Source organism: Ruegeria sp. BH6 (assembly GCF_056538105.1).
The window spans coordinates 1-55,750 of record NZ_JBQFSR010000010.1 but is presented as its reverse complement, the minus strand read 5'-3'; the positions used below and the strand labels follow the sequence as shown (position 1 = coordinate 55,750).

Annotated in this window: 59 protein-coding genes (1 of these 59 cut by a window edge); 26 read left to right on the top strand and 33 right to left on the bottom strand. The window is 58.4% G+C overall.

The genetic code is table 11. The features are described from left to right. Both trxA and ACR0B8_RS17805 read right to left on the bottom strand, forming a co-directional pair. Positions 1-336 carry the 5' end (the start) of a thioredoxin gene (gene trxA / locus ACR0B8_RS17810; protein WP_170378292.1) on the bottom strand. It extends 582 nt beyond the left edge of the window, so 336 of the gene's 918 nt are visible here — the first part of the coding sequence; its start codon is at positions 334-336; its stop codon lies beyond the left edge, outside the window. 76 nt (positions 337-412) lie between these two features. Beyond that, positions 413-1,201, bottom strand: a complete 789-nt coding sequence (locus ACR0B8_RS17805; protein ID WP_480659227.1) for an exodeoxyribonuclease III — start codon at positions 1,199-1,201, stop codon at positions 413-415. A gap of 224 nt (positions 1,202-1,425) precedes the next feature. Between ACR0B8_RS17805 and ACR0B8_RS17800 the strand changes: the two genes are divergently transcribed. Further along, positions 1,426-1,881 (top strand): hypothetical protein, encoded by a 456-nt coding sequence (locus ACR0B8_RS17800; RefSeq protein WP_170362350.1) that lies wholly within the window; start codon positions 1,426-1,428, stop codon positions 1,879-1,881. Positions 1,882-2,072: 191 nt separating this feature from the next. Here ACR0B8_RS17800 and ACR0B8_RS17795 read toward each other — a convergent pair whose 3' ends face one another. Next, positions 2,073-2,759, bottom strand: coding sequence for a response regulator transcription factor (locus tag ACR0B8_RS17795; RefSeq protein ID WP_058283107.1), 687 nt, complete (start codon positions 2,757-2,759; stop codon positions 2,073-2,075). A gap of 161 nt (positions 2,760-2,920) precedes the next feature. Between ACR0B8_RS17795 and ribA the strand changes: the two genes are divergently transcribed. Then, entirely contained in the window at positions 2,921-4,015 is a 1,095-nt protein-coding gene (gene ribA, locus ACR0B8_RS17790; RefSeq protein ID WP_170351052.1) for a GTP cyclohydrolase II, read from the top strand. Continuing rightward, the gene (locus ACR0B8_RS17785; RefSeq protein WP_480659225.1) at positions 4,012-4,512 is read left to right on the top strand and encodes a L,D-transpeptidase family protein; all 501 of its coding nucleotides are present in this window, start codon (positions 4,012-4,014) and stop codon (positions 4,510-4,512) included. The genes ribA and ACR0B8_RS17785 overlap by 4 nt, the downstream gene beginning before the upstream one ends. Here ACR0B8_RS17785 and ACR0B8_RS17780 read toward each other — a convergent pair. After that, entirely contained in the window at positions 4,496-5,155 is a 660-nt protein-coding gene (locus tag ACR0B8_RS17780; RefSeq protein WP_170553148.1) for a YggS family pyridoxal phosphate-dependent enzyme, read from the bottom strand. The genes ACR0B8_RS17785 and ACR0B8_RS17780 overlap by 17 nt on opposite strands. Positions 5,156-5,257: 102 nt before the next feature. Then, entirely contained in the window at positions 5,258-6,331 is a 1,074-nt protein-coding gene (locus ACR0B8_RS17775; RefSeq protein WP_170351137.1) for a porin, read from the bottom strand. 283 nt (positions 6,332-6,614) lie between these two features. Here ACR0B8_RS17775 and ACR0B8_RS17770 point away from each other — a divergent pair, with 283 nt between their 5' ends. The 4 genes from ACR0B8_RS17770 to holA all read left to right on the top strand — a co-directional run bounded on the left by ACR0B8_RS17770 (position 6,615) and on the right by holA (position 11,213). Further along, on the top strand, positions 6,615-7,100 hold the full coding sequence (locus ACR0B8_RS17770; RefSeq protein ID WP_170413879.1) for a DUF3576 domain-containing protein: 486 nt from the start codon (positions 6,615-6,617) through the stop codon (positions 7,098-7,100). 72 nt (positions 7,101-7,172) lie between these two features. After that, positions 7,173-9,710 (top strand): leucine--tRNA ligase, encoded by a 2,538-nt coding sequence (gene leuS / locus ACR0B8_RS17765; protein ID WP_480659222.1) that lies wholly within the window; start codon positions 7,173-7,175, stop codon positions 9,708-9,710. Next, positions 9,697-10,188: an LPS assembly lipoprotein LptE gene (lptE, locus tag ACR0B8_RS17760; RefSeq protein ID WP_170351057.1), complete on the top strand. Its 492-nt coding sequence runs from the start codon at positions 9,697-9,699 to the stop codon at positions 10,186-10,188. Before leuS ends, lptE begins: the two co-directional genes overlap by 14 nt. Further along, positions 10,185-11,213 (top strand): DNA polymerase III subunit delta, encoded by a 1,029-nt coding sequence (holA, locus tag ACR0B8_RS17755; RefSeq protein WP_226689241.1) that lies wholly within the window; start codon positions 10,185-10,187, stop codon positions 11,211-11,213. Before lptE ends, holA begins: the two co-directional genes overlap by 4 nt. Here the strand turns inward: holA and ACR0B8_RS17750 are convergent. Further along, positions 11,210-12,391: a TIGR03862 family flavoprotein gene (locus ACR0B8_RS17750; protein ID WP_226689242.1), complete on the bottom strand. Its 1,182-nt coding sequence runs from the start codon at positions 12,389-12,391 to the stop codon at positions 11,210-11,212. The genes holA and ACR0B8_RS17750 overlap by 4 nt on opposite strands. Positions 12,392-12,439: 48 nt before the next feature. On the opposite strand from ACR0B8_RS17750, the gene ACR0B8_RS17745 reads away from it, so the two are divergent. Beyond that, on the top strand, positions 12,440-12,736 hold the full coding sequence (locus tag ACR0B8_RS17745; protein WP_170362356.1) for an HNH endonuclease: 297 nt from the start codon (positions 12,440-12,442) through the stop codon (positions 12,734-12,736). Here ACR0B8_RS17745 and ACR0B8_RS17740 read toward each other — a convergent pair whose 3' ends face one another. The 3 genes from ACR0B8_RS17740 to ACR0B8_RS17730 are packed head-to-tail and all read right to left on the bottom strand — an operon-like array spanning position 12,737 to position 14,819. Then, positions 12,737-13,474, bottom strand: a complete 738-nt coding sequence (locus ACR0B8_RS17740) for a VOC family protein (protein WP_170362357.1) — start codon at positions 13,472-13,474, stop codon at positions 12,737-12,739. It abuts the gene before it with no gap. After that, a complete protein-coding gene (locus ACR0B8_RS17735) occupies positions 13,471-14,079 on the bottom strand; it encodes an enoyl-CoA hydratase/isomerase family protein (protein ID WP_226689243.1) in 609 nt (202 codons plus the stop codon). Before ACR0B8_RS17735 ends, ACR0B8_RS17740 begins: the two co-directional genes overlap by 4 nt. After that, on the bottom strand, positions 14,076-14,819 hold the full coding sequence (locus ACR0B8_RS17730) for an SDR family oxidoreductase (RefSeq protein ID WP_170351063.1): 744 nt from the start codon (positions 14,817-14,819) through the stop codon (positions 14,076-14,078). The genes ACR0B8_RS17735 and ACR0B8_RS17730 overlap by 4 nt, the downstream gene beginning before the upstream one ends. A gap of 139 nt (positions 14,820-14,958) precedes the next feature. On the opposite strand from ACR0B8_RS17730, the gene ACR0B8_RS17725 reads away from it, so the two are divergent. Next, positions 14,959-16,482 carry a DUF2125 domain-containing protein gene (locus ACR0B8_RS17725; protein WP_480659219.1) on the top strand — a complete coding sequence of 508 codons (1,524 nt, stop codon included), beginning with the start codon at positions 14,959-14,961 and terminating at the stop codon, positions 16,480-16,482. A gap of 49 nt (positions 16,483-16,531) precedes the next feature. Here ACR0B8_RS17725 and ACR0B8_RS17720 read toward each other — a convergent pair whose 3' ends face one another. Further along, the gene (locus ACR0B8_RS17720; protein WP_170362360.1) at positions 16,532-17,458 is read right to left on the bottom strand and encodes a hypothetical protein; all 927 of its coding nucleotides are present in this window, start codon (positions 17,456-17,458) and stop codon (positions 16,532-16,534) included. Between the two features lie 239 nt (positions 17,459-17,697). Between ACR0B8_RS17720 and ACR0B8_RS17715 the strand changes: the two genes are divergently transcribed. The 4 genes from ACR0B8_RS17715 to lpxK are packed head-to-tail and all read left to right on the top strand — an operon-like array spanning position 17,698 to position 22,049. Continuing rightward, a complete protein-coding gene (locus tag ACR0B8_RS17715) occupies positions 17,698-19,044 on the top strand; it encodes a TldD/PmbA family protein (RefSeq protein WP_170362361.1) in 1,347 nt (448 codons plus the stop codon). Next, a complete protein-coding gene (locus tag ACR0B8_RS17710) occupies positions 19,031-19,831 on the top strand; it encodes an inositol monophosphatase family protein (protein ID WP_170362362.1) in 801 nt (266 codons plus the stop codon). Before ACR0B8_RS17715 ends, ACR0B8_RS17710 begins: the two co-directional genes overlap by 14 nt. Then, the gene (locus ACR0B8_RS17705; protein ID WP_170362363.1) at positions 19,828-21,051 is read left to right on the top strand and encodes a 3-deoxy-D-manno-octulosonic acid transferase; all 1,224 of its coding nucleotides are present in this window, start codon (positions 19,828-19,830) and stop codon (positions 21,049-21,051) included. Before ACR0B8_RS17710 ends, ACR0B8_RS17705 begins: the two co-directional genes overlap by 4 nt. Further along, positions 21,051-22,049 carry a tetraacyldisaccharide 4'-kinase gene (gene lpxK, locus ACR0B8_RS17700; RefSeq protein ID WP_170362364.1) on the top strand — a complete coding sequence of 333 codons (999 nt, stop codon included), beginning with the start codon at positions 21,051-21,053 and terminating at the stop codon, positions 22,047-22,049. The genes ACR0B8_RS17705 and lpxK overlap by 1 nt, the downstream gene beginning before the upstream one ends. Positions 22,050-22,087: 38 nt before the next feature. Here the strand turns inward: lpxK and ACR0B8_RS17695 are convergent, their stop codons facing one another. Then, positions 22,088-22,744, bottom strand: a complete 657-nt coding sequence (locus ACR0B8_RS17695; protein ID WP_170351070.1) for a DsbA family protein — start codon at positions 22,742-22,744, stop codon at positions 22,088-22,090. Positions 22,745-22,758: 14 nt separating this feature from the next. Then, positions 22,759-23,265 carry a DUF721 domain-containing protein gene (locus ACR0B8_RS17690; protein WP_170362365.1) on the bottom strand — a complete coding sequence of 169 codons (507 nt, stop codon included), beginning with the start codon at positions 23,263-23,265 and terminating at the stop codon, positions 22,759-22,761. 81 nt (positions 23,266-23,346) lie between these two features. Here ACR0B8_RS17690 and mutY point away from each other — a divergent pair, with 81 nt between their 5' ends. Together mutY and ACR0B8_RS17680 are read left to right on the top strand one after the other, a co-directional pair. Further along, positions 23,347-24,402 (top strand): A/G-specific adenine glycosylase, encoded by a 1,056-nt coding sequence (gene mutY / locus ACR0B8_RS17685; protein ID WP_170362366.1) that lies wholly within the window; start codon positions 23,347-23,349, stop codon positions 24,400-24,402. Positions 24,403-24,461: 59 nt separating this feature from the next. After that, positions 24,462-25,598, top strand: a complete 1,137-nt coding sequence (locus tag ACR0B8_RS17680) for an alkane 1-monooxygenase (RefSeq protein WP_170362367.1) — start codon at positions 24,462-24,464, stop codon at positions 25,596-25,598. Between the two features lie 78 nt (positions 25,599-25,676). On the opposite strand, the gene ACR0B8_RS17675 is transcribed toward ACR0B8_RS17680, so the two are convergent. From ACR0B8_RS17675 to ACR0B8_RS17660, 4 genes are all read right to left on the bottom strand, one after another. After that, a complete protein-coding gene (locus tag ACR0B8_RS17675; protein ID WP_170362368.1) occupies positions 25,677-27,065 on the bottom strand; it encodes an adenylate/guanylate cyclase domain-containing protein in 1,389 nt (462 codons plus the stop codon). A 143-nt stretch (positions 27,066-27,208) separates the two neighbouring features. After that, on the bottom strand, positions 27,209-28,309 hold the full coding sequence (locus ACR0B8_RS17670; RefSeq protein WP_170362369.1) for a site-specific DNA-methyltransferase: 1,101 nt from the start codon (positions 28,307-28,309) through the stop codon (positions 27,209-27,211). 108 nt (positions 28,310-28,417) lie between these two features. Further along, a complete protein-coding gene (locus tag ACR0B8_RS17665) occupies positions 28,418-29,035 on the bottom strand; it encodes a ribonuclease HII (protein WP_226689246.1) in 618 nt (205 codons plus the stop codon). A 110-nt stretch (positions 29,036-29,145) separates the two neighbouring features. Next, positions 29,146-29,634, bottom strand: a complete 489-nt coding sequence (locus ACR0B8_RS17660; RefSeq protein ID WP_170362371.1) for a hypothetical protein — start codon at positions 29,632-29,634, stop codon at positions 29,146-29,148. A gap of 176 nt (positions 29,635-29,810) precedes the next feature. On the opposite strand from ACR0B8_RS17660, the gene ACR0B8_RS17655 reads away from it, so the two are divergent. The 3 genes from ACR0B8_RS17655 (at position 29,811) to ACR0B8_RS17645 (ending at position 32,449) form a co-directional block, all read left to right on the top strand. After that, entirely contained in the window at positions 29,811-30,098 is a 288-nt protein-coding gene (locus ACR0B8_RS17655; RefSeq protein ID WP_170362372.1) for a hypothetical protein, read from the top strand. Further along, a complete protein-coding gene (locus tag ACR0B8_RS17650; protein ID WP_170398171.1) occupies positions 30,070-30,771 on the top strand; it encodes a winged helix-turn-helix domain-containing protein in 702 nt (233 codons plus the stop codon). The genes ACR0B8_RS17655 and ACR0B8_RS17650 overlap by 29 nt, the downstream gene beginning before the upstream one ends. A 106-nt stretch (positions 30,772-30,877) precedes the next feature. Beyond that, positions 30,878-32,449 carry a DUF427 domain-containing protein gene (locus ACR0B8_RS17645; protein ID WP_226689247.1) on the top strand — a complete coding sequence of 524 codons (1,572 nt, stop codon included), beginning with the start codon at positions 30,878-30,880 and terminating at the stop codon, positions 32,447-32,449. 32 nt (positions 32,450-32,481) lie between these two features. On the opposite strand, the gene ACR0B8_RS17640 is transcribed toward ACR0B8_RS17645, so the two are convergent. From ACR0B8_RS17640 to ACR0B8_RS17615, 6 genes are all read right to left on the bottom strand, one after another. Further along, positions 32,482-33,273, bottom strand: coding sequence for a DUF1217 domain-containing protein (locus ACR0B8_RS17640; protein WP_170362373.1), 792 nt, complete (start codon positions 33,271-33,273; stop codon positions 32,482-32,484). Beyond that, the gene (flbT, locus tag ACR0B8_RS17635; protein ID WP_170362374.1) at positions 33,270-33,671 is read right to left on the bottom strand and encodes a flagellar biosynthesis repressor FlbT; all 402 of its coding nucleotides are present in this window, start codon (positions 33,669-33,671) and stop codon (positions 33,270-33,272) included. Before flbT ends, ACR0B8_RS17640 begins: the two co-directional genes overlap by 4 nt. Then, on the bottom strand, positions 33,671-34,045 hold the full coding sequence (gene flaF / locus ACR0B8_RS17630; RefSeq protein ID WP_480659212.1) for a flagellar biosynthesis regulator FlaF: 375 nt from the start codon (positions 34,043-34,045) through the stop codon (positions 33,671-33,673). The genes flbT and flaF overlap by 1 nt, the downstream gene beginning before the upstream one ends. Positions 34,046-34,122: 77 nt before the next feature. After that, positions 34,123-35,370: a flagellin gene (locus tag ACR0B8_RS17625; RefSeq protein WP_170351083.1), complete on the bottom strand. Its 1,248-nt coding sequence runs from the start codon at positions 35,368-35,370 to the stop codon at positions 34,123-34,125. 209 nt (positions 35,371-35,579) lie between these two features. After that, positions 35,580-35,939 (bottom strand): flagellar biosynthesis protein FlgN, encoded by a 360-nt coding sequence (locus ACR0B8_RS17620; RefSeq protein WP_170362376.1) that lies wholly within the window; start codon positions 35,937-35,939, stop codon positions 35,580-35,582. Continuing rightward, positions 35,923-36,204 carry a rod-binding protein gene (locus ACR0B8_RS17615; RefSeq protein ID WP_170362377.1) on the bottom strand — a complete coding sequence of 94 codons (282 nt, stop codon included), beginning with the start codon at positions 36,202-36,204 and terminating at the stop codon, positions 35,923-35,925. The genes ACR0B8_RS17620 and ACR0B8_RS17615 overlap by 17 nt, the downstream gene beginning before the upstream one ends. Before the next feature lie 111 nt (positions 36,205-36,315). Here ACR0B8_RS17615 and ACR0B8_RS17610 point away from each other — a divergent pair, with 111 nt between their 5' ends. The 3 genes from ACR0B8_RS17610 (at position 36,316) to ACR0B8_RS17600 (ending at position 39,141) form a co-directional block, all read left to right on the top strand. Continuing rightward, positions 36,316-37,545: a flagellar hook-length control protein FliK gene (locus ACR0B8_RS17610; protein WP_480659210.1), complete on the top strand. Its 1,230-nt coding sequence runs from the start codon at positions 36,316-36,318 to the stop codon at positions 37,543-37,545. A gap of 2 nt (positions 37,546-37,547) precedes the next feature. Then, positions 37,548-38,213, top strand: coding sequence for a flagellar hook capping FlgD N-terminal domain-containing protein (locus ACR0B8_RS17605; RefSeq protein WP_480659208.1), 666 nt, complete (start codon positions 37,548-37,550; stop codon positions 38,211-38,213). 85 nt (positions 38,214-38,298) lie between these two features. Beyond that, a complete protein-coding gene (locus ACR0B8_RS17600) occupies positions 38,299-39,141 on the top strand; it encodes a phosphotransferase family protein (RefSeq protein ID WP_226689253.1) in 843 nt (280 codons plus the stop codon). On the opposite strand, the gene ACR0B8_RS17595 is transcribed toward ACR0B8_RS17600, so the two are convergent. From ACR0B8_RS17595 to ACR0B8_RS17575, 5 genes are all read right to left on the bottom strand, one after another. Beyond that, positions 39,136-40,437, bottom strand: coding sequence for an NAD(P)/FAD-dependent oxidoreductase (locus ACR0B8_RS17595; protein WP_226689254.1), 1,302 nt, complete (start codon positions 40,435-40,437; stop codon positions 39,136-39,138). The genes ACR0B8_RS17600 and ACR0B8_RS17595 overlap by 6 nt on opposite strands. Beyond that, positions 40,434-41,252 (bottom strand): ABC transporter permease, encoded by an 819-nt coding sequence (locus ACR0B8_RS17590; protein WP_170362381.1) that lies wholly within the window; start codon positions 41,250-41,252, stop codon positions 40,434-40,436. Before ACR0B8_RS17590 ends, ACR0B8_RS17595 begins: the two co-directional genes overlap by 4 nt. Continuing rightward, positions 41,249-42,139 (bottom strand): ABC transporter permease subunit, encoded by an 891-nt coding sequence (locus tag ACR0B8_RS17585; RefSeq protein ID WP_170362382.1) that lies wholly within the window; start codon positions 42,137-42,139, stop codon positions 41,249-41,251. Before ACR0B8_RS17585 ends, ACR0B8_RS17590 begins: the two co-directional genes overlap by 4 nt. Beyond that, positions 42,139-43,266, bottom strand: a complete 1,128-nt coding sequence (locus tag ACR0B8_RS17580) for an ABC transporter ATP-binding protein (protein ID WP_170362383.1) — start codon at positions 43,264-43,266, stop codon at positions 42,139-42,141. Before ACR0B8_RS17580 ends, ACR0B8_RS17585 begins: the two co-directional genes overlap by 1 nt. 68 nt (positions 43,267-43,334) lie before the next feature. After that, complete coding sequence (locus ACR0B8_RS17575) at positions 43,335-44,420, bottom strand: polyamine ABC transporter substrate-binding protein (protein WP_170362384.1); 1,086 nt, start codon at positions 44,418-44,420, stop codon at positions 43,335-43,337. A gap of 140 nt (positions 44,421-44,560) precedes the next feature. Here ACR0B8_RS17575 and ACR0B8_RS17570 point away from each other — a divergent pair, with 140 nt between their 5' ends. Continuing rightward, positions 44,561-45,244: a GntR family transcriptional regulator gene (locus tag ACR0B8_RS17570; protein WP_170362385.1), complete on the top strand. Its 684-nt coding sequence runs from the start codon at positions 44,561-44,563 to the stop codon at positions 45,242-45,244. A gap of 75 nt (positions 45,245-45,319) precedes the next feature. After that, positions 45,320-46,717, top strand: coding sequence for an aspartate aminotransferase family protein (locus ACR0B8_RS17565; RefSeq protein WP_170351094.1), 1,398 nt, complete (start codon positions 45,320-45,322; stop codon positions 46,715-46,717). Positions 46,718-46,826: 109 nt separating this feature from the next. On the opposite strand, the gene ACR0B8_RS17560 is transcribed toward ACR0B8_RS17565, so the two are convergent. Both ACR0B8_RS17560 and ACR0B8_RS17555 read right to left on the bottom strand, forming a co-directional pair. Next, positions 46,827-47,090 (bottom strand): hypothetical protein, encoded by a 264-nt coding sequence (locus ACR0B8_RS17560; protein ID WP_170362386.1) that lies wholly within the window; start codon positions 47,088-47,090, stop codon positions 46,827-46,829. Between the two features lie 576 nt (positions 47,091-47,666). Further along, positions 47,667-48,965, bottom strand: a complete 1,299-nt coding sequence (locus ACR0B8_RS17555; protein ID WP_226689255.1) for a lytic murein transglycosylase — start codon at positions 48,963-48,965, stop codon at positions 47,667-47,669. A 111-nt stretch (positions 48,966-49,076) separates the two neighbouring features. Here ACR0B8_RS17555 and ACR0B8_RS17550 point away from each other — a divergent pair, with 111 nt between their 5' ends. Continuing rightward, complete coding sequence (locus ACR0B8_RS17550; protein WP_226689256.1) at positions 49,077-49,463, top strand: DUF1801 domain-containing protein; 387 nt, start codon at positions 49,077-49,079, stop codon at positions 49,461-49,463. On the opposite strand, the gene rnr is transcribed toward ACR0B8_RS17550, so the two are convergent. From rnr to dapE, 3 genes are read right to left on the bottom strand one after another with little or no spacing between them, the layout of a single operon-like run. Beyond that, positions 49,454-51,712: a ribonuclease R gene (gene rnr, locus ACR0B8_RS17545; protein WP_226689257.1), complete on the bottom strand. Its 2,259-nt coding sequence runs from the start codon at positions 51,710-51,712 to the stop codon at positions 49,454-49,456. The genes ACR0B8_RS17550 and rnr overlap by 10 nt on opposite strands. A 47-nt stretch (positions 51,713-51,759) precedes the next feature. Next, positions 51,760-52,335, bottom strand: coding sequence for a TIGR04282 family arsenosugar biosynthesis glycosyltransferase (locus tag ACR0B8_RS17540; protein WP_170362390.1), 576 nt, complete (start codon positions 52,333-52,335; stop codon positions 51,760-51,762). A 3-nt stretch (positions 52,336-52,338) separates the two neighbouring features. Next, positions 52,339-53,478 (bottom strand): succinyl-diaminopimelate desuccinylase, encoded by a 1,140-nt coding sequence (gene dapE / locus ACR0B8_RS17535; RefSeq protein WP_170362391.1) that lies wholly within the window; start codon positions 53,476-53,478, stop codon positions 52,339-52,341. A 209-nt stretch (positions 53,479-53,687) separates the two neighbouring features. Between dapE and ACR0B8_RS17530 the strand changes: the two genes are divergently transcribed. After that, positions 53,688-54,746 carry a transporter substrate-binding domain-containing protein gene (locus ACR0B8_RS17530; RefSeq protein ID WP_170351101.1) on the top strand — a complete coding sequence of 353 codons (1,059 nt, stop codon included), beginning with the start codon at positions 53,688-53,690 and terminating at the stop codon, positions 54,744-54,746. Here ACR0B8_RS17530 and ACR0B8_RS17525 read toward each other — a convergent pair. Continuing rightward, on the bottom strand, positions 54,743-55,087 hold the full coding sequence (locus ACR0B8_RS17525; RefSeq protein ID WP_170351102.1) for a hypothetical protein: 345 nt from the start codon (positions 55,085-55,087) through the stop codon (positions 54,743-54,745). The genes ACR0B8_RS17530 and ACR0B8_RS17525 overlap by 4 nt on opposite strands. Before the next feature lie 349 nt (positions 55,088-55,436). Between ACR0B8_RS17525 and ACR0B8_RS17520 the strand changes: the two genes are divergently transcribed. Further along, on the top strand, positions 55,437-55,750 hold a 314-nt coding region (locus tag ACR0B8_RS17520; protein WP_480659203.1), incomplete at its 3' end, for a hypothetical protein.

The window sequence follows — 55,750 nt, the reverse complement described above, 5'->3', positions numbered from 1 at the left end:
TTCCGAACCTGGCTGAGCGCCTTGAAACCCGTCGATGGGCTGACCTTTGAAAAAGGCATAAACGGTCGGGATCGACTGAATGCGCATTTGCGACGCGATCATCTGCGCCTCATCCACGTTGATCTTGACCATCTTCACCGCACCCTTGGCAGCGGTTACAGCTTCTTCCAAGGCGGGCCCCAGCGTCTTGCATGGCCCGCACCACGGCGCCCAGAAATCAACGATGACAGGCGTTTCCTGAGAGGCCTCGACCACGTCGACCATAAAGGTCGCCTCGGACCCGTCCTTGATCAGATCGGTGGCCTCGGGGCTGGCTGCGGCGTTCAGAAGATCCATGGTTTTCACTCTCCGGTTTGAACTTGCGCCCTATATGCAACCGCTGGCAGCGGAAACCAAGGGCAGAGTTGCGCAATTACAGGTCAAAACTGGCAAAAACGGGTGCGTGGTCGCTGGGTTTTTCCCATCCGCGCGCGTCGCGCAGGACGCGGCTGGAGTGGCCCGCGTTCGAGATATCGGGCGTGGCCCAGACGTGATCCAGCCGCCGCCCCTTGTCCGCGGCGTCCCAATCGCGCGCGCGATAGGACCACCAACTGTACAATTGCCCCTCGGGAATATCCTGGCGGGTGATATCAACCCAACCGCCCGCATCCTGGGTTTCAGCCAGCGCTTCGACCTCGATCGGTGTGTGCGAAACAACCTTGAGCAGTTGTTTGTGCGACCAGACGTCATCCTCGCGCGGGGCGATGTTCAGATCCCCCACCAGAATGGATTTTTCCGGCTTTTCCGCATGGAACCAATCGCGCATGTCGCTGAGGTAATCGAGCTTTTGCCCGAACTTCTCATTCTTTTCGCGGTCCGGCACGTCGCCACCTGCGGGGACATAGAAATTGTGGATGGTAACCCCGTTTTCCAACCGTCCGGCAATGTGTCGCGCGTGACCGAGACCCGCGAAATCCTTGTCGCCGACCTCTTCCATCGGTAGCCGAGACAGGATGGCGACACCGTTATATCCCTTTTGCCCACGTGCGATCATGTGGGTGTAGCCCAGCTCGGCAAACCCCTCGGTCGGGATCTTTTCGACCGGCGACTTGCACTCCTGCAGACACAGTACATCCGGCGCTTCCTCCTGCAGCAATTTCAGCACGATAGGCTCGCGCAGGCGGACCGAGTTGATGTTCCAGGTGGCAAGGGTAAAGGGCATGGGGGATTCCTCTGTCGCAATTGGCGCAGGTTAGCGTGGCGTTTCCGCCGGTGCCACGAGAAAAAATTGTCCTGAGCCAGTTTTTGGTTTTGAGGGCAAACGGGCTCAATCCACCACACCGTTCGCAACATAAAGCGCAGGTTAAATCCTGTTTATGTTTCGTCGCCAGCATGGAAATCAGATCAGCGGTTCCCAACATTTGTGACTAGAAAACGGAGGAAACCATGACCAGATTCAAGACACTTGGCGCCGCCGCGCTGGCCAGCACCCTTGCCTTTGCAACCCATGCAGTTGCGGAAAACACACCTGATCTGCGCGGCGTCTGGAGCGGCACCCACACCGTTGCGGCCCTGCCCAACGAACACAGCGACGGAGCCCCGCGTTTTAATCAATCTGAGTGGGTTCTTGAGATCAAACAACAGCAGGACAATGCGTTCTGGGGAACCAGCAAATGGAGCCGGATTGGCTCGGACCGGTGGAACGAAGGTCAGGTTACCGGGACAATCAGCCGAGATGGCACTGGTTCAATCGCCATGGTTGAAACCCGGGTCGGAGAAGACCGCCAGGTCAACGGGTTGATCGATGCCACATTTGAAGATGGCAAGATTTATGCTGATTTTCGCAGCCTGCGCAGCGGCATAACCTACGGTACCGTTCTGGAAAACGACGGCACCAGCTAAACTGTGTTTGGGGGAGCAAATCTGGCCATCGGATTTGTATCTTCGACCCAGCTTGTTTCAAAAAAAGGCCGGGCCATCAGGCCCGGCAGTCCAACAGGGAGGTGCATGTCATAACCCGGACATGCGCGGGTTGGGAGTAATCTAATTACGTATCCAGAGTATCACTTTGATCCACGTCAATCCACAACGAGTTAAGAGACCAAGCGATATCCACCCGATTCTGTGACCAAAAGGCGCGCATTTGACGGATCGGGCTCGATTTTCTGGCGCAGACGATAGATATGCGTCTCTAACGTGTGGGTGGTGACACCGGCGTTATAACCCCAGACCTCATGCAGTAGTACGTCGCGCGCGACCACACCATCGGTCGAGCGGTACAGGAACTTGAGAATATTGGTTTCTTTCTCGGTTAGCCGGATTTTTCGATCTTCTTCTGTGATCAGCATCTTCATCGCAGGCTTGAACGTGTACGGCCCCAGAACAAACACCGCATCCTCGGATTGCTCATGCTGGCGCAGCTGGGCTCGGATACGGGCCAGCAGCACGGGAAACTTGAACGGTTTCGAGACATAGTCGTTGGCACCTGCATCCAGGCCCAGGATAGTATCTGCGTCGCTGTCATGGCCGGTCAGCATCAGAATCGGGCTTTTTACACCTTGCTTGCGCATCAGGCGGCACAGCTCGCGCCCATCGGTATCCGGCAGACCAACGTCCAGAATGACCAGATCGTAAATCGCTTCACGCGCCCGTTCCATCGCGGACTGACCGTCATGGGCTTCGAACACGTCGAAATCCTCGGTCATCACAAGTTGCTCGCTAAGCGCCTCGCGCAGGTCTTCGTCATCATCCACCAGCAGAATTTTCTTGAGCTGAGCCATGTGCGGTCCTCCTAAGCCTTTTCCACCACTTGCGCGCGGAAGATGCAATCAACAAGGTTTGCTGCAATTGTCTCACGCCCTCGTGTCCAAGGTAGAGGAAATGTTTCACATTTCTGCCGTATCAGGCTACAGGAAAGCTTGAACGTTACAGGGTAACATAAATGAGTCTGATCCCGGATATTTCAGAATTGCTGGCGCGGGCCCGCGCCGATCTGCGCATGGGGGTTCCCGTCGCATTGACCGACGACAGCGGGTTCAGCGTGCTGGCCATCGCGGCTGAGACCCTGAGCGCGCAACGGCTCGCGGATCTGCGCGGGCTTGGTGGCGACCCGGTGGTTGCTGTCACTGTGCGGCGGGCGGAAACGCTGAAGGCCCGGTCTTATGATGGCGATCTGGCGCGTGTGATTATCCCTGCCGATGCCGATATGACCTGGGTGCAGGCGGTGGCCGATCCGTCAGACGACCTGAACGCTCCGATGAAGGGCCCCCTGATGACCGAACGTCAGGGCAACGCCAACCTGCACCGCATCGCAATCGCCCTCACCAAATCGGCGCGATTGCTACCCGCAGCCGTTGTGATGCCCATTGAGGATGGGCGCGGCTTTGCTGCGGCACATGGCCTGACATGCATTGACCACACCCGCGCTGCGCCACATCTGGCCGATCGCAGTGAGCTTCATGCTGTGGTTGCCGCCCGCCTGCCGATGGAAGTATCCGAGGCCGGTCGTTTGCACGTTTTTCGCCCCGAAGACGGTGGCGAGGAACATTACGCAGTCGAGATCGGCCGCCCTGATCGGGATAAACCGGTTTTGGCCCGTTTGCATTCGGCCTGTTTTACCGGAGACCTTATGGGCAGTCTGAAATGCGACTGCGGTCCGCAATTGCGTGGTGCGCTGGCGCAGATGGGCTCGGAAGGGGCCGGGGTGCTGCTGTATTTGAACCAGGAAGGGCGCGGGATTGGCCTTGCCAACAAGATGCGCGCCTATTTCCTGCAGGATCAGGGGTTCGACACGGTCGAAGCTAATCATCGTTTGGGTTTCGAGGATGATGAGCGGGATTTCAGGCTGGGTTCGGACATTCTCAAATCTCTGGGGTTCAACTCGGTCCGGTTGCTGACCAACAACCCGGCAAAGATCGCGATGATGGAGAAGACCGGTATCGCCGTGACCGAGCGCGTGCCGCTGAAGGTTGGCGAAACCGCCCATAACCGCGGATATCTTGCGACCAAAGCGGCCAAGTCCGGGCATCTGCTGTGACGCCGAATGATCTGGTCCTGACACCGCGCGGAGTACGATTTGCCGGGCGTGTTTTTCCCTGCACAATCGGCAAAGGTGGGTTGAGCCACGCAAAACGCGAAGGGGATGGCGCCACGCCCACGGGTGTACATCACATCGTGGGGATGCTGTACCGGCCAGATCGCATGGCCAAACCGGCCCCTTGGGCGATTCCCATCGGTCCGCGCGATCTTTGGTCGGATGACGGGCGGGACGACCAGTACAATAATCTGGTCAGCGCGCCCTATGACTTTAGCCATGAAAAGCTGCGCCGCGCTGATCCGCTGTATGATCTGGTGTTGATCACCGATTGGAACTGGCCCAATGCGATACCGGGCCACGGATCGGCGATCTTTGTTCATCAATGGCGGCGCCCCGGATACCCGACCGAGGGTTGCGTAGCATTCCGCCGGGACCACCTGCATTGGATCGCGCGCCAGATTTCGCCTGGCACGCGCGTGATTATTCCTGCGGCCTGACCCGCTCACCAAAAATGGCCGAGCCCACGCGCACATGGGTTGCCCCCAGCGCAATGGCTTGCTCGAAATCACCGCTCATACCCATCGATAGACCAGTCAGGCCGTTGCGCTCGGCTATTTTCGCCAGCAGTGCGAAATGAAGTGAGGGTTCCTCATCGACGGGTGGGATACACATCAACCCCTGGATCGGCAGGTCCAGCCCACGGCATTCTGCAATGAACGCATCCGCCTCGGCAGGCAGGATACCGGCCTTTTGATCCTCTTCCCCGGTATTGACCTGAATGAACAGATCCGGGCAGGTGCCGACCTCTTGTGCCAGCCGCGCCAGCGTTTTGGCCAGCTTGGGCCGGTCCACCGAGTGGATAGAGTTGACCAGCTCAATCGCTTGACGGGCCTTGTTGGTTTGAAGCGGGCCAATCAGATGCAGATCAATGTCGGCGAACTGCTCCATGAAACCCGGCCATTTACCTACGGCCTCTTGAACCCGATTTTCACCAAAACACCGATGGCCCTGCTCCAAAACAGCCTGCACACGTTCGTTCGGCTGCACTTTTGATACGGCGATCAATTTGACAGAACCGGCAGGCCGCCCGGCGGCAGTTTCGGCTTTGGAAATACGGGCAGTGATATCTTGCAGCGACATAAGCTTCCTCAATCTGCTTTCAGCGCAGGAAAACACCATGTCGGCAAAAAAGAAAAGGGCAGGTCCGAAGACCTGCCCTTAAACCTTGCGGTTCAACCCAACTTAGAAGTTGAAGATTGCACCAAAGTCAGCCTGGATGGAGTCTTCGCAAACCGAGCAATCGTTGCGGCCGATACCACCGACCAGCGACGCGCCGCCGCCCAGGTCATAGCTCGCGCCGATAGCAATCTGCTGAAGGTCAGCGTCCGCGCTACCGTCACCGTAGGTGAACAGCAGGGTGGTTGCTGCGCCCAGGTTATAGGCACCCGACACACCCCAAGCGGTGCCGTCGGTTTCATAGAAGCGAGTACCGATCAGAGCAGGAGCGGTATTGTCTTCGTCAGCCACGAACAGGGTACCCGAGAAGTCGCCGAATTCAGCACCCAGGGTGAAAACCAGCAGTTCTGGATCCGAAACACCCGAAACACCAGCGTCAGTTTGACCATAAGCAATAGCTGCGGTGATGTTGTTGAAGGTGTAGGTCGCGCTCACGTCCCAACGGTCGGCGTCGATGGTGCCGCCCAGGCCGTCGTTCAGGAAGATGGTGCGCTGGTCATACGATGCGCCGAAAGCGAAGTCGCCAACAGCGTACTGGAAGAACACTGCGTTCGCGCCCGAACCGGTCGAGGTGTACGACAGGAAGCTGTAGTCAACACCCGAATACTGACCTGCGAACAGTTCCAGACCAACTTCGTTACCGTAGTAGTTTGCCAGGTTGTCGAACGAACCGGCAACGTTGCCGGCGTCAACACGCAGACCACCGTAGATAACCGAGAAGCGCGCGCCGTTCAGGCCAGCGGAGTTGGCTTCGCCGGTCGACGAGTTTTCGTCGGCTTGCAGACGAACACGGCCTTCAAAGCGAACGCCACCGTCGGTTTCAGTGAAACCGTCGATGTTCAGACGGAAGCGCGATACCAGGATCGCGTCGTCGGAATCAGCAAAGGTCGGGATGACACCTGCTGTTGTTCCGCCGTTCACGGTGGTCAGAGTGGCAGCAGTTACGCCGGTCGCATTGGCGCGATCTTCAACGTAGCCAATACCGAAACGGCCATAACCGCTCAAGTTTACACCGGAATCAGCCGCTGCAACACCTGCGGTTGCAATCAGAGCTGTCGATGCGAAGAGAACTTTTTTCATCTTGTTTCCCTCGGTTTCAAAAGTTTTTCTACTCGACACATGCCTCAGCACATGTCTCAGCACGGGAACCGTTTCGCTCTTTTTGCCCCCAACACGCAAGCTTGGCATAAATGACTCGGCTGCATTGAGGGAAAATTGGTGCAAGGATGCCACAGTCTGTTTTTGGGCATCGGTAAGCCCTACGACCACTGATATGTGACAATAATAGGGTTGTTGCTGAACGGGTCCTTGTCTAGGAGTAACAATTGACAACGTTGACCAAAGTGAACAGGACCAGTCGATAATGCGCCTGCAGACGATTTTCGGTTTGATCATAATGACTGCTGCCGTGTCCGCCTGCGGACAGAATCGGGCCGCACCAACCGAGTACACTACGAATCTCGATGCGGGTAAAACCGATGAGCGCCAGCTCAACGATCCGAATCGCGAGACCATCTGGGATGTGTTCAACACGGCCAATGCTGAACAGATCACAAATGTGAATCGCTATCTTTGGACGGCGTCGCTGGATGTATTGAATTTCCTGCCGGTTCAGGAAGTTGATCCCTTTACCGGGATAATCGTGACCGGGTACGGCACACCTCCGGGTGGAGGGCGGCAGTATCGCGCGACAGTTCACATCAGTGACCCGGCCCTGGCGGCGCGGTCTCTGTCGGTCTCGCTGCAGACCAGCGGTGGCGCCCCGGTCAGTGCGGCCACGACCCGCGCAGTCGAAGATGCAATCCTGTCCCGCGCCCGTCAGTTGCGCATTGCGGACAACAAGTTCTAGCAACTCGTCGAAAATCACACTAATACCACGCCGGGTTCCTACCCGGCGTTTTCATTCACGAAGGACCGTACGATGTCTCGCTACTCGGCCAACGAAATCGAAGCAAAATGGCAAGAGGCCTGGGACAAGGCCGGAATCTTCACCGCCAACCACAAGGCGGACAAGCCGAAATACTATGTGCTTGAGATGTTCCCTTACCCGTCGGGCCGAATCCATATGGGACATGTGCGCAACTATACGATGGGCGACGTGATCGCGCGACACAAACTGGCGACCGGCCACAACGTATTGCACCCGATGGGTTGGGACGCCTTCGGAATGCCTGCGGAAAATGCCGCTATGGCCATCGGTGGCCACCCCAAAGACTGGACCTACGGGAACATCGCCGACATGCGGGGGCAAATGAAGCCATTGGGCCTGTCGATCGATTGGTCGCGTGAGTTTGCAACCTGTGACCCTGAATATTACGGCCAGCAACAGGCGTTGTTTCTGGATATGCTCGATGCTGGGCTTGTTTACCGCAAGAACGCCGTTGTGAATTGGGACCCGGTCGACATGACCGTTCTGGCCAACGAACAGGTGGAACAAGGGCGCGGCTGGCGCTCGGGCGCGTTGGTTGAACGCCGCGAGTTAACCCAATGGTTCTTCAAGATCTCGGACTATTCAGAGGAACTGCTCGACGCACTGGACACGCTGGAAAACTGGCCCGCAAAGGTCCGCTTGATGCAGGAAAACTGGATCGGCAAGTCACGCGGCCTGCAATTCGGGTTCGAGCGCACGGACGGAGGCGAACCGATCACCGTCTATACGACCCGCCCCGACACGCTGCTGGGCGCGTCGTTTGTGGGCATCTCGCCGGATCACCCGATTGCCAAGCAATTGGAAGCCGAGAACCCCGAAGTTGCTGAATTCGTGGCTGAATGTCGCAAAGGTGGCACCACCGAAGAAGCCATCGAAACGGCTGAAAAGCTGGGTTACGATACCGGGATCCGCGTCAAGCACCCGCTGGACCCAAGCTGGGAACTGCCAGTTTGGATCGCCAACTTCATCCTGATGGACTATGGCACGGGCGCGATCTTTGCCTGCCCCGCGCATGACCAGCGCGACTTGGATTTCTGCCGCAAATACGGCCTGCCCGTGGTCGATACGTTCTTTAAGCTGGATGACGCCACTCCGGTCGACAAGATCGCCTTCGTGCCGCCCAAGACCGAAAGAGTCCGTTGGGTGAACCATTTCGCGGGTCTCACCGAAGCCACGGGTGATGAGGCCATCAACGCCACCGTCGACTTCGCTGAAAAGGCCGGTTGGGGCGAAGGCGTCACCAAATATCGCCTGCGCGATTGGGGCTTGTCGCGCCAACGCTATTGGGGTTGTCCAATTCCCGTGGTGCATTGCGAATCCTGCGGCGTCGTGCCCGAGAAGAAAGAAAACCTGCCAGTCCGCCTGCCCGATGATGTCACCTTTGACAAACCAGGCAACCCGCTTGACCGTCATCCGACCTGGCGCGACTGTTCCTGCCCGAACTGCGGCGCCCCGGCCAAGCGCGAAACCGACACGATGGATACGTTTGTCGATTCGTCGTGGTATTTCGCCCGCTTCACCGCCCCGCGCGCCGAAACGCCCACTGATCTGGCCGAGGCCGAATACTGGATGAATGTGGACCAGTATATCGGCGGCATCGAGCACGCGATTCTCCACCTGCTCTATTCCCGCTTCTTCGCGCGGGCGATGAACATCACGGGCCATCTGCCCAAAAAGGCCATCGAACCTTTCGATGCGCTGTTCACCCAAGGCATGGTGACTCACGAGATTTACCAGACCCGCGACGAAAACGGCCGCCCGGTCTATCACCTGCCCGAGGATGTGACCGACGGCAAACTGGCAGACGGCACCCAGGTCGAGATCATCCCCTCGGCCAAGATGTCGAAATCCAAGAAGAACGTGGTCGACCCGGTCAGCATTATCTCGGCGTTCGGTGCCGACACCGCGCGCTGGTTCGTGCTGTCCGATTCGCCGCCCGAGCGCGATGTGGAATGGACCGCGTCCGGGGCCGAGGCCGCCTATAAGCACCTTAACCGGGTATGGAACCTCTGCGACAAGATCGGGGCCATGAACCCAGCAGCCGAAGGGGAAGGCGATCAAGAGCTCTTGCGCGAGATGCACAAGACCATCCACGACGTAACCCTTGGCGTTGAGAGCTTTGGCTTCAACGCAGCGATCGCGAAACTCTACGCCTTCACCAATACGCTGGCAAAATCCAAAGCTGGCGCTGCGGCGCAAAAGCAGGCAATAAAAACGCTGGCGCAGCTGATGTCGCCGATGACGCCGCACCTTGCAGAAGACATCTGGGCACATCAAGGCGGCGAAGGCTTGGTGGCGGTAGCCCCATGGCCCGTTGCGGATCAGGCGATGCTGGTCGACGACACGGTGACCCTGCCGATTCAGATCAACGGCAAGCGCCGCGCGGAAATCAGCGTGGCCAAGGATATGGCGAAGGACGAGGTTGAAAGAATCGCACTCAGCACCGAAGCTGTGCAAAAGGCGCTGGATGGCAATGCGCCTAAGAAGGTTATTGTTGTCCCGGGCCGGATCGTAAATGTCGTTGTTTAACCGCAGAATCCTGTTGATGATACCGCTGGTGTTGGCTGCCTGCGGCTTTGAACCGGTCTACGCGCCCGGTGGTTCGGGTGCGGCCCTGAACGGCAAGGTCGCCGTTTCAGCGCCAAACTCGGTCGACACCTATTTGCTGGTCCAAAATCTGGAACAGCGGCTGGGGCGCAGCGCGACCTCGGGCAGCGAATACAATCTGAATGTAAACGTCTCGATTGCTTTCCAGCGGTCAGCGATCACTTCGACGAACGAAACCAACCGCTATACCATCGAAGGCAGGTCTAGCTACACGCTCAAATCAAACGAGACCGGTCAGGTCATTGCCTCGGGCACGGTCGAGAATTTCGTCAGCTATTCTGCCGCCGGATCAACAGTGTCCACGCTGGCGGACGAACGCGACGCCCGCAAACGGCTGATGGCGATCCTATCGGATCAGATCGTAAACGAACTCTATGCTGCGCCAGGCCTTGGTTCATGAAGCTCAGCCCGCGCGAGGCTGAAGGGTATTTCGCCCGGCCCGACGCCGACAAGGCCGGGCTCTTGATTTATGGTGCGGATACGATGCGCGTGGCACTGAAACGCCAGCAGGTTCTGTCGGCACTTCTGGGCGCCAATGCCGAAGAGGAAATGCGCTTGACCCGCATTCCGGGCACGGATTTGCGCGGCGATCCCGCACTTTTGTTGGATGCGGTCAAGGCCGTGGGGTTTTTCCCAGGCCCCCGCGCCGTATTCGTCGAAGACACCACCGACACCGCCGCCCCCGCAATCATCGCCGCGTTCGAAGACTGGGCCCCTGGTGATGCCCAGATCATCGTCACCGCCGGACAGTTGAAACCCAGCTCGAAAATCCGCAAGGCGTTCGAGGCGCATCCCGCTGCCTATGCTGTCGGCATTTATGACGATCCACCCTCACGGGCCGAGATCGTACGGATTCTGACAAAGGCCGGGTTGCAGAACATCCCTCGCGATTCGATGTCAGCCCTTGCTGAGCTGGCCACTGGGATTAACCCCGGAGACTTCACGCAAACCATTGAAAAACTGTCGCTCTATAAACGTGGAGACAGTTCCGAACTGGCCATCGAGGATATCGAAGCTTGTGCGCCCCGCTCGACCGAGGCAGCGTTGGATGATGTTTTGAACGTGATCGCTGAAGGCCGCGCCGGAGAGATCGGTCCGCTGATCCGACGGCTGCAATCACAGGGCACCAATGCGGTCAGCCTGTGTATCGGCGCAACCCGGCACTTTCGCACATTGTATGCCTGTGCCTCGGACCCCGGCGGGGCGGCACAGGGCATCGGTAAGCTGCGGCCACCGGTCTATGGCAAACGCCGTGACCGGATTTTACGCCAGGCCCAGGGCTGGGGGGCACCGAAGTTGCAAACGGCTCTGACAGTTCTGACTGATACTGACCTGTCACTGCGTTCAGCTGGGCAGACTGCGCCTGCCATGGCGCTGGTAGAACGCGCAATGATCCGTCTGGCCATGCTGGCCCGATCCCGCTAACCGGTGCGCAACCAATCCACAGCCGAACGCCCGGCCCATCGCCCAGTCGCCATGCAAGCGGTCAGCAGATAGCCCCCGGTCGGAGCTTCCCAATCCAGCATCTCTCCGGCGCAGAATACGCCGGGCATTGCGGTCAGCATTAGCCCCTCGTCCAGCGCTGTACATCTGACCCCACCCGACGTTGAAATGGCTTCATCCATCGGGCGCAGGGCAGCCCCGGAAACAGGAAGTTGTTTGAGTGCAGTGGCCTCAGAGGATTGCGGCAATCCACAACGTTTCGACATCTCATGGAACAACGCAATCTTTTGCCGCGGCAGCTTCAATGACTTCTTCAGCCATTGTGACAGTGTGGTCTTGGATTTCTTTGCAGCCAACCGCGACTGTAGCGCCGCTGCGTCCAGATCGGGCACAAGATCGACGAACAGGTCCGCACCGGAGCGCAAAGCCGGGGTCAAAGAATACAACCCGCCGCCCTCAAGCCCCGTTGCCGATATCGTGGCTTCTCCGCGGCTGTCCAGCTCTCCGGCCATCCAACGCACCGATTTCAGCGCCGCGCCGAAATGCGGGGTCATGTGGGGGCTCCAGTCAACGGACAAGGCGGAATTCGCCGGGGCGAAGGGTGTCAGCGCGACGCCTTTCTGTCGCAAGATATCCGCCCATTGACCGTCTGACCCCAACCGCGCCCAGCTGGCCCCGCCCAGCGCCAGAATGGTCACCTCCGGCTTCAGGCTCTGTGTTCCCTCAGACGTATCGAAAATCAGCGCATCGCCGTCCCATCCCAACCAACGCCAGCGGGTTTGTATCCGAACGCCCGCGCCCTCAAGCCGCCTCAGCCATGCGCGCAACAGCGGCGAGGCTTTCATCACTGTCGGGAAAACCCGCCCGGTCGAACCGGTAAACAGCTCTTGCCCCAAGCCCTGCGCCCAGTCTTGCACCCCAGCGGCGTCGAATTCGGCAATCATCGGGCGCAGCCAACCAGCCGCCTCTCCGTAGGACTGCAGGAAGGTTTCGAACGGTTCGTCCTTGGTCAGGTTCAGACCCGACTTGCCCGCCATCAGAAACTTGCGTGCGACTGATGGCTTGGCCTCGGCCACCATCACGTCATGGCCAGCAGCGGCCAGTTCCCCTGCCGCCATCAGGCCTGCGGGCCCGGCCCCGATCACCACTGCCTGCGCCATGTCCGTCCCCTTGCCTTTCACGCTATCCAGCGCAAATCTGTATCTGCCATGTCAGACAGCGATCCGATCTGCCCGCTCTGTGACCGTCCCATCCCGAATGGGGGCGGCAGCCTGCACCATCTGATCCCAAAACTCAAAGGGGGCAAGGGCGGACCCACGGTTTTGCTGCATGTGATTTGTCACAAAGAGATCCACGCCACCCTGACCGAGGGCGAACTGGCCCGCGCGTTCAATACGATCGAGGCCCTGCGCACCCACCCGCGTCTGGAGAAATTCCTAATTTGGGTGCGCAAACGACCGCCCGGATTTCGGTCGAAAGTTCCGGGCAAACGACGTGGGCGCTGATCAGCCAGGACGTACCGGATCACCAAAAGCATCCCTCAGAGACGTCGACAGCCCCTGAACCTCTAACCCCCTGTAATCCGGCGCCGGCGCAAACTGCGCCCCGGCGATGTGCTGGAATTCCAGCGTGGTATAGGGACGTTTCCAAAGCCATTCGCGGTTCTCAACGGACCAAAGGTCCGGATTAGGCGGTACATCATCGGTGAAGGCATAGAAATGCAGGTCGAACCCGTATTGGGCCACATCCTGCACTGAAAGCAGTTGCATGCCTTGCGCCCGACAGAACGCATCCTCGGCGGCTATGTCCCCTGTCCGCAAGGTGATCTGGCCGATGCAGGCTTTGGCGAATGGTGCGGCAGGGTCGGCTACGTTGCCAGGACGGTTGCCCTGAAAGTCGTGTTGCAGCAGCTCGACCACAAACCCTTCGGGGTCTTTCAGGTGGCACATATAGCCGATGTCGCGGAACTGTTTCGGCTCCGAGGCCTCTACGCCTTTTTCACGCAGATGAGAAACGGCCAGGTCAACATCGGGCACGGTAATACCGATCTTCCAATACCGCTGTCCACCATCGTGGGCATATCCGCCCCCACCCGGCATCAGCAGCAGGTCCGCGTCCTGCCCACCATAGCCAATGCGATAATTCGCCCCCTGCGCACGCGCCGTCATACCCAGAACATCCGTATAAAAATCAGTCAGTTGCATGGGGTCGGCAACACGCAGCAGCACGGCGGACAATTTCATTGGCACATCCTTGCGATTCCAGCGGCAATTCGGGGATCGGCGGCCAGGCTGTCTGCCACCAGTTCATGCGCCGTTGGCATCAGTTGATCAGGGTCGACAACCCGGTCGACCAGACCGAAACCGTACGCTTCCTCTGCCGTGATCTTTTGACCGGCCATCAGAATCATCTTGGTGCGCGATGACCCGATTAGGGCAGCCATACGCACCGGGTCCGAGGGTTGCGGCAAAAACCCCAGCTTCATCACCGGATAAAAGAACTTGGCTTGCGGCACCGCGATTCGGAGGTCACAGGCCAGCACCATCCCGTTGGCACCGCCCGCCAGCGTCCCGTTCAAAGCAGCCACCGTCAGACACGGCAAGGCCGCGATGGCGCCTGACAACCTCTCCCACAGATCCGAGGTCGCCAGTCCCGCACGGACCTCATCCAGATCGGCCCCAGCGCTGAACACCTTACCCTCACCTGTCAGGATCAGGGCCCGCGCCTCATTAGCAGCTTCGGCGATCTCAACCAGCTCACTCAGCATCGCCTCGGTCAGTGCATTGGCCTTTTGCGGGTTGTTGAGTGTGACCGTCCACAACCCGTCCTTCTTGGTTAGTTTGATCACGTCAGCCCTACCCTTTGCCGGATATCTTCGCGTCGCAGCGAGATTTCTGAGCCCAGAAACTCATCTGCATCCGTCGAACACATCCACAGCAATGCCCGTGCAGGCCAATCGGCGGGAATGTGATCATCCCAATCCAGCTGGCTAACGGCATTGATGCCGCTCGCCTTGATCACCCGCTGCATATCCGTGGCCACGGTGCCCGGCGACAGGCCCATAGCACGAATGCCGTGCATTGAATTTTCAAGATGCAGGCATTCGGTCAGCATTTTGGCCCCGGCTTTCGAGGCGCAGTAGTGGCTCCACGCCTCGATCGGGTTTGTCGCCGCGCCCGAAGAAACCGTGATCACCGTGCCCCCACCCGCCGCGCGCATAACCGGCAACGCGGCGCGCATTCCGTAGAAGACACCTTTGAGGTTGATGTCGATTGCCTGGCTCCACGCGGCGACATCGGCATTGGACAAGTGAAAGATCGGATCAATGACACCCGCGTTGCCGATCAAAACGTCCAGCCCGCCAAAACGGTCGATACAATCCGCGACGGCCTGTTCGACCTGCGCAAAATCGCTGACATCGCATTGCAGCGCGATAGCATTGTCACCCAATGCAGCAGCCAGCGCATCAATCTGGTCGAGGTTACGGGCCACTAGCGCGACATTTGCCCCCGCTGCGGCAAATACGCGCCCCGCCTCGGCCCCGATGCCACGACTGGCCCCTGTTATCAGTACGGTTTTACCCTGCATACGGACCCTGTACCTCCGTTGTTTTTAGATTGTGTGAATCTTTACCGTGCCAACGGGGAAAGGGTCCAGCCCTTGCCCCTTGACGCCTGCGGCCTCAGGCACGACGATGCCGCCAAATTTGATCAAGAAGGGTTCTCAAATGTCCGCTTTCCTCCGCCGCTGCAGCGGCGCAGTTCTGGCCTATGCCGTTGTCACTCAGGGCGCGTTCGCCGATGTCACCGCCCAGCAGGTTTGGGATGATTGGCAGGCCTACCTGTCCCAGATGGGCTATACGGTTTCGGCGGAACAATCCATCTCGGGCGGGGTGACCACGATCACCGATATGAATGTTGCCTTGTCTGCGCCGGACACGGACGGATCGTTCAAGATGACTGTCCCGCAGATGACCCTGACTGAAAATGGTGACGGCACAGTCAGCATTGGTTTTCCCGAAAGCTTTCCCATGACCCTGTCCGGCGAGGAAGAGGGCGAGGCGTTTTCCGTTGATATCGAGTACTACCATACCGGGCTTGAGATGGTCGTTTCGGGCCAACCGGACGATATGACTTATGACTATTCCGCGCCCACACTTGGTCTGAAACTGGGTGGCGTACAGGTCGAGGATGAGACCCTGCCCAACGACATGCTGGCCATGGATTTCAAACTGACCGACTTGTCCGGAGATTCGCGGATGAAGATCGGCGAAACCCGCACAGTGGACCAGAAAATGACCGCAGCCGGGCTGACCTATGATCTGGGATTCACCGATCCCGAAGGGTCAGATGATGGCAAGATCAACGGGTCGATGAACCAATTGACCTTCGAAGGCACCAGCGTGATCCCCGAAGATTTCGACGGCACCGATCCGCAATCCTTCTTCAACGGCGGGGTCTCATTCTCGGGTCTGTTCACTTACGCTTCGGGTCAGACCGCGATTGAAGGGACGAGCGAAGGTCAGGCATTTTCGATGGCCACCCAATCCGAAGGTGGCCGGTTCGGCGCCAGCTTGGATGATCAGCGTCTGGCTTATGATGTCGAACAAAACAGCGCAAACCTCGCCGTGACTACCGCCGAGCTGCCCTTCCCAATCGAGATGGCAATGGCCAAGACAGGGTTAGGGTTCGAATTCCCGGTGCAACAATCGGAAGAAGAGCAGCCCTTTGGACTGTCGGTCAACGTAACCGATTTCACCATGTCGGACGTGTTGTGGAGCATCTTCGACCCGGCAGGAGCCCTGCCGCGCGACCCGGCAACCATCGCGCTGGACGCCACCGGAACCGCAAGAATCCTGACGAACTTCTTCGATCCGACCGCCATCGAGGCTCTGGAAACATCTGGCGAAGCACCGGGTGAGCTGAACTCGCTGAAGATCAACGAATTGCTGGTTTCAATGGTCGGAGCTAAATTGACGGGTGACGCGGACTTTACTTTCGACAATTCCAGCACCGAGGAGTTCGACGGGCTACCGACCCCGGCCGGCGTGGCGAACCTTCAGCTGGCGGGCGCCAACGCATTGATCGACACGCTGATCACCATGGGCGTGATCGGCGAAAGCGACGCGATGGGTGCGCGGATGATGATGGGCCTGATGGCCGTACCCGGCGACGAACCGGATACGCTGAACTCGAAAATCGAGTTCACGGAAGATGGCCAGATACTGGCCAACGGTCAGCGCATCAAGTGATGTTGGGGGGCGAAGCTCAATATTACCAGAGCTTCGCCCGCTAACTGACTCAGGTCTGCAAATCCAACTCGTGGACTAGAGCTCGTGCGATACGCCGTCCGGCGGTTCGACCATTAAAATACGCGGGTGTCGGCAGTTCCTTAGCAATGCTCTGCATGTGGAACCGGTACATCCCCTCATAAAATTTGAAGTTGGTCTCACACAGAAAAAACTTCCCGGTTTCTGCGCATGGAAGAATGTCATGCGCGTAAAGCCCGACGCCCACAGCATTCTTGACGCTTTTCGCGATGTCGCGGATTTGGTCAATATTGGGTTTAATCAGTAGGTCGTGAAGATGTGTTAGCATTTCAGCATCAACCGGCGTCCCCCGAGTTCGGACATTAAGTCCTTTTCCGGCTCTTATCCACGAAAACAGGACCTGTTCGCCTACCGCCATGGCACGAATGGATACATGCCAGGGCTTACCTTTGTATTCGTATTTGCAATTGATGTAATCGGTGTTGTACCGCGTAGAATCCAATTCCCTTTCGTCACTCACGAGTTGGACCGGAACATGCGCGTTTGACACTTCGTTCGAAAAAACAGTTCCGAAACTGTCACCCGCCTCAATCAACCTAGGCATGGGAACGCCCGCGGCCGTCAAAACCTTGTTCTGGCGGACTTTGTGGCCAATGACGCGCCCATGTTCAACGGAATGCAGTACCTTGTGACCCAGAGCAGCAAGCTCTGTTTCACGTGCACGCAGCCAGTCTACTTTTTGATGCTGAACGACGAAAAGCTCGTTGTAATGCAGCAAAACATAGCTTTTCGGATCTGTTGTCGGGCCGCGCTCAATCAGTTCCCGGAAAGGCAAAACTTCAGCGGGGACTTGCAGCTTGGTAAGAACCCTTGTGAAATGGCTGATGATATTGCTCGACCCTTTGCCCGCGGCAACGACATGCGGCTCGTCAAAAACAACTACGAAAAACTGAGCCAAGCCAAGCTCTCCTATTTGCCTTCACTTGCCCGGGTGAAAGTTTCAATCTGTTGCGATCGTCACCCGGAAATCTGTAATGCGTCCCAACTAATGAAAGTTTATACGGAAATGTAAACCCTTCGGCTGCCCCATCTGAATTTGGGCCAAACTAAGGGGTCTGACCTGTGATCTATCTGCCCAGAGGTCTTGCGGGACGGGCGGTCCAAGGCTAGGTCCAATGCAATAAAACCGGAGGCCGCATGACCCTAACACCTGAAGACATCAGCCAATCCTTGATGGACGCGGCCCGCAATGCCGGGGCCGACGCGGCGGATGCTATTGTGATCGATGGCTCTTCGGTTTCAGTCGAAGTGCGGAGCGGGGCGCTGGAACATGCCGAAAGGTCCGAGGGTACTGACCTTGGCCTGCGGGTGTTCCTGGGCCAACGGCAGGCGATCGTGTCCAGCTCTGACAGCCGCCCGGAAACCTTGACCGCGATGGCCGAGCGCGCCGTGGCCATGGCCCGCGAAGCCCCCGAAGATCCGTTCACCGGGCTGGCCGATGCGGCGCAGTTGGCCACGGATTGGGATCTGCCCGCATTGGAATTGTTCGACCCCACCCCGGAACCAGCGGCCGAAGACCTGCTGCATGACGCGCTAGCAGCCGAAGCTACGGCACTGTCGGTTCACGGCGTATCGCAAGTATCCGATGCAGCGGCGGCTTATGGCACGCACCGTGTACATCTGACAGCAACCAACGGTTTTTCCGGTGGCTATGCCCGCAGCAGCCGCTCGACCACATGCGTGGCGATCTCGGGCGAAGGTACCGGGATGGAGCGCGACTATGACGGCGACAGCCGCACCTTTCAAAGCGACCTGCGCAGCCCCGAGGAAATCGGCCGCACCGCAGGTGAACGTGCTGTGGCGCTGGTCGGGGCTCAGAAACCCACCACCGGCACATTTCCGGTGCTGTTTGACGAACGCATCTCATCCTCGCTGATCGGTCACCTGCTGGGGGCCAGCAATGGTGCGGCTATCGCGCGGGGCGCGTCTTGGCTTAAGGACTGTCTGGGCGAACAGGTGTTACCTGACCACCTGTCGCTGATCGAAGACCCGCACCGCCCACGCATCGCAGGCTCGCGCCCCTTCGACGCCGAAGGACTGGCAACGCAGCGGCGCGCCATTGTCGAAAACGGCGTGCTGACCGGCTGGACGCTTGATCTGTCCAGCGCTCGCAAGCTGGACATGACCTCAACCGGTAACGCCGCGCGCGGCGTGTCGGGGCCACCTTCGCCCAGCAACTGGAACCTGAGCCTGACCCAAGGCACACACAGCCGCCAGGACTTGCTGCGCGACATGGGCACCGGGCTGCTGGTGACATCTATGATCGGCTCGACCATCAACCCAAACACGGGTGACTATTCACGCGGTGCATCAGGGTTCTGGGTCGAGAACGGAGAGATCACGCATCCGGTCAACGAATGCACCATCGCGGGCAACCTGCGCGATATGTTGAAACGGATCATCCCGGCAAACGACGCGCGCCCGTATCTGTCGCGGGTGGTTCCGTCGGTGCTGATCGAAGGAATGACACTTGCCGGCAGCTGACCTGCAACTTTTGATCGACGCCGCATTAGAGGCCGGAAAGATCGCCACCCGATACTCGGGCACAACGGCGCAGCGCTGGGATAAACCCGACGGCGCCGGACCGGTGACCGAGGCCGATCTGGCCGTCAACGCCATGCTGGAACAGCGCCTGCCCGCCGCCCGGCCATGCTATGGCTGGCTGAGCGAAGAAACAGAGGATTCCACTGACCGGCTGACGAAGGACCGGGTGTTCATCATCGATCCGATCGACGGCACCCGCAGCTTTGCCGAAGGATCGCGCACCTGGGCACACTCACTGGCCATTGCAGAACAGGGCGAAGTGATTGCAGCTGTAGTTTACCTGCCCCTGCGCGATCTGCTGTATACTGCGGCCAAAGGACAAGGCGCGTTTCTGAATGGGGCGGCGATCCACGTCTCGGGCGTCACGACGCTGGACACGGCGCAAATATTGGCGGCCAAACCCAATTTGAAGCCACACCATTGGCGGCAGGGTCAGGTGCCTGACTTTGAACGGGTCTATCGCCCGTCACTGGCCTATCGAATGGCGCTGGTCGGACAAGGGCGTTTCGACGGGATGCTGACGCTGCGGCCCAGTTGGGAATGGGATATCGCTGCGGGCGACCTGCTTATCCGCGAGGCTGGCGGCCGCTGTTCCGACCGGTTGGCGCAACCCTTGCGGTTCAACAACGCCCATCCGCGCCTGAACGGCGTGATCGCGGCCGGCACGCCCATTCATGACACCCTGCACGCACAGCTTGACCCGGGCAGCACCGGAATCCGCCCATGAGCCGACCGCGATCCCTCAGCCTGGCAGCCTATCGGGTTCTGTCCTGGGGCGTGTCCAACCCGAGCAGCCAACCCGAGATCCAGCGCCCTGAGGGCGAGTTGCTATGGGTCCATATCAACGCACAGGATCGCCAGCGCGCGGTCGTAGATTTCTGCCATAGGCTGCAGCAGGTCCGACCCACTTTACATGTGCTGCTGACAGTGCCCGCCGAAGCCGACCTGAGCCTTTGGGAGCAAGGAGACTACCCGCTGGTGAACCTGCCCTCCGAACAAGCGGGGGCAGCACGCGCGTTTCTGGACCATTGGCACCCCGAAATCGGCCTGTGGGTCGGGGGCGGGCTGATGCCCAATGTTATCACGCGCGCCGAAGAGCGCGGTATTCCCCTGATCCTGATCGAAGCACGGGTTGATATAAAGATCGCGCGCGGCGCCCGGTGGCTGCCGGACATCACCCGTTTTACTTTAGACTGTTTCAAAACCATCCTGACCACGAATTCGGAAACCACCCGGACAATCCGTCGCCTTGGCATCACGTCGGGCAAAGTCACCGACTCTCCACCATTGTATGTCAGCCCGAACCCGCAGCCCTGGCCCGAGGATGAACTGATCGAAACCAATCACGCACTGGCGGGGCGTCCGGTCTGGTTGGCAGCATGTGTGCGGGACAAAGAGTTCATCTCGATCCTTAGTGCCCATCGCCAGGCATTGCGGATGTTGCCCCGGCTGACACTGGTGCTGAATGTGGCAGACACCGCCGAGGCGGAACCGCTGCAAAATCGCCTTGAGACTATGGATCTGCGTTGTACCAATTGGGACACCAGCGGTCAGATCGAAGACAACACGCAGGTTATCCTATCCGCCCACTCCGAAGATCTGGGCCTGTGGCACCGGGTCTCGCCAGTCACATTCATGGGCAGTTCGCTAGAGCGCGACGCGGGTGGGCGCGATCCACTTGTTGCCGTTGCCCTTGGGTCGTCCGTCATCCACGGCCCGTTTGTGCATCGTCATCAGCAGATGTACGATCAACTGGATCGGGCCGGGGCTGCCCGCATGGTCAGATCCGCAACCGAACTGGGCGACGCCGTGGTCGAGCTGCTATCGCCTGACCGAGCTGCAGATATGGCGCTGGCCGGATGGCAGATCGTATCCGAAGGCGCACCACAAGCGGATCACCTGATCGATATGGTGCAGGATTGCTTGGATCAGCGGAGTGCGGGTTGATGCGAGCACCTAATTTCTGGAATACCGCCCCCGATCGGCTGGATATGCGCGCAAAATTGCTGGCGCCGCTGGGACGCATTTATGCCGCCGCAACCGCCCGGCGGGTGGCGTCCGAGCCCGGGATGAAACCCGGCATTCCCGTCATCTGCATCGGCAACCTGAACGCAGGTGGCACCGGCAAAACCCCAACCGTAATCTGGATGATCGAGCAATTGCGCGACGCCTGGCACGAAACGCATGTGGTGACGCGTGGCCATGGAGGTTCGTTAGAAGGGCCCGTGCAGGTTGACCCATCCAAACACACCGCCGCGCAAGTCGGGGATGAACCCCTGTTGCTGGCCGCCTTTGCCGAGGTCTGGGTGGCCAAGGACCGCGCCGCCGGCGCGCGCGCGGCGGCCGAAGCCGGGGCCAGTGTGATCCTGCTGGACGACGGGTTTCAGAACCCCTCGGTCGCCAAGGATTTCTCGGTCATCGTGGTCGATGCGGCGCGTGGGTTCGGAAATGGGTTATGCCTACCTGCCGGACCATTGCGGGAACCTGTCGATACCGGATTGCAGCGCGCCGATCTGGTACTGTCGCTGGGTGATACCGACGCGCAAACCCAATTTGCCGATCGCTGGGAAGCGAAGCTGACCGTGCCCCACGCCACCGGCGCGGTTGAGCCCCTGCAAACCGGTATGGATTGGGCAGATACGCCGGTTCTGGCCTTTGCAGGGATAGGCCATCCTGAAAAGTTCTTTGCCACCTTGCGCCAACAGGGCGCGACACTCTTGCGGGCCGAGGCACTGGACGATCACCAACCGCTGACCCCTGCCCTTATGACCCGGTTAGAGAACGAGGCCCGCCTGCTGGGCGCGCAAATGGTAACAACGGAAAAAGACGCCGTGCGCCTGCCACCGGCGTTTCGCAGCAAGGTCATCACACTGCCCGTGCGTTTGAAAGTGAATGAGGCCGACAAGGTGCGGCAGATGCTGCTGCAAATCGCCCCGTCGCCGTAAAGTGCGACCGGTCCATCAGAACCGGTCGCAACAGGCAATCAGCTGCCCAGTTCTTCTTCGATCAGCTTCTTGAAATCGGCATAAGATTGGTTGTCGACCTTCTTGCCATTCACAACGAACGAAGGCGTGGATTGAACACCGTCACGTTCGGCGTTTTCCTGATACCAGGCCACCAGTGTCTGCGCGCGGGTGCCGTCCTGCAGGCAGGATTCAAGCTGGTCATTGTCAATACCAGCCAGACGCCCGATCTTGCGCAGCTCGTCCACGATTTCAGCTGGACCACCTGCGCGGGTCCATTCGGACTGACCTTCATAGATCAGGTCGGAAATGCCAAAGAACTTATCGGGGCCGTCACAACGCGCGACCATCGAAGCCCACAGGCCATATTTGTCGAAATACACCTCGCGATAGATGAACTTTACCTTGCCGGTGTCGATAAAATCCTTCTTCAGCTGCTTATACGCCCCCGTATGGAAGTTGGCGCAATGCGGGCAGGTATAGGATGCATATTCGATGATCTCGACCGGCGCATCTTCGGCCCCCTGCACCATCTCGACGATGGTCGAGGTGTCAATATCGGCCTCTTGCGCCTCGGCACTGCCAATCATCGGATACGAAGTAGAGGAATTCGACAGCCAATAGCCGCCAGCGGCAATAGCGACGGCCGCGCAGATTCCGGTTGCAATACGGCTCATTTCTCAGCCCTTTCTCAGCGTTTTTGCTTGGATAATACGTTGCGGCCCAGACGTTCAAGGGCCGCGCGCAGATCACCGTCATTGACGTCGCGCGCGGTCCGGTCCACCTCGGCCACGATTTCGGGATCGATTTTGGGTTTCGTCGCTTTCGGTTTGTGATCGAAGCTGGCCTGCCCCTCGGCAAATCCTGTCGGCGCGGTCTGGGTGATACGCACCCGGCTGATGGCGTTATAGCCATAAACAGCATTCACCTTGCCGCGCAGCTGTTCTTTTTGCATTTCAAGCATCGGAGCCTGCGGGCCAGTAGTCAGCACCGTCAGCGTCGCGCCGATCCCGCCCTTGCCATAGCCCACATTCACCGGTCGCGCGATGGCGGCCATATCCTGGCCAACGATCTCGGCCCAATGGGTCAGCAGACGCGAAACGGCAAAGCCCCGGCTTTCCCCGGCGCGCCTGATCTGGCCGTTCAGCAATGTCGCGGTGCGTTTGAACCCGCGGGTCGAAGAACGTCTGCGCTGCATCTGGTTTCCAACTCCTGCGCCGCTATTGTAAAGGGCATGATATCGGACGCCAGCGAAACCCGACAGAGAGATAGATAAAACTTGCGTGACACTATTCAATATGACCTGAGCGGTGCGTTACTGGCCTGGTACGACCGCCACGCTCGCACGATGCCGTGGCGTGTTAGACCAGCCGACCGGGCGGCGGGCATGATACCCGACCCCTACCGGGTCTGGTTGTCCGAAGTGATGTTGCAACAGACCACCGTGGCCGCTGTCCGAGATTATTTTACGCGATTCACCGCGCGCTGGCCTACGGTTCAGACGCTGGCGGCCGCACCGGACGATCAGGTCATGGGCGAATGGGCCGGGCTGGGTTATTACGCCCGTGCCCGCAACCTGCTGAAATGCGCGCGCGCGGTGGCCAATGAACATGGCGGCGTTTTTCCTGATACCTATGACGCCCTGCTGAAACTGCCCGGCATCGGCCCCTATACGGCCGCCGCTATCTCGGCCATCGCTTTTGACCAGACCGAGACTGTTCTGGATGGCAATGTCGAGCGGGTTATGGCGCGTCTGTATGACATTCACGACCCTCTGCCAGGCTCGAAACCCCTGTTGAAAGAAAAAGCCGCTGCGCTAACGCCCGACCTGCGACCCGGAGATTATGCACAGGCCGTGATGGATCTGGGGGCCACGATCTGTACCCCGAAATCTCCGGCCTGTGGCATCTGCCCCCTGCGCGACCCTTGTCAAGCCCGTGCGGCCGGAACCCAGCCCGACCTGCCGCGCAAGACACCGAAAAAGCCGAAACCCACGCGGTATGGCCATGTCTATATCGCTCAGCGTACGGATGGAGCCCTGTTGCTGGAGCGGCGCCCCGACAAGGGGTTGCTGGGCGGCATGCTGGGCTGGCCGGGGTCTGTTTGGTCAGATGCGCCATCAGACTCCCCTCCCTTTTCCGCTGACTGGCAAGCTTTAGCAGGTGAGGTTCGCCACACCTTCACCCATTTTCACCTGATCCTGTGTGTCTGGACAGCTACGTTGCCGACGGAAACGACCCTTGATGATCTGATCGTTTTGGAAAAACACACTTTCCGCCCCAGCGACCTGCCGACCGTGATGCGCAAAGCATATGACCTCTGGCGCAACCGGTAACCCATTGTCTGTCCTGCCGGATTGTGGCTAATGTGCGCGCAGTCATCCGGAGCCACCCAATGACCGCAACAGATACCTTACCCCGTTGGCAATCGGCCCTGCCGTTCTGGATCTCATTCCTGCTGATCCCGCTGATCTGGTTCACCGCAATGGCCGGCGGTTGGTGGGTCTTGCTGGTGCCACTTTCCACATGGTGGGCCTTTGCGTTGCTCGACCGGCTCACCGGGCTGGATCTGGCCAATGCCAGCCCCGATACCCCCGACTCGGTGTTGCACTGGTACATCCTGCTGACGAAAGCCTGGGTTCCGGTGCAATTCCTGACCCTTTTCGGGTTGATCTGGTACGCCACGCATACCGACCACCTGTCAACCTTGGCTAAGGTTGGGCTGTTCTTCGGAATGGGTGTAATCTCGGGCACGATCGGCATAAATTACAGCCACGAGTTGATGCACCAAAAAGGCCGGGTCGAACGCTGGTTGGGCGATATCCTTCTGGCGATGGTGCTGTATTCACATTTCCGCTCTGAACATCTGCTGGTGCATCACCGCTATGTCGGTACGCCCCGCGACCCGGTGACTGCACGCTATAACGAGGGGTTTCATCGGTTTTATCCGCGGGTGCTGAAACAATGCCTGTTCTCGGCCTTGCGGGCTGAACGCGAAAAACTGGCCCGTAAAGACCGCCCGTGGAGCGACCTCTCCAACCCGTTCTGGCGCTACTGGGCATTACAAGGTGCAATGCTGGTATTGGCCTTCGTGATCGGAGGTCTCTCGGGGCTCGCACTGTTCCTGATCCAGGCGGGCGTCGCCATCTGGCAGCTAGAATTGGTTAATTACGTCGAACACTATGGCCTGACACGCAAACATCTGGGCGCAGGCAAGTATGAGCATGTCCAACCGCGCCACTCATGGAATGCGTCACAGAAAGCGTCGAACTGGCTGCTCATCAATTTGCAGCGCCACTCGGACCACCACTATAAACCCAACCGCCGCTTTCCCCTGTTGCAACACCACCCCGAGGACGCCGCCCCGCAATTGCCCTACGGCTATCCGGTGATGACGGTCGCCGCGATGATCCCACCGCTGTGGCGTCGCATCATGAACTCGCGCGTCCGCGCTTGGCGGCGCCAATACTATCCCGAAGTTACGGACTGGACGCCCTATAACAAATTGCAAAACCCGCTGCCACGCGCCTGACCGCAGCACGCGTCAGCGTGCTGCCCGGCCCAACGATCCGCCTTGCACCTTCGATGCATGGTTGATCGGCGGGAGCCCTCACCCGGTCATCACCCATACATCCATCGGGGCCTCCACCCCCCGGACCGCACGATTTTCGTGTTTCGCAAACGCCGCCATCAGCTCGGATACGTTGCGGCCTTCTTCCTCCAAACGGCTCCGAACTGCGTCGCTCATGATGACTTTTGCCTGAAATTCGCGGGTCTGCGCCTCAAGCTTCGCGGCCACATTCACCGCATCCCCTATCACCGCAAATTCCAAACGGTTAGCGCCGATATCCCCCAGAACGACCGCGCCGAAATGGACCCCGATCCCCACACGTATCTCAGGCTCGCCCGTACGGCGGCGTTCCACGTTCCAACGGTCAATCACATCGATCATCCCGCGCGCGCAGGCCACTGCATTACTCGCATCCTGCGGTGTCGGCACCGGCGTCCCAAACGTGGCCATCAACCCGTCACCAAGGTATTTGTCCAGCGTTCCGTGATGGCGGAACACTTCGGCCTCCATCCGTGCGTGAAAGCCGCGCAGAACCTCGATCACTTCGTAAGGGTCGCGCCCGGCGGCATATCTGGTGAATCCGACGATATCGATGAACAGGACGGCAATTTCCTCTTTCCGCACCTGCTTCAGCGGCTCATCATTCTGGCTCAGCTCATCCACCACGTTCGGTGAGAAATACCGCGACAGGTTTGCCCTTTCGCGCTCCAACCCCGCATTCGACATCAGCAACCGATTGAGCCGCCGCATCGACACGCCCAATGTGACCGCCACCATCATGAACACGATCACCTGTTGAATACGCTGCGCTGGCATAAAGCTGTTGGGGTCCAGCAATTCTGCCACATCGGGATAGCCAGCCAATGCCTCAGCCACACGCTCGCTGAGACCGGGCATCGGGGTTGCAACCCACCAGGCGATGATCCATCCTGCTGTCCAGACCCCTGCCGTCCATGATCCGATCGCAATCACCGTGCGCCAGGAATAGGCCAACGTACCGGCCGCCAGAATGATGAAAAAATACTGGAAATTGTCGAACCGGTACTGCATCGCCAACGGTCGGACATCGTCGCTGAACGGGTTGGGCACAATCATCCCCAGTGTCATGATCAGCAGGTCCACAAAGATCAAAAGCAGCTCGGTCCGCGATTGCCCCACACGCCCCGCGCGCCGGATAAACCAGCCGTTGGCGCAGATCAGCAGCAAGATGAAGTGATACCACAGCACTTCCCATTGCGGATTCAGGTAGATCAGCAGCACACCAGTCAGCGCCATCGCGATCCAGCGAGCGCGGACCGCAAGTTCAAGCCCCTCGCGCTTGTGTCGTTCCATCGCGGCTTCGGTATATTTGTTTTCCAGATCGAAATTGTCCGGGCGGGTCACAAAGAACCGGTCAAAGCGGGACTCGCTGGCTGTGGTTTCCGACATTGCACAAGCTCCTTCACTGCACCGCAGGATACAGAAGGCCCGTTTCGAAACCAGATGTTGAAAAACAAAAGACCCCGCCGAGATCGGCGGGGCAAGGCTTAGTGCCTTGTGTCAGGCCACAGGCACCGGCGGTGTTGGTAAAATCAGTTCATCTCGGCCCGGATCTGCTGACGCAACACGTCAATCGGCACCGTTTTGCCGTCGCGTTTAAAGCACCAGTAGGTCCAGCCGTTACAGGACGGCGCGTTTTCCAGCTGCGCCCCCACTTGATGGATCGAGCCCTTGACGTTGTTGCCCACCAGCGTGCCGTCGGCACGGACTTTGGCCTTGTGGCGCTGGTTCATGGAATACAGTTCTTCACCCGGGCGCAGCATCCCACGTTCAACCAGTTGGCCGAAGGGCACGCGCGGCTCGGCACGTTTGCTGGCGCTGACCTCCAGCGCCTCACGGTCGAACTTACGGACCTTCGAGATGCGCTTTTCAGCGACCTTGCGATAGCTTTCCTCGCGCTCGATGCCGATGAATTCGCGGCCCAGCATCTTGGCAACTGCACCTGTGGTTCCGGTACCGAAGAACGGATCAAGGATCACGTCGCCCGGATTGGTCGAGCCGATCAGCACACGGTGCAACAGCGATTCCGGTTTCTGCGTCGGATGCGCCTTGTCGCCGTTTTCATCCTTCAGGCGCTCGTGCCCGGTGCAGATCGGCAGCACCCAGTCACTGCGCATCTGAACGCCCTCGTTCAGCGCCTTTAGGGCTTCATAGTTGAACGTGTACTTTGCCCCTTCGCGTTTCGACGCCCAGATCATCGTCTCATGCGCGTTGGTAAAGCGTTTGCCGCGGAAGTTCGGCATCGGATTGGATTTGCGCCACACGACGTCGTTCAAAATCCAATAGCCCGCGTCCTGCAGGGCCGAACCCACACGGAAGATATTGTGGTAAGACCCAATCACCCAGATCGCGCCATTTGGCTTAAGCAGACGACGCGCTGCCTTCAGCCATTCGCGGGTGAATTGGTCATAAACGGCAAAGCTGGAGAATTGATCCCAATGATCGTCAACCGCATCTACCTGGCTGTTATCGGGGCGGTGCAATTGACCCTTCAACTGAAGATTATAGGGCGGATCCGCAAAAATCAGGTCCACCGACGCCTCGGGCAGACTGTTCATCACATCGATGCAGTCCCCGGATAGAATCGTGTTTAAAGGGAGCGCTTTTGCGCCCTTTTTAGTGGTTGTTGTCATTTGTACTGCCTCAAGTATCCACGGCGCTTTTGCGCTCATTTGGTTGAGACAAGGATGAGTCAAAGTCGATTCGCCGTCAATTTCTTTTTTGAATCAGCGACTTACGATTTACTCTTGATACAAGATATTGTGTACCGGCTTGAAGGAACGTCTATGGTGTGGGGTCACACCAAGATTTTGCAGCGCGTCCTTGTGTTGTTTCGACGGATAACCGGCGTTTGTCTCCCATCCGTAGCCCGGATGCTGTTGCGCCAAATCCACCATCAGTTGATCGCGCCAGTTTTTGGCGACGATCGAAGCCGCCGCAATCGACACAGAATGCGCATCGCCTTTGACCACCGCCCTCGCGGGGATCGTCAGGCCTCGTGGAATCATGTTCCCATCGATCAGCAGGTAATCAGGCGGCGGGTCCAGCGCTGCCACCGCGCGCTCCATCGCCAGATGCGAAGCCCGCAAGATATTGTGTTCGTCAATCTCGGCCACTGACGCCTCGGCAATTGCGATCTCGGCCTTCTTACGCAGGGCTGCCTCTAACGCGGCGCGCCGTTTCGCCGTCAGCTTTTTGGAATCGTTCAGCCCGTCGGGAATATCACTGGGGTTCAGAATCACGGCTGCGGCAACCACCGGTCCGGCCAGTGGTCCGCGCCCAACCTCGTCTACGCCAGCGATCCGCAGAAATCCACGCGCCGCTGCGGCCTTCTCAATTTCATAATCCGGAGTCGTCATACCCCCGGAAAACCGCGTTTTGCCACCCATCGCAAGAAAAAAGGAGAGAGCAGCTTGCGCCGCCCTCTCCCGCACAGCGCTTCTGTGGCGCCGCTCCTGCTCGAAAACCGTTACTTGTAACTAACGCGGTATCCTTTCTGGCGCAGACAACCGGGGTGGTATGCCCGCTTGACCTTTTTGCCATTCCAGAACCTGACCTTGCACTGGTTAGGCAGGCTATTGCTGTATTTGTAATGCTTGCCCAGACAGGTCTGCCCCAACAGTCGTTGATTGGGCGAATACCCTTTGAACGTGCGCAAGCATCGTTGCGGCAGGCTGTAACGCGCAACACGCGGAGGCAGCGGGCGTACGTGATGTGGCCGGTGCTTTGGCCGGGTGTGTACGTGTTTCTGGGGCGCCTTATATATGTGATTGTAGTTGTGCGTCACGTTGTTCTTTTTGCTCTTGTCGTCGAAATGCTTCACAGCGGCGCCAATCAGCGCAATGGCTGCAAGCCCGCCAAGAATATCCTCGACATCCGCGGCCCGCGCCTGAGACGCGGAAATACCGGTGATGGCAACTGCCGAGGCCACGATCAGGGCAATGAATTTCTTATGCATGGTGCTTGTCCTTCAGTAGTCTTGAGGTGACCCGGTGGCGGGCCGTGTGCTGATGACCCGACACTGGCCGCGCCTCGTTCAGACAGGCAATAACGGGCCGGTGTTATCCGATATCAGGTCCGCGAAACCCCTTAGGTTATTGAATATCGTGCCAACACATGCGCAGGATGCGGCCTATGAAACAGATCCTCTCTTCTCTGGCCCTGTTGGCCCTGATATCGCTTGGCACCACCGCTTCGGCGGCCGATTGCTATGCCGACTACAAGGCCAAGCAGGACAATCCACTGCGCCTGCACTACGGCGTCATGCAGGTATCGGCTTGCGGCAAAGGGCAGGCTAAAAAAGAAGTCGCCCAGCGCCTCAAGGGGTCGGGCTGGACCCTGCTGAACGTCATGTCCGTGTTCGGGCCGGAAGGGTTGGATAAAAGGAAGGCCAATGCCGGAAAATTCTATCTCCGTTACTGAGGCCCGCCGATCCGGTGTCAGACTGGTCGGCGCGGGCATCGCGGCGATCGTGGTGATTCTGGTAACAGCGGCCATCTTTTTATTCTGGACCCTGCCCGATGCTAATGCCTTTAACGCCCGGGTCGAACGATTGTTCATCGAAAGCGACCTGACCTCGCAAACCGAGATTCGCCTGCTTGAGGTATTGGCGCAATCAGGCACCGCCTTTGCCGATACTCTATCCAGCTATCGCATGGTGATTTTCGTGTTGTTGGTTTTCGCCACCGCCATGTTGATCACGGCGCTCGTGTTTCTGGTGATGCTGGTTCTGTTGAACCGGCGCATGGCACAGATCGAACGCACTGGTATTCAGGTCACCTCGCTGTTGATCAGCCGCGAGGAAAATACCGTCTATCTGAACAACATGGATTTCAAACTGACCCCCGCGGCGATGGAAACCTTGTCAGTTCTGGCTGAATCCCGCCTGGACGACGAGGTCTTGTCCGGTGTCCAGATCGAGTCGATGATCTCGGGCAAAGACACCGCCGATTGTGACGAGGCCGCAGGTGCCACACGGATCAAACGGCTGCGCGATGCCTTGGGCAATCAGATGGTCAGTGAGTTGCTGGTCAAGAATATCGCCAAAAAAGGCTATATGCTGTCGATCGAAAAAGATGTGATTCAGATGGTCTGACTTTGCCGCATCGCACAAGGTATGTGTGATAAAATGCCAGTTATCCCCCTTGGAATGCTTGCCCCAAAGGCCCATCCTATTACCAAGCGGGTCAGGGAAACTGATGATGAACGTCCATACCACACCGCCGACTAAAGGCTATGGGATATCGGTCGAATCGCTGAAAGGTCGGATCGCGATCTATCGGGATGACACCCTGTTGGCCGAAAGCACCGACGCGAAAGTCATGTATGAAACGCGGCTGCCGGCCACAATTTACGTCCCGCGCGCGGATATCTGTGTCGATCTTGGTGCAGAAACCGAGTTGCAGACGTTTTGCCCATTCAAGGGAACGGCGACCTATCACGATGTCATTCTGGATGGGCAACGGCTGACCAACTCAGTCTGGGCCTATGAACAAGCACTGCCTGAAAGCGCCGCCATTCAGGGCTATGTCGGGTTTATGCCCTCGGCCTATACACGGGTCGACTTGGGCGAAAACCAACTGCGAGATACCGAGGATGGCAATATCAGCGGCCCTCTGATTGATTGGCTGATGCGTGGTGCATCCAACCTCAGCACGCCGGAAGCCTTCACCAAGGCATTGGCCGAAAAGATGTTGGAACACGGCATCGCCATTCAACGGCTCAGCATTCTGGCCTGGTCTTTGCATCCGCTGATCGCGGGCAAGCATTATATCTGGGAAAAGGGTGAGGCCGAGATTTCGACCAACGTGCCCACGTATGAAATCCACGATCACCCGGCCTATATCAACAGCCCCCTGCGTCACGTCTCGAACGGGCTGGGCGGTGTGCGCCAGCGGTTGAACGACGAAAACCCCCAAAACAGCTTCCCGATTATGGAGGACCTGCGGGCCAAGGGTGCCACCGATTACGTCGCCATGCCATTGCCGTTCTCGGACGGGCGGACAAATGTCCTGACCCTGACCTGCGATCATCCTGACGGGTTTACAACAGAAAACCTCGGGCTGGTGTTCGAGTGCTCATCTGTCATTGCCCGCTTTTACGAAGTTTTCATGCAGCGCGAGAACGCACAGGTGTTGCTTGAGACTTATGTCGGCAAACGCTCGGGCGCGCGGGTGCTGGGCGGTGAAATCCGGCGCGGCGACGGGGATGAGATTGATGCGGCCATTATGTTCTGCGACCTGCGCAATTCAACCAGCCTGGAAGAGCAGCTTGGCCGTACCGCCTATATCAACGTGCTGAACGACTTTTTCGAAACCGTGTCCGATATCGTGCATAACAATGGCGGCGAAGTATTGAAGTTCATCGGTGACGCTGTTCTGGCAGTCTTTCCCGAGGGTGAAGATTCCATGGTCGCGCGCCGAAACGCGCAACGCTCAGCCGTTGAAATTGTCGAAAAACTTGGTGAGTTGCGCCAGTCTGGCTCAGACGTTCATTGTGATTGCTCGATAGGGGTTGCCTACGGTCGGGTCACATATGGCAATGTCGGATCGCGCGAACGGCTGGATTTCACCGTCATCGGACAGGCCGCAAATGTCGCGGCCCGGCTGGGGGAATACAGCAAAACGATCGGTCAGCGCATTGTCGTCTCGGCCGATATTCAGCCTGCATGCGCGGATGCTTTGTCATTGGGCGAGGTCAAGCTGCACAATGTGTCCCAGCCAGTGACCGCATTTGCACTCAGAACTTCGGCGGATGCCGTGTTGAACGCCTGAGTTTTCGAATAGTTACCTGTGTCGCGCCTAGGTTACGCCCCCAGCAAAATCAGCGCCGTATGAGCAGGGGAAATCGTGTTTTGCAGCTGTGCAATCTGGCTGCGTGCAAGATATTGGTCTGTCAGCCGGGCCACCGACGCCTCGTCGGTAAATTGGGCGAGATCGTCTGATCCAGTCAGACCCGACAATCTATCCTTGAAAACCTCAAGCTGCCTGTCGATGTCCAACTGCGCGAAACTTGATGGCAGCCCCAGCGCCGTCTCCATCATGCTTCTCAGCGGCGGTTGCCCCATCAGATCGAACCACTTTGTGTCCGAACTGCTGTCCTGCGCGGCCAGATCCGCCAAGGTATGTTGCGTATAAAGCGATATGCGCATCGTCTCATCGCTCTCACCGACAGCGATTTCGAACCGAGACACGACATTGTCCTGCGCAATTGCTTCCATAAAGGTGGTCAAACCCGTTCTGCGCACCTCGCCCGGACCCAAGCCGAAGGCTTCGGAAAACTCCTGATACCGCTTATCGGCCAGACGGTTGGACAATGCATCCTCGGCGCTTGTCCCATCGGACAGAATTTTCTGGATGAAATAGCGATTGTTGATGTCATCCTCTAGCCCGAAGGCGCCCAGCGCCACTTGCAGCAACCGCCTATCCGAAACCAATTCCTCAGCCGTCTGTACCTTGCCGATATTGTCCAGAAAGTACTTTGTCTCTCGTTCATTGACTGGCGACGCCGAAAAGCTTTCGAGCTGCGTATCATAGGTACGCTGCAAAAAACGCCAGCCGACAATACCATCAGAGGGGATGACAGGCCGGAATGTCATTGCTGATACGCCATCAACCGTTCTTCACGCGGCAACAGCGCCCGCAGGGATTTCAGGCATTTGTAATACTGTTCGGCCAGTAAAGCCTCAGTAGCTTCGGACAGAACACGACGACTGTCGGCATCGGTGAAGACCTGGCTCAACTCTTCAACCCGCCGCAAAAGCTGTTGCCGCGCCCGCTCAGGCTCCATATCGCCGGACAAGACAAGCTGGGCGGCATAACACACCCGCCGCACCGGGGTAGTCACCTCATCCGGATGAATGGCATCGCGCAGGCGCAGGACATTTGCGTCCGGCGTCATGATTGAAAAGCGGCTGCGGCGATCTCCGTTTTCGACAACCACGCCGTTTATCAGCACCCTCTCTTTCGGTGCCAGTTTCAGAACCAGCCCCCCCATCAGGTAGCACCCATCTGACGCAGGCCGCGCAGGACGGCCATATTGATCTCAAGCAGCGGCTCAACGGTCGCCTTATTACCCAGAACCTGACTGCTGTGTTGCTCGGTGAATTCTGCCAGATAGAAGATTCGCGCACGCAATTCATTGGGCAGCGCGTTGTCCGAGTCGGACACGCCTGTTGCCAGAACGGTCCACAAGCGACGATTTTCGTGTAGCGCGTGAACGAACCCTCCGAAATCGGTTTTGCGTCGGGCCGCCGCAACCTTGAGCCGATGCGTGATCTTCGAAATCGCCTCGTACTCGGTATCGCGCGGGGTGCGGGTCGGGGCGGCGGTCTGCGCGTAGGCACGTTGTGCAAGAGTTTGCTGTGTCACTTGAAATCCTTCCAATAGGCCGTCTTTTGGCGGTCAGAGTCGGGGCGCGTCTGGACGCCCCGACCAGATTCCGAAAATTAACGGAACAGCGACAGGATCGACTGCGGCGCCTGATTGGCAATCGACAGCGATTGAGTGGCCAGCTGCTGCTGAACCTGAAGAGCTTGCAGACGAGCCGAGGTCTCTTCCATATCGGCGTCAACCATCGAACCGATGCCGGACTTGAACGAGTCGGTCAGTTTGGAAACGAAATCCTGCTGTGTTTCGATACGGCCCTGCGCCGAACCAAAGGCTGCCGCTGCATCAATCGACGTGTCGATCAGTGTTTCGATGGTGCCCAGTGCGGCTGCCGCGCCTGCATCTGTCGAAACGTCAATCGAGCTGAGTGCGCCAAGCCCACCGGAACCAGCATTAGTGAATTGAGCCGACACGGTAATGTCCTGATCCGCATCCGCACCAGCCGTTGCCGTACCTGTAGTAAAGGACAGGGTGTTCGGCGATCCCGAGTCATAGTCGACTGCAACACCTGTGATGCCCAGCGCATCAACTTGGTTCTTGAGGCCAACAGCAACAAGAGCATCTGTATAGGCATCGTCATAGGTTCCAGAGGGATCCAAATCGCTGGCTTGAATGGTGTACGACACATCCTGATCACCGACTCGGATCGAGACACTATCACCGACTTCAAAGTTGTCAGTCGAGCTGTCGATCACAATGTCACCTGACCCGCCGGCTTTATCCATGGTAAAGCCTGCAACATCATTGTCGGTGGTCGCGCCTCCCGAACCTGCAAGTACGCCTTTGGCAGTATAACCGCCAATGGACAGGTCCTGACTTGCGACCGAAATCGACGACGAATTCACTGCACCAGTGCTATCCCGATCAAGTGAGGACAAGATCGAAGCAGTACCGGCCGAGCCGTCCACAAGGTTAAGCCCGTTGAACTGTGCCGCACCAACAACCGACGCAATCTGATCCCGCAGAGCGGTCACATCATCGTTGATCTTGCCGCGGTCAACGTTGTCCTCCTGCGCGGCGACGATTTTCTCTTTCATCTGCGTCAACAGATCGGTCACGGTTTCCGACGCGTTCCGCGCCACTGCAACGGTCGATTCACCCAGCGCCAGGCTGTCTTTGATCGCGTTGAAGCCCTTGACGTCCGACTCCATGACTTTGGAGATTGCCCAGACGGCCGAGTTGTCCTTCGCAGTTGCGACGTCCTTACCGGTCGAGATCGCGTTCTGGGTCATCTCCAGATTCTTGTTGACCGATTTCAGGGTTTGCAGCGCCACCATTGCGCCATTGTTTGTCAGAATGCTGGACATAGCTTTCTTCCTTTTCCGTTCGGGCCCTTTGCGCCCATGCTTACCCCGCACCACATGCGGGCTTTGACGTCTTTCTGATCAATGCGATCCGCCGTCGGGCTGTTCGCGCCACCTGTTGTTTCAGATGCCCGGCCACCTTTGCCCCTGATCCCCTAATGGAATGCTAAAGCCCCTCACTCAGAAAATTCGGATTTGAATCAAACCCGCTCCTATGCCCGTTTTTCCAGTTTCGCATTGCGACGCACGGCGTATCCGTTGCGCTGCCCGTCCGCTCCGTAGGTGCTGAACTCCTGCCGAACGCGCCGCAATTCGGCCATACGGCTGGCAACGGCCCGAATCCCTTCGGCGGCGCTGTTCAACAGCGCCTGGTTCCGTTCGACTTTCTGCTGCAGGCGAATCAATTCGGCGCTGTCCAAAACCTGCAATTCATTGATCGCACCGATCAGCTTTTCCTTTTCCGGCGCCATATGGCTCAGCCGGTCCAGATCCCCGTCGACAAGCGCGGATCGCTCAAGATCCAGCACTTCCTCAAGGGATCGGATCAGGTCGGTTTCAGAATTGGTCGGCATCGGTTTTCTCCATCATGGACTGGAACAAAATTTCGGACAGGCCAATGCCGCCGGATGCGGCCAACGCGCGCGCCTGATGCTGCACGAGGAAGGACGAAAACTGATCTTCGCCGGCACCGCCGCCAAAAGATTCGCTGGCCTTGCCCAACCCAGAAGATTTGAGCATTTCCGCCAGAAACGCGGCCTCCAACTCGACCGCCGCAGCCTGCAATTTCTCGACCGTGGTGGGGGGCTGCGCGGTAGGAAGGGTTGTGGAAATCTTCATCACTTTCTCCGAAATTTGCATCGAACTTTCTCGATCAAAGGCGAAAGCGGTTAAAATAAACGTAACCTCCTGCGTGCAGATTTCCGTTCACACAAACGGAGTCGGAGCAAAATGCCCAACCCACTTTCAGCACTGTTGTCTTCGCCCGGCACCGCCGTGAAACCCGATGCAACACCGCAAGAACCTCGTGCGTCCAAAGGGGCCGCGTCCTTTCAAATGGTTATGGATCAAGAGGCCGATCCCCAGTCAGCCGAGCCCGATCTCACCGGCCTTTTGGTTCAGGGCCCAGACACGGCGTCAGAGGTGGACGACATCGCTGCAAACGTTGAAATTCCGGATGTTTCCGATATCCCCGAGGATCAGCCGCCTGCCGAATTGCATGCGGCTGTGCCGGAAGTTGTTCCGGCTCCGGTTGCCAAGACGTTGGCTGAAAAACCAACCATGACGTCATCAACTGTTGAGGCGGAGACTGCAACGGTAGACGAGACGCACCCGCCCCCTCAAAAAACCGACAGGTTGGAACCCGCGGCGGGCCCTGCTCGGCGTGCGGTATCTCCAGCCGTTCAAGCCATGCTTTTCGGTACAGTTTCGCCAAGAAGAACGCCCCAGGCGGCCACCAATCCGCCAAGCTTTCCCGCCGGGCTTGTAACACCGAACATGCTCCCGAAAGAGATGTTGGATCATTCGCCCATCATCCGACCCGACCTGGGCGGACCAAGTGCCCCCGCGACGCCACAGGTGGTGCAATCGCAAGCGGTGGTACCTGATCGGGCGACAACACTTGTACAAATGCAGCTTTTGGCCACGGATCAAACCAACACGCAGACCCAGCTTCAGACCATTCCCGAAGTCGAAGAGATATCGACCACCAGAGAGACCCCGACATTGTCCTCTGCCCGAGATTCGGCACCATTTACACAGACCATTACATCGACGGCGCGCGCTGAAACGGCACGCGCGGTTGCCAATCAAATGGCAACCGTTGTTTCGACCCGTGGACAGCAAGGCACAATCGAGGTCGCGTTAAACCCCGAAGAATTGGGACGCGTTTCGATAGTCTTGAATGGTCGCGATGATGGCCTGCACATAACAATCTCGGCGGAACGGCCGGAAACACTGGATATGATGCGCCGTCACATCTCGGTGCTGGAGGCCGAATTCCAGAACTTTGGGCTGGGCGACCTGTCCTTTGATCTGGGCACCTCTGCAGACGCACAGCAGGATAGCTCTGACTCGGGCGACGGCACCCCGCTTGCGGAAACGCAGGACGAGCCTGTCACCGAGGCGGGCCCCGCCATTCCGAAACTAGGCCCCGACGGCCGGATCGACATGAGGCTTTGAGCATGATCACCCCAACCCAATCGACGATGCAAGCCAATACCCAGGCCCAATCAGCATCCCAGTCACAGGCAACCTCGATCGCGTCGGATTTCGATACTTTCCTGTTGCTGATGACGACCCAGGCGCAAAATCAGGACCCCTTGGAGCCGATGGATTCGACCGAGTACGCCTCGCAATTGGCGCAATTTTCGATGGTTGAACAACAGGTTCAGAGCAACGAGCTTTTGTCCGAACTGGCGCTGTCTCTGGGCGGTATAAGGCTGGAGGATCTTGCCAATTGGGTCGGTATGGATGTCCAGACCACCGCAGCGTTCCACTTTGATGGCGAGCCTGTGACCCTGTCCGCGCAGGCTGAACCGGCGGCAGACAGTGCGGTGATGGTGATCCGGGACAGTGACGGCACCGAGATCGAAAGGATTTCCGTACCGGTGACCGAGACCGAATTTGACTGGGCCGGGACAACAAGCGATGGCAACCCTTTGCCGACCGGCAGCTATTCAGCCACGCTGGAAAGCTATGACGGGGAAGAGTTGCTTTCGGTCCAGCCTGTCTCAACCTTCAGTCAGGTGGTCGAGGCACAGGTTGGCGAGGATGCTGTCGTGCTGACGCTGGAAAGCGGGCAAGTGGTTCCGGCGGGGATGGTGACCGGGGTCCGAACCGGAACTTGATCTGCAGGGCGGGACAGGCCAAACCAGTGCAAACTGCGACTCGTTTTTTTTGGTGAACCCACTGCCTGCCCCGACACCCCCCCCTTTGGATCTTGTTAATGACCTGCGTCACCGGGGGCTGATCGCAGTGGATGCACAGTTTCAGACCCTGTATGGCGGACGGACAAATCAGGTCTGGAAAGTGCTGGAAGAGAACGGCGGCAAGGTTTTGAAACTGTACCGAACAGGGTTGCGCAATCCGTTGTTTCGCAACGATGCCGAGTTGGAAGCGCAGTGCCTAACCGCGTTGGAGCCGACCGGATTTGCCCCGCGTCTACGCGCGGCGGGTCAACATCAAAACGGTCGATGGGTGTTTTACGATCACGCGCCGGGTACGCCCTGGCGTAAGGACACAACCGACGTTGCCCTATTGCTCGGCAAACTACATGGGCTGGATGTGTCGGTTCCGGCGCCCCGCGGATGCAATGGCAGTGCGGATCTGGCCCGGCACGGCCAGAGCATCCTTGACGGATGCACCTCGGCCATGCGGCACCAATTGGAACAGCTAAAACCTGACGAACAGGTACAACCGACCCAACAGACTTGCCTGATACATGGCGACCCGGTTGCGGGGAACATTCTGGTTGCGCCATCCGGGCTGACCCTGATCGACTGGCAATGCCCGGCGCAGGGCGATCCGTGCGAAGACATTGCACTGTTTGTGTCGCCCGCCATGCAGCACCTGTACCGGGGGTCAGCTTTGACACCTGAGGAAGAAGATCAGTTTCTGTCCTCGTACAGACGCGCAGACATCGTGACCCGGTTCAAATCGCTGCGTCGTTGGTATGCTTGGCGGATGGCGGCCTATTGTTTGTGGCGGATAGAAAACGGGTCACCGGACTATGCCACGGGGTTGGAACTAGAACGCGCGGTGCTAGAGCGGTCATAAGTCCAATAGCCCCATAATGGTATAGGCCGGCGGCATCAATGCGCGCCGCCGGCGTCCCAGCGGAAACCGCGCCGGGACACGTGTTATGGGTTCAGGTAGCCCGGTCTCTTGCTGCAAAACCATCCGGGCCAGCGCCCGTCCGCAATAGGTCCCCATCGCCACCCCGTTACCGTGATAGGCAAACCCGGTGAACATCCCCGGTTGATCCGTCACGGGACCCACAAACGGCGTTAACCCTCGCGACAGGCAGACCATACCGGACCACATATGGGTGACATCGACCGACGCCCATTCCGGGAACATCTGCCTGAAATCGTTCAGAGCCTTCCGGCGAATGGCCGCCTCAGCCTGCGGAGACGCGCGCAACCCGCCGCGCATTCCGAACAGAAACCGTCGGTCGGGCATCAGGCGGAAATAATGCAGCAAATGGCGGGTATCGTAAGACATCTGGTCAGATGTCCAACCCTGGGTTTGCAATTCTTCCTGCGTCAGAGGACGCGTCACTAGAACCGTGGATTGGACAGGCATATACCGGCCAGCCAGCCAGGGCGGCACGTCCTCGCTGGAGTAACCATTGGTGCAGATCAGAACGTTTGCGGCGCTGATCCGACCCGAGTCTGCCTCCAAGTCAAAGCCAGATTGCGTCTTCCGAATTGTCTGCACCGCACTGTTCTGAAACAGCTTGGCCCCAAGTGTCTGCGCCATTTGCGCCAAACCGAACAGGTATTTTCTGGGATTCAGTGCAAACCCGACCGGGTTGGTGTACCCGCCATAAAACCGACCACCAAACCCAAGTCCGGGAAGATCATCTGGGGCGTGCAAAGTGCCCGTGGCCTCGGCCCGTTTGCGCAGCCTTTCCATCGCACGGGGGGTGTGGGCCAGTTGGGTTTCACCCTGAGAATGCACATCCGCATCTATGGCATTGGTTTTCAGCAGATCAGCGACAAGGTGAACCGCGTCCATTTCAGCTTGATCATAACTGTGTGCGGCCGCCTCACCGAATTGGCGGACCATTGCGCTGTAGCTCAGTTTTGATCCGCCCAGACAGCAAAAGCCACCATTGCGCCCCGAGGCGCCCCAACCGGGTGTCCGGGCCTCAAGCACCGCAACCGAGACACCAGCCTCAGCCAGATGCAGCGCCGCAGCCAGCCCGGTGAAACCGCCACCAACAATGGCAACGTCCACCTTCTGTTCACCGTTGAGAACCGGCCAGTCGGGGCTGGCAATCGTTTCGTCCCACCAGCAGTTGGTCCGGGGGCCGGGCCCATAGGTGTAATCCGGGAACAGCCGCTTCATTCGGTACGCGCAGCAGCCATTTCATCCTGCTTTTGCCTCACCATCGCGCGTTTTGTGACCAATGATGCGGTGATAACGCCCACCGTCACAATCGCGATCATGATCGTGGACAATGCGTTGATCTCGGGGCTGACGCCCAGGCGCACGGCCGAAAAGATCTTGATCGGCAGGGTTGTCGCCGACGGCCCAGAAGTGAACGACGCAATCACCAGATCATCCAGCGACAGAGTGAAGGCCAGCAACCAACCCGAGATCACCGCAGGCGCGATGATCGGCAAAGTCACCAGCCGGAACGCCTGAGCGGGTGAACAGCCCAAATCCAGCGCAGCCTCTTCCAGAGATTTATCGAAGGTCACTAGGCGTGAAGACACGACGACCGAGACGAAACACATCGAAAAGGTCGTATGCGCCAGAACGATGGTCAGGATACCCCGATCCAACCCGATGCCGATGAACAGCAACAGCAGCGACAGCCCGGTGATAACCTCGGGCATCACCAGCGGCGCGTAGATCATGCCGGAAAACAGCGTGCGACCTAAGAACCGCCCACCACGCACCAACACATAGGCCGCGGCGGTACCCAAGATTGTCGCCAATGTGGATGAGAATACCGCGACGCGCACGGTCACCCAGGCTGCATCCAGAAAGGCCTCGTTCTGGATCACTTCGCCATACCATTTGGTCGAGAACCCGGCCCAGACTGTCACCAGCTTGCTCTCATTGAAGCTGAAGATGATCAGGATGATCATCGGGATATAGAGGAACGCAAATCCCAGCGTCAGGGACACCGCGTTGAACCAGCTTAGCCTGTTCATTGCTCGGCCTCCGTCTGCTTTTGCTGGTTGCGCTGGAACAGCACAATCGGGACGACAAGGATCAGCAGCAGTACCACCGCCACGGCGCTGGCCACCGGCCAGTCGCGGTTCGAGAAGAACTCTTCCCACAGCACCTTGCCGATCATCAATGTACCCGAGCCGCCCAGCAATGATGGAATCACGAACTCACCAATCACCGGGATCATCACCAGAAAACATCCCGCGATGATGCCAGGGCGCGACAGCGGAACAGTCACCAGCCAAAAGGCCTGCAGGCGTGAGCAGCCCAGATCCTCAGCCGCTTCGATCAGGGACCCGTCCATACGCTCCAGTGACGAATAAACCGGCAGGATCATGAACGGCAGATACGTGTAGACGATGCCGATATAGACCGCCCATTGCGTGTTCAGAATGGTCAGCGGGGTCGAGATGATGCCCAGCCACAGCAGAAACTGGTTCAGATAGCCTTCGTTCGACAAAATCCCCATCCACGCGTAAACGCGGATCAGGAACGAGGTCCAGAACGGCAAGATCACCAGCATCATCAGCGTGGGCCGCCACTCGACCGGCGCGCGGGCCATGCCGTAGGCAATCGGATAGCCCACCAACAGCGTCAGAAAAGTCGAGATCACCGCGATCTTGACGCTGGACAGGTAGGCTTTCCAATACAGGTCATCCTCGGTCAGCCAGACGAAGTTTTCGAAATCCAACTGGCTGAAGAACTCTTTGATCCCGGCCCAGCCCTGCGACAGGTCCAGCGTTGGCGTGTAGGGCGGAATGGCCAGTTCGGTATCCGACAACGAGATCTTCAGAACGATGAAGAACGGCACCAGAAACAGCGCCAACAGCCAGACATAGGGAACGGCAATCAGAAATGCGCGGCGCATCAGCTGGCCAGCAGAACCGCGGCCGTCGCTGTCCAAGACAGCCAGACCGGGTCTTCCCAGGTGAACGACCGGCGCGAGATTCGACGGGTATTGGCCGTCTGCGCCTTGATGATCGTGCCGTTTGCAAGCTCGACATGATAGGTAGACAGGTTGCCCAGATAGGCGATGTCATGAACCTTGCCCTGCACTGCGTTGATCGCATCCGCCGGGCGATCCGCCGAGATCGTCACTTTTTCGGGCCGGATCGCCAGATGGCAGGTCTGACCGCTAGAAAACCCATTTGCTGAGGTTGCCGTCAGCGGTGCCTGCCCCTCGGCCCAGTCGATCTGATAGGAGTCTTCGCCGTTGGCGGACGCCCGGCCCTCGATGATGTTCACATCCCCGATGAAATCCGCAACATAGACCGAGTTCGGGTTTTCATAGATGCGATCCGGCGTTTCCACCTGCATCAACCTGCCCTGGTCCATCACCGCGACGCGGCTGGCGACGGTCATCGCCTCTTCCTGATCGTGGGTCACGATCACAAAGGTGGTGCCGGTCTTTTCCTGAATATCCATCAGTTCAAACTGCGTGTCCTGCCGCAGTTTCTTGTCCAGCGCGCCAAGCGGTTCATCCAGCAACAGCAGCTTTGGTGCCTTGGCCAGTGACCGCGCCAGCGCCACCCGCTGACGTTGCCCACCCGAGATCTGATGCGGCTTGCGGCGGGCAAATTGTTCCAGCCGGGTCAGGCGCAGCATCTCTTCGACACGCTCTTCCAAGTCATGCTTGGGCATGTTGTCCCGGCGCAGGCCGAAGGCAATATTGTCCCAGATACTGAGGTGCGGGAACAGTGCGTAGGACTGGAACATCATGTTCACCGCCCGCTTGTTCGGCGGGATCGGGTCGATGTCCTGACCGCCCAACATGATGTGCCCTTCGGTCGGCGTTTCGAACCCTGCCAACATCCGCATCATGGTGGTCTTGCCGCAGCCCGAAGGCCCCAGCAAAGCAAAGAATTCTTTTTCGAAGATATCCAGAGACAGGTTGTCGATGGCCGTGAATTCACCAAACCGTTTGGTGACATTCCGGAACTGGATCAAAGGTTTCGCCTGTGGATCATTCCACGGCTCAAAGACGTCAGAGTTCAAAACGGCCCCCGTGCATCAATCTGGGAAATGGCACAGGGCGGGCCAATCCGCCCTGTGCAGATAACCGGTCAGGTGCCCGATTTGATCTTGGTCCACAGACGGGTCACCACCCGTTGTGTTTTCGACGGGTATGGCGTCGTGATGTAGAGATTCTGCATGGTAGCATCATCAGGATAGATCGCCGGATCACCGATCACGTCTTCTACAAGAAACTCCTGTGACGCCTTGTTGCCATTGGCATAGTAAACGTAGTTCGATGCAGCGGCCATGTTATTGGCATCCAGAATAAAATCCAGGAACTTGTGTGCACCTTCTGGGTTCGGAGCATCCGCCGGAATTGCCATCTGGTCGAACCACATCAACGAGCCTTCGGCAAATGGGTGGTATTCAATGTTGACACCGTTGTCAGCCTCTGCTGCGCGATCGCGTGCCTGAAGAATATCGCCCGACCAGCCGACGGCTACGCATATATCTCCATTGGCCAATGCGTTGATATATTCCGAACTATGGAACTTTTGGATGTGAGGGCGGACGCTAGTCAGAACCTCTTCGACTTTCTTGATGACGTCAGGATCGTGGCTATCAGGATCTTCGCCTATGTACTGCAAAGCCATTGGTATCATCTCGGCTGGCGCGTCTAGGAAGTGAACCCCACAAGAGGCCAGCTTTTCCATGTTCTCAGGCTTCAGCACCAGATCCATGCTATTTAGGGCGACGTCATCACCCAGCGCTTCTTTGACTTTGTCGACGTTCACGCCGAGTCCAGTGGTGCCCCACATGTAGTTTATCGAATACGCGTTGCTGGGATCATAACCCGCGGTGCGTTCCTGGATTACGTCCCACAGGTTGCCCGCGTTGGACAGTTTGGACGAATCCAACTCCTGAAATGCACCAGCCTGTATCTGGCGCTGAAGGAATGTTCCGGACGGCACCACAACGTCATACCCCGAACCACCGGCCAGCATCTTGGTTTCAAGAACCTCATTGCTGTCGAACACATCATAGATCAGCGTCAGGCCGGTTTCTTCCTCGAACTTGGACAGCAGTTCCTCATCGATATAGTCAGACCAGTTGTAAACACGCACTTCTTCGGCAAAGGCCGCAGAAGTCCCCAGCGCGATGACCGCTGTCATGGTCAGCGTTTTGATTGTCATTTTCTTCTCCCTGCAAGTGTACGGGTATAATCCCGTTTTTTTGGATTTGATCAAGTTTTGCGTTTTCCCTCGATCCCGCGTATGGTTTCACGAGGCCTGAAACCTGGCAAGACATCATCACTGGAAACGGGGCAAACCAATTGGATTTGATCAAAAATAAGGCATCCAGCGCGAAGGTAGAGACCGAAAAACGACCCGCGCACGAACAGGTCTATCAAACCCTCAAAGCGCAGATCATGTTCGGCGACTTGGTGCCGGGACAGCCCGTCACGATACAAGGGCTGACTGATTCGCTGGGGGTGGGAATGACCCCCGTGCGTGAGGCGATTCGCCGCTTGATCTCGGATGGCGCGCTGGTGTTTCAGGGCAACCGCAGGGTCAGCGTACCGCTGTTGTCGGCGGGAGATGTTGAACAGATGATATTTGCCAGAATTTCAATAGAATCAGAGCTTTCAAGCCGCGCGGCTGCGAATATGAACAGCGCGGATATCGATAATCTTGAACGGATCGATCAGCGGCTTGACCGCACAATCGCGGATGGCGACGTCAGCGGTTATCTGCATCTGAACCACACGTTTCACGAAACCCTCTATTCCTACGCTGACGCCCCAATTCTGCTTGATCTGACCGAGCGGCTCTGGCTGAGATTCGGGCCGTCTCTGCGTGTGGTCTGTGGCCGTTTCGGCACGCAAAGCCTGCCGGACCGGCATAAGGACATTATCACCGCGCTGCGCGCAAAAGATGCGAAAATGGCAGCAAAAGCCACGGCTCAGGATATCGAACAGGGGATGGAACTGATGGCCGACGCCCTGACCGACGGCTAGAAATTGGCGATTCGATTGACAGGAAAAAATTTGATCATATTGTAAATGCCAACCGCTTTTGCAGGAGACGTCCGGATGTCCACCATCACTAATCACATGCCCACCGCTGAATTGCAGGCGCTGGATGCTGCCCATCACATGCACCCGTTCTCGGCCAATGGTTCGCTTGGTCAGGAAGGCGCCCGCGTCATCACCCGCGCCAATGGCGTCTATCTGACCGACAGCGAGGGCGAGGAGATTCTGGACGCCATGGCCGGTCTGTGGTGCGTCAATATCGGCTATGGTCGCGATGAACTGGCCGAGGTCGCCGCCCGCCAGATGCGCGAGCTGCCGTATTACAACACTTTCTTCAAAACGACCCATGTGCCTGTTATCGCGCTCGCCGCGAAGCTGGCAGAACTGGCGCCGGGCGATCTGAACCACGTCTTCTTCGCCGGTGGCGGATCCGAGGCGAATGACACCAACATCCGTCTGGTGCGCACCTATTGGGCCGAAAAAGGCCAGCCCGATAAAAACATCATCATTAGCCGCCACAACGCCTATCACGGCTCGTCCGTGGGGTCCGCGTCTCTCGGGGGTATGGCCGGGATGCACGCGCAGGGCGGCATTCCGATCCCCAACATCCACCACATTAACCAACCGAACTGGTGGGCCGAAGGCGGCACCATGACCCCCGAGGAATTCGGCCTAGCCCGCGCGCGCGAGTTGGAAGACGCCATTCTGGAGCTTGGCGAAGACCGCGTTGCCGCCTTTATCGCCGAACCCGTGCAAGGTGCGGGCGGCGTGATCGTGGCACCCGACAGCTACTGGCCCGAGGTTCAGCGGATCTGCGATAAATACGATATCCTACTGATCGCGGATGAGGTGATTTGCGGATTTGGCCGCACGGGCAACTGGTTCGGCTCAGAAACCGTAGGTATCCGACCGGATATCATGACCATCGCCAAGGGGCTCAGCTCGGGCTATGCGCCCATCGGGGGGTCCATCGTCAGTGATGAGATCGCCAAGGTTATCGGCGGCACCGAGTTCAACCATGGCTACACCTATTCCGGCCACCCGGTCGCGGCGGCCGTTGCGCTGGAAAATCTGCGCATCCTCGAAGAGGAGAAGATCGTCGAACACGTCCGCGACGTGGCCGCGCCCTATTTGAAAGAGAAATGGGAGGCGCTGGCCGATCACCCGCTGGTCGGTGAGGCCAAAATCGTCGGCATGATGGCCTCGATCGCGCTGACGCCAGACAAGGCCAGCCGTGCTAAGTTTGCCTCGGACCCCGGCACCGTGGGCTATATCTGCCGCGACCGCTGCTTTGCCAACAACCTGATCATGCGCCATGTGGGTGACCGGATGATCATCTCACCCCCGCTGATCCTGACCCCTGCGGATATCGACGAGATGTTCGTGCGGATTTACAAGTCGCTGGATGAGGCACATGCCGAAATCATCGCGCAAGGATTGATGAAGGTGGCGGCATAGGTCTGCGTTCAGAGTATCTACGAAACGCAAGGGGCGGTTGGATTAGCAACCGCCCTTAGCTTTGAAGATCCGAGTCTTGTTCTGCCTCATTAGGTTAAATGTGACAGAGCTAGATTTCGTCCGGAGAAAAGCTACTCCGGCTCCAGCTATCATCGTACTCTCCCAAAACTCGGGACAACCCCAATAGTGACACAAAAAGTCGTGCGTAAAAATCCCGCGACATGAGTGGCTCGTTTTCATCCAGCAACTGAACAAGTTTGGCGACTTCGGTAGCAAAGACATCATAGACCTCTTTGTCCGTGGACGTTGGATCCAACGTCCAGATGTCGTGTTTGTCATAGTACTGCGCTGGTTGTGGTGTGTCTTCGGTCATAGTGCGGCCTCATCATTTGAGGCACACTTGGGATTGATGAAGCTACCGGCAATATACGTGGCGGGTAGTCACAACAAAATGGCGGCCGAGACCATAAGATTCAGACTAAGACACCTCAGTGACGTTAGTGTTTGAAGCCGCCCTTGCATATTCAAGCTGACGAAATCATCCGGCAGTAAATTCGGCACAGTTGGTACGTTCGTACGACGCCGGTCGTGTTTGGCTCGGTTCGCCTGTGTCTATACCCTGTGTATCAGTTCCAGCCTCTGTCAGGCGAGCTAGCAGTTTTCAGCGCTAAGCAAAGCTCAGCACACGAGCATTGCAACCGCATCGCGCGGGAATATAAAAATTGTCGCGCGATAAAAAACTTGATTTGATACATCTTAGATTCAAATATATGAATGCGATCCAGTTTTTTATTACCTCTACTGGCGTCGCGACCCGCTAAACTGCTGGGTCCACCTCCCGTCTATCGTAGTGAGTGCCGGTAGTCGGGAGGTTACTCATCCCATAAAGCCAAAAACTGAGAGAATGTCCGCACCACGCACCTAAACACTGTACAGGACCCGTTCGTTATCACCGCAACCGCTCTAATAGTTTCAAACTGGCATATCCATCCGGGAGCAGCCCCTGCGCCAACTGATACGCGCGGACGGCGTCGGTCGTGTTTGGTCCGGTGCGCCCGTCGATGCCTTGCGTATCAAAGCCAGCCTCGGTCAGGCGGGATTGCAGTTCCTTTTTCTCGGTGAAACTCAGCACCCGGTCACCGCGCGGCCAGTTGGCTTGAAACGGCGCTTGGCCGGCCAGACGGTCGGACAGATGGCCGATACCGATCACATAAGCGTCGGCACCGTTATATTTCTCGATCACGCCGAAATTGTCGAAGATCATCAGCGCCACACCCTGCCCTCCGGCGGGCAATAGAATGGCCGCCTGTCCGTAGTCCGGCACCGGCGTACCATTGCGTCCCAACACGCCGCGCGCGGCCCAGTCAGAGGGCATCAATGTATAATCCCGCTTGGCCACGGCATAGTCGAACCCTTGCGGCAAACGTACTTCGACACCCCAAGGCTGACCCTTGATCCAGCCGTGCCGCGCTAGGTAGGTGGCGGCAGAGGCCAACGCGTCGGTCGGGTCCTCGGACCAGATATCGCGCCGCCCGTCGCCATCGAAATCCACCGCGTGATCCAGGTATGAGGTCGGCATGAACTGTGTATGACCCATCGCGCCCGCCCAGCTGCCGACCATATTCCCGGCACTGACATCCCCGGCCTGAACGATCCGCAAAGCCGCGATCAATTGAGTTTCAAAGAACTGCGCCCGCCGCGCGTCAAAGGCCAGTGTCGCCAGTGAGCGGATAGTCTGATCACTTCCCCTAAACGTCCCGAACGAGGTCTCGAGCCCCCAGATCGCCGTTACAACCTCTTTCTCGACGCCATATTGCGCCTCGATCCGGGTCAGGGTCGCGTGATGGCGTTCCAGCCCGGCGCGACCGTTGCGGATTCGCGTGTCTGACACAGCGGCATCCAGATACTCCCAGATCGGTTTTGAAAACTCGGCCTGATTGCGATCCCGTTCGATGATTTTCTTGTCATAGGTCAGGCCCGCCAGCGCCCGATCCAGCGTCGCGGCTGAAATGCCCTGTTGTTCTGCCCGTTCGCGGAACGCCCCCAGCCACGCCTGAAACCGCGCGTTTCCTTCGGTCGACACCCGATACTCCTTAGCTGAAGGCCGCACGACCGGTCGGAGGGACACGGTCATATCAGCCGAGGCCAGCTGAAAGGTCTGTGACCGATCCGCTGAATTGTGGGATTCCGCCTGCACAATGGATGCCCATAATGCAGCGGCTATGATGCCACTTGCGCATTTACGCATTCCGAAATTCCTGATTACTGCTCAACCTCAGGATAGCGCAAAGTGCGGGATTCACAAAGCACTCAGACCAAAATACCTGACGCGCCCGGCCAAACGGAATAAGCTGCTGAGATGACACCCTTTGAAGATCCAAAAGTTGCCACCGCATTTGACGCGCTGCCAATTGATGCTCGTGTCGGGGCGCTTGCCCTGCGTGACCTGATCTTTGACACCGCCGCGTCCTTGCCAGACGCGCAGCCTTTGCAGGAATCGCTGCGCTGGGGTCAGCCCGCCTATCTGGCTCCAAAGGGTTCAACAATCCGGATCGGCACGCATAAGTCCGCGCGATTTGCACTGTATGTGCATTGCCAAAGCCGGTTGATGGGTGATTTCACCTCGGCCTTTCCCAGCGAGGATCGGCTGGATGGCAACAGGGCCGTGTTGTTTGACGACCCCGCGCAGATCGACCCGACGCGCCATGGCTGGCTGATTGCGCGGGCGCTGACCTATCACCTCTGACGGCGTTTGCGTTCGACCTTGCGTTTGATCTTGTCTTTCTTGCGCTTGTTGCTAACCGCTTTGCGTCGGGTTGGCCGCCCTTTCGCACCGCGTCCCCGTGGCAGGGCCTGATCGTCAATGGACAACAATTCCAGTTCCAAACCGCCGGTCACAGGCGTCGCCGCGGTAAGACGCACGGTGACACGCTGTCCAATGGCGATGATCAGCCCGGTGTCCGATCCCATCAGCGTCCCTGCCTCACGGTCGAAATGGAAGAATTCACGCCCGAGTGATCGGACGGGCACCAGACCATCCGCACCGGTTTCGTCCATTTTCACAAAGGCCCCGAACCGGGCGATACCACTGATACGGCCACTGAACTCATTGCCTACGCGCTCGCTGAGATAGGCAGCCAGGTAGCGATCTGTCGTATCCCGTTCGGCCATCATCGAACGCCGCTCGGTGTCCGAAATATGGGTGGCGGTTTCTTCCAGCCTGGCGATTTCATCCTCGGTCAGACCGTCGTCACCCCAACCATGCGCCGTGATCAGCGCCCGATGCACGATCAGGTCAGAATAGCGACGAATGGGCGAGGTGAAATGCGCATAGTTCCGCAGCGCCAGCCCGAAATGCCCGAAGTTTTCCGGGTTGTAATACGCCTGCGCCATCGACCGCAATGTGCTGAGGTTGATCAACTCGGCATCCTCGGTCCCGGCGGCGGCGTTCAACAGCGCATTCAGATGCCGGGTTTGCAGAACCTGGCCCTTGGCCAAATTAAGACCGGCGGCCTGCGCCGTTTCCCGCAGACTTTCCAGTTTCTCAGGCGCGGGCTCTTCATGCACGCGGAACAGCAGCGGGCGGCGCTTGGCAATCAGGGTCTCGGCGGCGGCGACGTTGGCGAGGATCATGAACTCCTCGATCAGCTTATGGGCGTCCAACCGGTCGCGGAACGCCACGCTGGTCACTTCGCCCGCGTCGCTGAGGACGATCTTGCGTTCCGGCAGGTCCAGCTCCAGCGGCTGCCGTTCGGCGCGCGCCTTCTTCAGGGCCGCATAAGCGGCGTAGAGCGGTTTCAAAACAGTTTCCAACAAAGGTCCGGTGCGGTCATTCGGGTTACCGTCAATGGCGTCCTGCACCTCGGCATAGTGCAGCGAAGCGGCCGAACGCATAAGGCCCCGCACAAACCGGTGTTCGATCTTGTTGCCGTCTGCGTCGATCTGCATCCGTACGGCGATACAGGCGCGCGGAACGCCTTCGTGCAGCGAACACAGATCGCCAGACAGGCGATCCGGCAACATCGGCACCACACGATCCGGGAAATAGCTGGAGTTACCACGCTTTCGCGCCTCCCGATCCAGTGCGGTTCCCGGCTGCACATAAGCAGCAACATCCGCGATGGCGACCCAGATCACATGGCCGCCGGGGTTTTTCGGGTCCTCATCCGCGTGCGCATAACAGGCGTCGTCATGGTCGCGCGCGTCCGACGGGTCGATGGTCAGCAGCGGCATGTCCCGCAGGTCTTCGCGCCCTTTCAGGCCGACGGGTTTGGCCCTATCGGCCTCGGCAATCACCTTATCAGGGAAATCGTCGGGGATACCGTGCTGGTGGATCGCGATCAGCGACACCGCCTTGGGTGCCGATGGGTCACCCAGCCGCTCGACGATACGGGCGCGCGGCAGACCCATGCGGTTCTTGGGGCCTGCCTGTTCGGCCTCGACCAGTTCGCCATCCTTGGCGCCCAGTATCGCACCGTCATGCACCAGCCATTCGGTCGAGCCGGTCTTGTCGATGGGGACGATCCGTCCACCTTCGGCGCTTTTGCGGAAGATACCGACGATCCTGCGCGGATTGGTTCCGATACGTCGGATCAAGCGCGCTTCGTAATTGTGGTCTTCTTCATGTACCACCGTCAGGCGAGCCAGAATGCGGTCGCCCTCGCCCAGCGCCGGATCGCTGGCACGCGCAACGATCAGAACGATGGGTTCAACGCCTTCACCATGCCATTCCAGCGGGCGCGCGAACAGGTCACCATCGGCATTCGGAGCCTTTACTTGCAACACGCTGACCGGCGGTAACCGGTCCGGATCACGATAGCTGCGCTTGCGCTTTTCCAGATGCCCTTCGGCCTCAAGTTCTTTGAGGATACGCTTCAGATCAATTCGATCTGCACCCTTGATGCCAAAGGCTTTGGCGATATCGCGTTTCGAGGTCAGGGTGGGGTTCGCCGAGATCCAATCGAGGACCTCTTGCTTGGTAGGGATGCGAGTCATAAGTCCGGCGTATCACGGGGATGCGACGGCGTCATGACTAAAAAAGATCAGGGTTTCAGATCGGCAACCGTGTCCACGTCACGCAGATGATCCAGAAAAGCCACCCGCGTTCCGGGGATTGAGACCAGAGTATCGGCCAGTGCGTGTTCCGTGGACCAGCGTACATCGCGGAACAGGTTCGTGGGCATTGCCCCATAGCGTTGCGCGCCAACCAGCCAGTAGCCCCCGTCCGGCGCAGGCCCGAACACCATTTGCGCCGAGCCCAGCGCCTTGAACGCCCGCGCAATATGCCCCCGCGTGATGCCGGGAATATCCGCACCAATTAAACAGATCGGACCTTTTGGCATGTCCCGCAACATCCGGCCCATGCGATCGCCCAGATCACCGTTCCCCTGTGGCACTCGCAGCAGATCCACCGGCCAGATACGGCTGTTCAGCCCCTCGCGGTCCGGGGAGACCGCCAGGACAATCTGCCAGCGCGGATCGCGTAACCGCCGGATCAACGACTTGGTCTGATGCCGAAACCACCAGGCCGCACCGACCATGCCGATATCGCGACCCAGACGAGTCTTCACCCGCCCCGGGTGTGGTTCTTTGACCATGATGACCAGAGTCCGCTGCATGGATCAGGCGAAATAATCCCGCAGGATGCGCGTGTAGATCGCCTTGAGCTGGTCGATCTGCGCCACCTCGACGCATTCATCCACCTGATGCATCGTGCGGCCAACCAGGCCGAATTCGACCACCGGGCAGTGGTTTTTCACAAACCGCGCGTCCGAAGTACCGCCGGTCGTGGACATCTCAGGGCGCAGGCCCGTTTCCGCCTCGACCGCTCGCGCCACCAGATCCGAGAGCGGGCCGGGCGGGGTCAGAAAACTTTCACCCGAGATTTTGATCTTGATATCGACCTCGACGTCATAGGACTCGGCCACACGCTGCGCTTCGGCCCGCAACCAGTCACTGAGGCTTGCACCCGAGTGCAAATCGTTGAACCGAATATTCACTGCGCCACTGCACTGTGCCGGGATCACGTTTGTTGCGGTGTTCCCGGTGTCGATATTCACAACCGCCAGCGTCGAGGCATCGAAATGATCCGTGCCCTGATCCAACTCATGACTGGCCAGGTCGTGCATCAGCCGCGCCATTGCAGGCAGCGGGTTTTTGGCGCGATGCGGATAGGCCGAATGCCCCTGTACACCGGTCACCGTGAACCACGCCGTCATCGAGCCACGACGCCCGATCTTCATCATCTCACCCATCGTGTTCGGGCAGGTCGGTTCGCCGACCAGACAGACCGACATCCGTTCATCGGCGCGGTCCATGTAATCCAGCAACGCGGTTGTGCCGTCCACGGCATCACCTTCTTCATCCCCGGTGATGGCCAGAATGACTGCACCGTCTGGTGGCGTATCTTGCACGAAATCCACCGCCGCTGCCGCAAAGGCCGCCACGCCGGATTTCATGTCGGTCGTCCCCCGCCCGTACATCACGCCGTCGCGGATTTCCGCCCCAAAGGGCAGCATGGTCCAGGCGGCTTCATCCCCGACCGGAACAACATCGGTATGGCCATTGAACCCAAAGCTGCGCGCATGGCCCTTTTTGCCCCAGCGCGCGAACAGGTTGGCGACACCCCCGCGATCGACCCGCGTGCAATCGAACCCCGCATCCGACAATAACTTTTCCAACAACACCAGCGCGCCACCTTCTTCGGGTGTGACCGATGGGCAACGGATTAGGTCCGCTGTCAATTCTACCGGATCTGTCATGGTGAGACCTCTTTGCTTCATTCGGGCGCTGGTTCGCGCACAGATTCAACGAATTGGGCCGATTGCCAACCCCCGCACGCCCGATTCCACGGGCTTTTTTCTGTTTGTATCGCGCCGATACCCCAATAAAACACGGACCTTGACCCCGCGACTACCTTGCCGCACCCGTCAAAATTGCGTTAGAGCCGCGCCAAACAGGTAAACTGACGATGATACGCGCCCTATTCGCACTGATCTGCCTGACCTTCGCCACGCTTGCACAACAAGCCCAGGCGCAGACACTGGACGTCACCACCGTGACCCGCCCTCCGTTTTCCTATGTCGAAGACGGGGCACAGACCGGTTTTTCCATGGATCTGCTGGCGGCGCTGGCCCAGTCGCTGGATTGGGACTATTCGGTCAACCGGGTCGAGGCGTTCAGCGACATGCTGGGTGCAGTGCAGGACGGTACCGCCGATCTGGCCATCGCCAACATCTCGATCACCGCGGCGCGCGAAACGCAGATGGATTTCAGCCAGCCGATCTTTGAGGCCGGTTTGCAGATCATGGTCCCGTCCGAGGCCGCACGCCGGCCCTCGCTGCTGCATGCGTTGCTGTCGACCGAATTGTTCATCGCCATTGGCCTGGCCTTTGCCATCCTGTTGGGCGGTGGCATGCTGATGTGGGGGTTCGAGCGCCGCTCGCAGCCCTATTTCGACCGCAAATTGAATGAGGCATGGTTCCCGTCCTTCTGGTGGGCGCTGAACCTGGTGGTCAATGGCGGGTTCGAAGAACGCATGCCGCGCACCCCGTTTGGCCGTGTGCTGGGCGTGGTTCTGGTGGTGTCATCCCTGTTCATCGTGTCGGTTTTTACCGCGCGCATCACCTCGGTCATGACGGTGGATGCGATCAGCGGCAACGTGAATTCGGTCAACGATCTGTATGGCAAACAGGTGGGCACGATTTCGAACTCGACCGCCGCCAATTTCCTGAACCGGCGCGAGATCGAGTTTACCGGATATTCCGGTCTGGATGAGATGCTGACCGCCTTCAAGGACAAAGAGCTGGACGCGGTTGTTTTTGACGCGCCGATCCTGTCTTACTATGCCTCGCACGAAGGACGACGGATCGCATCGGTGACCGGCGGCGTGTTCTTGCGAGAGAATTACGGGATCGCCTTCCCGACGGGATCACCCTTGGTCGAGGACGTCAATCAGGCGCTGCTGTCGCTGCGTGAAGACGGCACCTATGACGAGATATACCGCAAGTGGTTCGGGGTTCGGAACTAACCCTGCTCCTCATCGCCGAAAAACGGCGTCATCTGCGCGACTATGACCGCGTTTTCATCCAATGCCCGCTGCATCAGCGCGCGCTCGTCGGCGTCAATGTCATGGCCCTGTGCTTCTCGCTCGGCCAATGTACCATAGCCGGTGACGTCCAGCGGCGCGGTGTCTGCCTGTTTCAGGATCGCCACGGTCTCGCGCACGGCTTCGGCCTCATCCACGCCACTGGCGAAACACATCAGCGCCGCGCCGGTCGCGCCGTCGGGCAGGCCATCGCCATCCTTGCGGCCGATCTGCACAAGCAGGGTATAGACTTGCTGACGCGAGGGTTTCTTTTGCTTTTCCATGGCGCCTGCATTACGGGTGGAACAAGACATGGTCAACTCATAGAGCGACCCGGTAGCAGGGCCTGATTCGACTTGCAGATAAGCGAAGTACCTTACATCAAAGCCAACAGGCTTCCGCCTTCATGCAAAATTGACACATATTGAAAGTAAAAATTTCTCCGCTGGATTGACACGGAAATTTTTGAGAATCCGCATGGTTGAAATCGGTGCAATTCCGCCGACAGCCTGAGTTTATTTGCGCGGAAATTAGCTTACGGCAGCGCCGCATATTTGGGTCGATACGAGGTATGGAATGCGAAATTTAGAATACTCCCACTATTGATCGGTGTTTTTTGAAAAGGAAAGTTCGATGAGTACGTTGTCTAAACTTCTAACTACTGTTGCAAGCGTATCCGTTCTGGCTCTGGCTCCCGTAGCGTTTGTTGCAACAATCGCGTCTACGAACCCTGTGCAAGCTGAAGAGCAAGGCGAAGGAGGCGGTGGCGAAAGCGAAGGCGGCGGCGAAAGCGAAGGCGGCGGCGAAAGCGAAGGCGAAAGCGAAGGCGAAAGCGAAAGCGAAAGCGAAAGCGAAGGCGAAAGCGAAGGCGAAAGCGAAGGCGAAAGCGAAGGCGAAAGCGAAGGCGAAAGCGAAGGCGAAAGCGAAGGCGAAAGCGAAGGCGAAAG

Coding starts and splice junctions, on each gene's coding strand:
- ACR0B8_RS17805 (WP_480659227.1), bottom strand. CDS start 1,201: ATGCCCTTTACCCTTGCCACCTGGAACATCAACTCGGTCCGCCTGCGC.
- ACR0B8_RS17800 (WP_170362350.1), top strand. CDS start 1,426: ATGACCAGATTCAAGACACTTGGCGCCGCCGCGCTGGCCAGCACCCTT.
- ACR0B8_RS17795 (WP_058283107.1), bottom strand. CDS start 2,759: ATGGCTCAGCTCAAGAAAATTCTGCTGGTGGATGATGACGAAGACCTG.
- ribA (WP_170351052.1), top strand. CDS start 2,921: ATGAGTCTGATCCCGGATATTTCAGAATTGCTGGCGCGGGCCCGCGCC.
- ACR0B8_RS17780 (WP_170553148.1), bottom strand. CDS start 5,155: ATGTCGCTGCAAGATATCACTGCCCGTATTTCCAAAGCCGAAACTGCC.
- ACR0B8_RS17775 (WP_170351137.1), bottom strand. CDS start 6,331: ATGAAAAAAGTTCTCTTCGCATCGACAGCTCTGATTGCAACCGCAGGT.
- ACR0B8_RS17770 (WP_170413879.1), top strand. CDS start 6,615: ATGCGCCTGCAGACGATTTTCGGTTTGATCATAATGACTGCTGCCGTG.
- leuS (WP_480659222.1), top strand. CDS start 7,173: ATGTCTCGCTACTCGGCCAACGAAATCGAAGCAAAATGGCAAGAGGCC.
- lptE (WP_170351057.1), top strand. CDS start 9,697: ATGTCGTTGTTTAACCGCAGAATCCTGTTGATGATACCGCTGGTGTTG.
- holA (WP_226689241.1), top strand. CDS start 10,185: ATGAAGCTCAGCCCGCGCGAGGCTGAAGGGTATTTCGCCCGGCCCGAC.
- ACR0B8_RS17750 (WP_226689242.1), bottom strand. CDS start 12,391: ATGGCGCAGGCAGTGGTGATCGGGGCCGGGCCCGCAGGCCTGATGGCG.
- ACR0B8_RS17745 (WP_170362356.1), top strand. CDS start 12,440: ATGTCAGACAGCGATCCGATCTGCCCGCTCTGTGACCGTCCCATCCCG.
- ACR0B8_RS17740 (WP_170362357.1), bottom strand. CDS start 13,474: ATGAAATTGTCCGCCGTGCTGCTGCGTGTTGCCGACCCCATGCAACTG.
- ACR0B8_RS17730 (WP_170351063.1), bottom strand. CDS start 14,819: ATGCAGGGTAAAACCGTACTGATAACAGGGGCCAGTCGTGGCATCGGG.
- ACR0B8_RS17725 (WP_480659219.1), top strand. CDS start 14,959: ATGTCCGCTTTCCTCCGCCGCTGCAGCGGCGCAGTTCTGGCCTATGCC.
- ACR0B8_RS17715 (WP_170362361.1), top strand. CDS start 17,698: ATGACCCTAACACCTGAAGACATCAGCCAATCCTTGATGGACGCGGCC.
- ACR0B8_RS17705 (WP_170362363.1), top strand. CDS start 19,828: ATGAGCCGACCGCGATCCCTCAGCCTGGCAGCCTATCGGGTTCTGTCC.
- lpxK (WP_170362364.1), top strand. CDS start 21,051: ATGCGAGCACCTAATTTCTGGAATACCGCCCCCGATCGGCTGGATATG.
- ACR0B8_RS17695 (WP_170351070.1), bottom strand. CDS start 22,744: ATGAGCCGTATTGCAACCGGAATCTGCGCGGCCGTCGCTATTGCCGCT.
- ACR0B8_RS17690 (WP_170362365.1), bottom strand. CDS start 23,265: ATGCAGCGCAGACGTTCTTCGACCCGCGGGTTCAAACGCACCGCGACA.
- ACR0B8_RS17680 (WP_170362367.1), top strand. CDS start 24,462: ATGACCGCAACAGATACCTTACCCCGTTGGCAATCGGCCCTGCCGTTC.
- ACR0B8_RS17675 (WP_170362368.1), bottom strand. CDS start 27,065: ATGTCGGAAACCACAGCCAGCGAGTCCCGCTTTGACCGGTTCTTTGTG.
- ACR0B8_RS17670 (WP_170362369.1), bottom strand. CDS start 28,309: ATGACAACAACCACTAAAAAGGGCGCAAAAGCGCTCCCTTTAAACACG.
- ACR0B8_RS17665 (WP_226689246.1), bottom strand. CDS start 29,035: ATGACGACTCCGGATTATGAAATTGAGAAGGCCGCAGCGGCGCGTGGA.
- ACR0B8_RS17660 (WP_170362371.1), bottom strand. CDS start 29,634: ATGCATAAGAAATTCATTGCCCTGATCGTGGCCTCGGCAGTTGCCATC.
- ACR0B8_RS17655 (WP_170362372.1), top strand. CDS start 29,811: ATGAAACAGATCCTCTCTTCTCTGGCCCTGTTGGCCCTGATATCGCTT.
- ACR0B8_RS17650 (WP_170398171.1), top strand. CDS start 30,070: ATGCCGGAAAATTCTATCTCCGTTACTGAGGCCCGCCGATCCGGTGTC.
- ACR0B8_RS17645 (WP_226689247.1), top strand. CDS start 30,878: ATGAACGTCCATACCACACCGCCGACTAAAGGCTATGGGATATCGGTC.
- ACR0B8_RS17640 (WP_170362373.1), bottom strand. CDS start 33,273: ATGACATTCCGGCCTGTCATCCCCTCTGATGGTATTGTCGGCTGGCGT.
- flbT (WP_170362374.1), bottom strand. CDS start 33,671: ATGGGGGGGCTGGTTCTGAAACTGGCACCGAAAGAGAGGGTGCTGATA.
- ACR0B8_RS17625 (WP_170351083.1), bottom strand. CDS start 35,370: ATGTCCAGCATTCTGACAAACAATGGCGCAATGGTGGCGCTGCAAACC.
- ACR0B8_RS17620 (WP_170362376.1), bottom strand. CDS start 35,939: ATGCCGACCAATTCTGAAACCGACCTGATCCGATCCCTTGAGGAAGTG.
- ACR0B8_RS17615 (WP_170362377.1), bottom strand. CDS start 36,204: ATGAAGATTTCCACAACCCTTCCTACCGCGCAGCCCCCCACCACGGTC.
- ACR0B8_RS17610 (WP_480659210.1), top strand. CDS start 36,316: ATGCCCAACCCACTTTCAGCACTGTTGTCTTCGCCCGGCACCGCCGTG.
- ACR0B8_RS17605 (WP_480659208.1), top strand. CDS start 37,548: ATGATCACCCCAACCCAATCGACGATGCAAGCCAATACCCAGGCCCAA.
- ACR0B8_RS17595 (WP_226689254.1), bottom strand. CDS start 40,437: ATGAAGCGGCTGTTCCCGGATTACACCTATGGGCCCGGCCCCCGGACC.
- ACR0B8_RS17590 (WP_170362381.1), bottom strand. CDS start 41,252: ATGAACAGGCTAAGCTGGTTCAACGCGGTGTCCCTGACGCTGGGATTT.
- ACR0B8_RS17585 (WP_170362382.1), bottom strand. CDS start 42,139: ATGCGCCGCGCATTTCTGATTGCCGTTCCCTATGTCTGGCTGTTGGCG.
- ACR0B8_RS17575 (WP_170362384.1), bottom strand. CDS start 44,420: ATGACAATCAAAACGCTGACCATGACAGCGGTCATCGCGCTGGGGACT.
- ACR0B8_RS17565 (WP_170351094.1), top strand. CDS start 45,320: ATGTCCACCATCACTAATCACATGCCCACCGCTGAATTGCAGGCGCTG.
- ACR0B8_RS17560 (WP_170362386.1), bottom strand. CDS start 47,090: ATGACCGAAGACACACCACAACCAGCGCAGTACTATGACAAACACGAC.
- ACR0B8_RS17555 (WP_226689255.1), bottom strand. CDS start 48,965: ATGCGTAAATGCGCAAGTGGCATCATAGCCGCTGCATTATGGGCATCC.
- ACR0B8_RS17550 (WP_226689256.1), top strand. CDS start 49,077: ATGACACCCTTTGAAGATCCAAAAGTTGCCACCGCATTTGACGCGCTG.
- rnr (WP_226689257.1), bottom strand. CDS start 51,712: ATGACTCGCATCCCTACCAAGCAAGAGGTCCTCGATTGGATCTCGGCG.
- ACR0B8_RS17540 (WP_170362390.1), bottom strand. CDS start 52,335: ATGCAGCGGACTCTGGTCATCATGGTCAAAGAACCACACCCGGGGCGG.
- dapE (WP_170362391.1), bottom strand. CDS start 53,478: ATGACAGATCCGGTAGAATTGACAGCGGACCTAATCCGTTGCCCATCG.
- ACR0B8_RS17530 (WP_170351101.1), top strand. CDS start 53,688: ATGATACGCGCCCTATTCGCACTGATCTGCCTGACCTTCGCCACGCTT.
- ACR0B8_RS17525 (WP_170351102.1), bottom strand. CDS start 55,087: ATGGAAAAGCAAAAGAAACCCTCGCGTCAGCAAGTCTATACCCTGCTT.